This is a genomic window from Herbivorax alkaliphila (assembly GCF_030848475.1).
Classification (GTDB): Bacteria; Bacillota; Clostridia; order Acetivibrionales; family Acetivibrionaceae; genus Herbivorax.
In genome coordinates this window covers 1-41,982 of record NZ_JAVDDS010000035.1, presented here as the reverse complement: position 1 = coordinate 41,982, position 41,982 = coordinate 1, and the positions used below count along the sequence as shown (strand labels likewise).

General features: G+C 32.7%; 29 protein-coding genes and 1 other RNA gene. 17 read left to right on the top strand and 13 right to left on the bottom strand.

Annotated features, from left to right (window positions below; all coding sequences use genetic code 11):
- From RBH29_RS12640 to RBH29_RS12620, 5 genes are all read left to right on the top strand, one after another.
- On the top strand, positions 1-3,865 hold a 3,865-nt coding region (locus RBH29_RS12640; RefSeq protein ID WP_306697261.1), incomplete at its 5' end, for an endo-1,4-beta-xylanase.
- Positions 3,866-4,273: 408 nt separating this feature from the next.
- Positions 4,274-5,374: a tRNA 2-selenouridine(34) synthase MnmH gene (gene mnmH / locus RBH29_RS12635; RefSeq protein ID WP_306697259.1), complete on the top strand. Its 1,101-nt coding sequence runs from the start codon at positions 4,274-4,276 to the stop codon at positions 5,372-5,374.
- 349 nt (positions 5,375-5,723) lie between these two features.
- Complete coding sequence (locus tag RBH29_RS12630) at positions 5,724-7,538, top strand: MutS family DNA mismatch repair protein (protein ID WP_306697258.1); 1,815 nt, start codon at positions 5,724-5,726, stop codon at positions 7,536-7,538.
- A 303-nt stretch (positions 7,539-7,841) separates the two neighbouring features.
- Complete coding sequence (locus RBH29_RS12625; RefSeq protein ID WP_306697256.1) at positions 7,842-10,388, top strand: carbohydrate-binding domain-containing protein; 2,547 nt, start codon at positions 7,842-7,844, stop codon at positions 10,386-10,388.
- Between the two features lie 595 nt (positions 10,389-10,983).
- On the top strand, positions 10,984-13,497 hold the full coding sequence (locus RBH29_RS12620) for a carbohydrate-binding domain-containing protein (protein ID WP_306697254.1): 2,514 nt from the start codon (positions 10,984-10,986) through the stop codon (positions 13,495-13,497).
- Between the two features lie 176 nt (positions 13,498-13,673).
- Here RBH29_RS12620 and RBH29_RS12615 read toward each other — a convergent pair whose 3' ends face one another.
- The 9 genes from RBH29_RS12615 to RBH29_RS12575 are packed head-to-tail and all read right to left on the bottom strand — an operon-like array spanning position 13,674 to position 22,220.
- Complete coding sequence (locus RBH29_RS12615; protein WP_306697252.1) at positions 13,674-14,294, bottom strand: V-type ATP synthase subunit D; 621 nt, start codon at positions 14,292-14,294, stop codon at positions 13,674-13,676.
- On the bottom strand, positions 14,295-15,701 hold the full coding sequence (locus RBH29_RS12610) for a V-type ATP synthase subunit B (protein ID WP_306697251.1): 1,407 nt from the start codon (positions 15,699-15,701) through the stop codon (positions 14,295-14,297). It abuts the gene before it with no gap.
- A gap of 53 nt (positions 15,702-15,754) precedes the next feature.
- A complete protein-coding gene (locus RBH29_RS12605) occupies positions 15,755-17,539 on the bottom strand; it encodes a V-type ATP synthase subunit A (RefSeq protein WP_306697250.1) in 1,785 nt (594 codons plus the stop codon).
- A gap of 20 nt (positions 17,540-17,559) precedes the next feature.
- Positions 17,560-18,156, bottom strand: coding sequence for a V-type ATP synthase subunit E (locus RBH29_RS12600; protein WP_306697249.1), 597 nt, complete (start codon positions 18,154-18,156; stop codon positions 17,560-17,562).
- A gap of 10 nt (positions 18,157-18,166) precedes the next feature.
- Positions 18,167-18,475 carry a V-type ATP synthase subunit F gene (locus RBH29_RS12595; RefSeq protein WP_306697248.1) on the bottom strand — a complete coding sequence of 103 codons (309 nt, stop codon included), beginning with the start codon at positions 18,473-18,475 and terminating at the stop codon, positions 18,167-18,169.
- 4 nt (positions 18,476-18,479) lie between these two features.
- Positions 18,480-18,911 carry an ATP synthase subunit C gene (locus tag RBH29_RS12590; protein ID WP_306697247.1) on the bottom strand — a complete coding sequence of 144 codons (432 nt, stop codon included), beginning with the start codon at positions 18,909-18,911 and terminating at the stop codon, positions 18,480-18,482.
- A gap of 20 nt (positions 18,912-18,931) precedes the next feature.
- On the bottom strand, positions 18,932-20,839 hold the full coding sequence (locus RBH29_RS12585; RefSeq protein WP_306697246.1) for a V-type ATP synthase subunit I: 1,908 nt from the start codon (positions 20,837-20,839) through the stop codon (positions 18,932-18,934).
- Between the two features lie 4 nt (positions 20,840-20,843).
- Positions 20,844-21,899, bottom strand: a complete 1,056-nt coding sequence (locus tag RBH29_RS12580; protein ID WP_306697244.1) for a V-type ATPase subunit — start codon at positions 21,897-21,899, stop codon at positions 20,844-20,846.
- A gap of 6 nt (positions 21,900-21,905) precedes the next feature.
- On the bottom strand, positions 21,906-22,220 hold the full coding sequence (locus RBH29_RS12575; RefSeq protein ID WP_306697242.1) for a hypothetical protein: 315 nt from the start codon (positions 22,218-22,220) through the stop codon (positions 21,906-21,908).
- Between the two features lie 362 nt (positions 22,221-22,582).
- Here RBH29_RS12575 and smpB point away from each other — a divergent pair, with 362 nt between their 5' ends.
- From smpB to RBH29_RS12530, 9 genes are all read left to right on the top strand, one after another.
- Complete coding sequence (gene smpB / locus RBH29_RS12570) at positions 22,583-23,053, top strand: SsrA-binding protein SmpB (RefSeq protein ID WP_459076782.1); 471 nt, start codon at positions 22,583-22,585, stop codon at positions 23,051-23,053.
- 26 nt (positions 23,054-23,079) lie between these two features.
- Positions 23,080-23,467, top strand: a transfer-messenger RNA (tmRNA) gene (ssrA, locus tag RBH29_RS12565).
- A 501-nt stretch (positions 23,468-23,968) separates the two neighbouring features.
- On the top strand, positions 23,969-24,304 hold the full coding sequence (locus tag RBH29_RS12560; protein ID WP_306697239.1) for a type II toxin-antitoxin system RelE/ParE family toxin: 336 nt from the start codon (positions 23,969-23,971) through the stop codon (positions 24,302-24,304).
- A gap of 4 nt (positions 24,305-24,308) precedes the next feature.
- On the top strand, positions 24,309-24,626 hold the full coding sequence (locus tag RBH29_RS12555; protein ID WP_306697238.1) for a helix-turn-helix domain-containing protein: 318 nt from the start codon (positions 24,309-24,311) through the stop codon (positions 24,624-24,626).
- Positions 24,627-25,281: 655 nt separating this feature from the next.
- Positions 25,282-26,481 (top strand): ATP-binding protein, encoded by a 1,200-nt coding sequence (locus RBH29_RS12550; protein WP_306697237.1) that lies wholly within the window; start codon positions 25,282-25,284, stop codon positions 26,479-26,481.
- A gap of 198 nt (positions 26,482-26,679) precedes the next feature.
- Positions 26,680-29,598: a PAS domain S-box protein gene (locus tag RBH29_RS12545; protein WP_306697236.1), complete on the top strand. Its 2,919-nt coding sequence runs from the start codon at positions 26,680-26,682 to the stop codon at positions 29,596-29,598.
- 277 nt (positions 29,599-29,875) lie between these two features.
- The gene (locus tag RBH29_RS12540; RefSeq protein ID WP_306697235.1) at positions 29,876-30,964 is read left to right on the top strand and encodes an NAD(P)H-dependent flavin oxidoreductase; all 1,089 of its coding nucleotides are present in this window, start codon (positions 29,876-29,878) and stop codon (positions 30,962-30,964) included.
- Positions 30,965-31,127: 163 nt separating this feature from the next.
- A complete protein-coding gene (locus RBH29_RS12535; protein WP_306697234.1) occupies positions 31,128-32,030 on the top strand; it encodes an acyl-CoA dehydratase activase-related protein in 903 nt (300 codons plus the stop codon).
- Between the two features lie 7 nt (positions 32,031-32,037).
- Complete coding sequence (locus RBH29_RS12530) at positions 32,038-33,144, top strand: hypothetical protein (protein WP_306697233.1); 1,107 nt, start codon at positions 32,038-32,040, stop codon at positions 33,142-33,144.
- Positions 33,145-33,277: 133 nt separating this feature from the next.
- Here RBH29_RS12530 and selD read toward each other — a convergent pair whose 3' ends face one another.
- The 4 genes from selD to yedE form a co-directional block, all read right to left on the bottom strand.
- Positions 33,278-34,312: a selenide, water dikinase SelD gene (selD, locus tag RBH29_RS12525; protein ID WP_306697231.1), complete on the bottom strand. Its 1,035-nt coding sequence runs from the start codon at positions 34,310-34,312 to the stop codon at positions 33,278-33,280.
- A 145-nt stretch (positions 34,313-34,457) separates the two neighbouring features.
- The gene (locus RBH29_RS12520) at positions 34,458-34,703 is read right to left on the bottom strand and encodes a DUF3343 domain-containing protein (protein WP_306697230.1); all 246 of its coding nucleotides are present in this window, start codon (positions 34,701-34,703) and stop codon (positions 34,458-34,460) included.
- Complete coding sequence (locus tag RBH29_RS12515; protein ID WP_306697228.1) at positions 34,700-34,906, bottom strand: sulfurtransferase TusA family protein; 207 nt, start codon at positions 34,904-34,906, stop codon at positions 34,700-34,702. Before RBH29_RS12515 ends, RBH29_RS12520 begins: the two co-directional genes overlap by 4 nt.
- A gap of 14 nt (positions 34,907-34,920) precedes the next feature.
- Positions 34,921-35,985 carry a YedE family putative selenium transporter gene (gene yedE, locus RBH29_RS12510; protein WP_306697227.1) on the bottom strand — a complete coding sequence of 355 codons (1,065 nt, stop codon included), beginning with the start codon at positions 35,983-35,985 and terminating at the stop codon, positions 34,921-34,923.
- Positions 35,986-36,285: 300 nt separating this feature from the next.
- On the opposite strand from yedE, the gene RBH29_RS12505 reads away from it, so the two are divergent.
- The 3 genes from RBH29_RS12505 to RBH29_RS12495 all read left to right on the top strand — a co-directional run.
- Positions 36,286-37,431 carry an aminotransferase class V-fold PLP-dependent enzyme gene (locus tag RBH29_RS12505; protein WP_306697226.1) on the top strand — a complete coding sequence of 382 codons (1,146 nt, stop codon included), beginning with the start codon at positions 36,286-36,288 and terminating at the stop codon, positions 37,429-37,431.
- Between the two features lie 10 nt (positions 37,432-37,441).
- On the top strand, positions 37,442-38,347 hold the full coding sequence (locus RBH29_RS12500; RefSeq protein WP_306697225.1) for a selenium metabolism-associated LysR family transcriptional regulator: 906 nt from the start codon (positions 37,442-37,444) through the stop codon (positions 38,345-38,347).
- 310 nt (positions 38,348-38,657) lie between these two features.
- On the top strand, positions 38,658-41,982 hold a 3,325-nt coding region (locus tag RBH29_RS12495), incomplete at its 3' end, for an amino acid adenylation domain-containing protein (RefSeq protein WP_306697224.1).

Sequence of the window (41,982 nt, the reverse complement as noted above, 5' to 3'; positions counted from 1 at the left end):
TAAGATTTCTACAGAATCAGAGGAAGAGGATCAAGATTTATTTTATGATTTTGAAGATGGAACAACTCAAGGATGGAGTCCGAGAGGCGATGTAACTGTAGAAGCAGTTGATGAAGAGGCATATGCTGGGAATTACAGTTTAAAAACAACAGGAAGGGCTGATAATTGGCAAGGTCCAAGTCTTAACTTAATTAATTTACTAGAAAAAGATACTGAACATCATGTTTGTGCCTATTTAAAGGTTGTAGAAATGCCTGAAGGGTTAGAGGATCCATTAACTTTTACTGTATCTGTAGAAGAATTGCCTACAGATTCAGAAAATGGCGATAAAAGTTGGGAAGAAGTAGCTAGTGTTGAAATAGCTGATACTGAATGGGTTCAAATAAGTGGTGTATATACATTTGAAGAAGACATGGATGAACAAACATTATATGTTGAATCAAATCATGAAGAGGTAGGTTTTTATATCGATAATGTAAGTATAGGTAAAGATCAAACTGGTATTATAGCTGATTTTGAAGATAGTATTGGTGATTGGGACATTAGAGACAGCGACGGTGGCAGCATAGAATTAACAGAAGATGATAACCATACAACAGGTGGATCTCAAAGCTTGAGTGCAACTGTATCCACCCAGTATAATGGTCCAATTTTGGATGTTATGGGCAAAATGCACAGAGGTCATAGGTATCAATTATCTGCATGGGTGAAAATGGCTCCAGAACAAACGCCAACTTCACTGCGTATTAGTGTGCAAAGTGGAAGTGCTACATTCACTAACGTATCTGAAGATGTAACTGCAACGGATGAAGAGTGGGTAAAGTTGTCAGGTGAATTTACACTAGGGGTTACTCCAAGTGTATTGAATGCTTATGTAGAAACGCCAGAAGTACCTGATGACGATGTAACATTTTACATGGATGATTTTGTAATTTCCTATATTGGTCCTGTAGGTGCTAGTAAACCAATTCAAACTGATTTGACACCGATTAAAGATATTTATCAAGATTATTTCTTGATTGGTAACATAGTATCATCGGTAGACTTACAAGGTAATAGACTTGAACTTCTTAAGCACCATAACGATATTGTTACAGCAGAAAATGCAATGAAGCCGGATTACGTTTATGATACTAATCGAGAATTTGACTTTGATGCACAAAATGAACTTGTAGCAGGAGTGGAAGAAGCAGGTCTAGACTTGTTTGGTCACGCGTTGGTATGGCACCAGCAAATGCCTATATGGTTGAGTACCGATGAAGAGGGTGAACCATTAGAACGTGAGGAAGCTCTTGAAAGTCTGAGAACTCATATCACAACAGTTGTGGAGAATTTTGAAGACAAAGTGATTGGATGGGATGTAGTCAACGAAGCTATTAGAGATGGCTTGTCTGATACAGCAACTCCTGACAATTGGGAATGGGCACTGCGTGAATCTCCTTGGTATAATGCAATTGGACCTGATTATGTAGAACAGTCATTTAGGATTGCAAAAGAAGTGCTTGAAGAAAATGGATGGTCAGATGTTAAGCTTTATTATAATGATTACAATGAAGATAATCAACAGAAAGCAGCGGCAATGTATAGCATGGTTAAGGACATTAATGATCGATATGCAGCAGAAAATGATGGCGAGTTGCTAATTGATGGTATAGGAATGCAGTCTCACTACAATATTAATACAAATGTAGAAAATGTTCGTTTATCTTTAGAAAGGTTTATAGAATTAGGTGTTGAAGTAAGTATCACAGAGCTTGATGTTGTTGCTGGATCCGATTCTGTACTTTCAGAAGATGAAGCAATTGCTCAAGGCTACTTATATGCAGAATTATTTAACCTCTATAAAGAACATGCTGAACACATTGAACGAGTGACTGTTTGGGGATTAGACGATGGTGCAAGCTGGAGAAGTGATAGAAATCCAGTGTTGTTTGATGCAGACTTGCAAGCTAAGCCAGCTTATTATGCAGTCATAGATCCAGATGCATTTATAGAAGAGAATCCACTTCAGATAATAGAATCTAAAAAAGAGAAAGCAGTTTATGGAACACCTACTATTGATGGTAATGTAGATGACATATGGAGCGAAGCACCTGAAATAAATGTTAATCAGTATCAAACAGCGTGGGAAGGTGCTACTGGAGTTGCTAGAGCACTTTGGGATGAAGATAATTTATATGTACTGGTTCAAGTTAATGCTAATGTGCTTGACAACAGTAGCGAAAACCCATGGGAGCAGGATTCCGTTGAGATTTTCATTGACCAAAATAATTACAAAAGTACATTTTATCAAGAAGATAACCATGGACAGTATAGAGTGAGCTTTGAAAATGAAGCTTCTTTCAATCCTGCAAGTATAGCTGAAGGATTTGAATCAGCAACAAGTATTTCAGGAACAAACTATACGGTTGAAGTTAAAATTCCGTTAACTGCAATAAGTCCAGCTAAAGATATGGATATTGGTTTTGACGTTCAGATTAATGATGCAGAAAATGGTTCTCGTGTGAGTGCTGCTGCATGGAATGATTTAACAGGTACAGGTTATATGGATCCGTCAGTTTTCGGTGTGCTTACTCTTGTTGATGAGATTGGATCAACTGGAGGAGGAACTAAAGCTCCAAGTAGACCTGACAGTACAGGAGATACCGACGATACTGATGATGAAGATGATGAAGACAAAGATGATGATGCAGATTCAGTGGACGATACAGATGAGTTAGAGGAAACTGCTGTTGTCGTTGAATCAACTGTTGATGATGAAGGTAAAGCTATAGCTAATGTAAGTGAAGAAGCATTTGAAGAGGCATTAAGTAATGCTAAAGATGGAAAATTGAAAGTTAAAGTTAAGGGTGCAGAAGATAAAAATGATGTATCAGTTAAACTTATTGCTGAGCAGGTGAGAGACTCATCAGAAACAGGGGTTAAGGAAATTGAAATTAATACAGGTATTGCTAGCGTTGAATTGCCAACATCCTTGTTTAGTGAGTCAAAAGATGATGAAGAGATAGAACTGAATGTAAGTAGGGCAGATACAGCTAGTTTATCTGAAGAAGTTAACAGAAGAGTAGGTTCAAATAATGTATATAGATTTGGTTTGTCGGTAGGAGAGCAAAAAATAAGCCAATTCGGTGAAAATCAAAGAGTAAGAGTATCCTTTGATTACACACTGGAAGCAGGCTTAAATCCAGGACAGGTTGTAGTGTATTATATTACTGAAGATGAAGAATTTGAAGTTGTAAAAAATGGACATTACAAAAATGGTAAGGCTCAGTTTAAGGCAAAGCACTTTAGTCAATATACAGCTATTCCAGTTGAAGTAACCTTGGCAGATTTAGATGATACTTCATGGGCTAAAAACGGTATCATAGCTCTTGCCGCTCGTGATATAGTAAAAGGTGTATCTGAAGACTCATTTGAACCTTTGAAAAACGTGACCAGAGCAGAATTTATACAAATGCTTGTTAATACATTTGGCTTAGAATCTGAGGGACAGTCAGGTAATCCATTTAGCGATGTTGAAGCAGGTGCATGGTATGAAGAAGCTGTAATAACCGCTTACGAATTAGGTGTTGTAAAAGGCAGAACAGATGGATCATTCGGTGTGAATGACGAAATAAGCCGACAGGATATGGCAGTAATGACTTATAACACTTTAAAATCAGTGGGAATTACTTTAAATCTTACTGAAGAAACGGTGAAATTTAAAGATGCTTCAGCGATTTCTGAATATGCAAAAGAATCTGTAGAAGCAATGCAACAAGCAGGAGTTATAAGTGGTATGGCAACTGGTGAGTTTGCTCCAGTGGCAAACGCAAACAGGGCACAAGCAGCAGTGATTTTATACCAACTTATTGATGAACTATAATATATAACTTAATAACAAAAACTCCGCTGTTTTAAAAAAACAGCGGAGTTTTTGTTTGAAGTTTATATCTTATTCTAAGACTCCACATTCTATAAGGTGGAGTTGAGTATCCACCTGAAGCCTCGATGTTTAGCTTTAGCTAAACGAGTTCACAGCTTTCTTTCCTATTGTAATTTAAAGTTTTTTGTAATAAACTATTCATTGTAAAGTTATTTAATCATAGGGGTTCATAAAAACTCTAGTTTTTATAAATTTCTACGTTGGGAATTAACAAGGAAAATTCTCTTAACTAGTTTAAAGAAAGTGTTTAAGCTGACTGTATTTGCCTATGCAACGGATAGTGAGGAGCCGTCGAAGTAAACCATGGGGTTCCTTGGCAAATTTTTTTGATTTTAAAGGATGGTATAAATGAAGTTGTTGACATTTAGTGATTATGAAAAAATTGTTATTGATGATATATCCTTAATAGATGTGCGTGCTCCTGTTGAATTTGAAAAGGGAGCGTTTAAAAATGCAGTTAATTTGCCTATTATGAATGATGAGGAAAGGCGTTTAGTTGGTATTTGTTATAAAGAAAATGGTAATGAAGAAGCTGTTAAATTAGGGCATGAGCTGGTATCTGGAAAAGTTAGAGAAGAGCGGATAAGTGCTTGGATAAAGCAATTAGAGAAATACCCTAATTGCATTATATATTGTTTTAGAGGAGGACTTCGTTCTCAAATTGCTCAACAGTGGATTAATAAGGCTATAAAAGGTGAAATACCAAGGCTCCAAGGTGGATATAAAGCATTTCGCAATTACTTAATTGATAAGCTTGAACCATCACAGCAAAAAAGTAAGCCTGTTTTAGTAGGTGGATGTACAGGAGCAGGCAAAACTATTATACTTAAAAAACTTGAAAACTCTATAGACCTTGAAGGAATAGCAAACCATAGAGGGTCATCTTTTGGTAAAAAAGTTACCCCTCAGCCTACTCAAATAAATTTTGAAAATAATCTTGCATATAAACTTATAAAGCACGAACATGAAGGTTATAGATATATGATACTTGAGGCAGAAGGAAGAAATGTAGGAAAGTGTTTTCTACCAAAGTCTTTAGCACAATTTTATAAAAGTGGTGATTTGGTTATTGTTAATGCTTCTTTAGAACAACGTATTCAAAACACTATGAATGAATATGTGTATGAATCTCAAAAAACTTATATGAAGGTATATGAGGATGAAGGACTTTTAAAGTGGTCTATATACATAAAAGATAGTATAGGCAGGTTGAAAAAAAGATTAGGAGAAAAAGGTTATAGAGAATTAATTTATTTATTTGAACAGGCTTTTTCACAGCAGATGAATACGGGAAGTTATGAAGGTCACAAAAAATGGATAGAAATTCTTTTAACAGATTATTATGACCCTATGTATAAATATCAAATGAAAAGAGACAAAGAAAATATTGTGTTTGAAGGGACTCCAGAGGAAGTTTTAGATTATTTAAAAAGCAATTATTCTAAGTGAACCCGTTTAGATATAGAGTAAGTTTATGTTTTCTATAAGAACTTTTCTTAGATATTTAGGACGTGATACCACATGGTATCTATAGGAATAAAATATTAATTAGATTTATTTAGTATAAAAGTAAATACTTATTATTGATGGAGTAAAATTTAAAAAGAGCGGTTACACTTGTTTATATATAGGTGTAGCTGCTTTTTTATAGTTTGTTTAATTATTAGTTTTATAAATCGGTATGGCACTAAAGAGAAAATATTCCAGAGAAGTTATCTAGGAAAATTAAAAACCATAGCGTATCTTGTCGTTGCTATGATATACTTGTATTAAATTATTTTAGAGGGAGTGAATGCTTTTGAATAAACACAATGTAAAAAAAGAATATACTATGCGTAAAAACAAGTATTTCAGTCAGTTTAAAGAAGAAAAAAAGAAATATGATAAACTAAGTAATTTAAGACTGATGGTATTTGGTGGGATAATACTTGGTGGAGTATTTATATATTATAATTATTCCATATTAGGTGCTGGAATTATACTATGCTCTATAATTTCCTTTATTTATTTAGTTTTGCAACATGAAGAAGTAAAAAAGAAAAAGGAAATGTCATATGCATTAATGAATGTTAACCAAAAATCTCTTGATAGAATCAATGGAAAGTGGAAAAAATCTACTAATAAAGGCGAGTTGTATGTTGATGTAAATCATCAATATAGCTATGATTTAGATGTTTTTGGACATGCATCCTTGTATCAATGGATTAGTGAAGCTTTTACATACACAGGAAAACATTTTTTAAAAAATGTATTAATTAATCCAGTAAAAAAGATTGAGGAAATAAGGAAAAGGCAAAGTTCAATACTCGAACTAGCAGATAATCTTGATTGGAGGCAAAATTTCCTTGCTTCAGGAAGTTTTATAAAGAATGAAAATAAAAGTCCGGAATCATTAATAAAATGGGCAGAAAAAATCACTAGACTATTTGAAAAAACATGGGTTCGTGTTGGAATAAAGATGATGTCAACTGTAACGGTTCTTTCGATTCTATTTACGTTTTTAATTCATGTGTATTTTATATACCTTGCATTCGGAATGTTATTTATCAATGCAATTTTATTTCTCCTTGAATTAAAATATTATTCTAATGTTTTTGAAGTTGCCATCAAGAATAAAAATACAATTTCTGTGTATAAAGATTTATTAAATAAAATTGAAAATGAAAGCTTTAAATCAGAATATATAAATGAAATTAAATCAAATTTATTAGATTCTAAGAAAAATTCCACTTCAAAACAAATAAAGAAATTGTCAATTATAGTGGAAATGATGAGTTTAAAATACAGCAATGTTTTTTACTTGATTATAAATTTGTTTTTTTTATGGGATTATCATTGTATTGTGGCTTTGGAAAAATGGAAAAGGAAATCTGGGAAAAATATAAGAAAATGGGTTGAAGGTATTGGAAAATTTGAAGAGCTTTTGAGTTTTTCAAACATACCATATGAGAATAGTAAGTGGGCTATCCCTAAATTTGTTGAAAAAAAACATACTTTTTTGGCTAAAGAAATGGGGCATCCTCTATTGCATCCTGAAGAACGAATATGTAATAATCTTTCTATTAATGGCTTTGGTAATATTTTGCTAATTACAGGTTCGAACATGTCAGGAAAAAGTACATTGCTACGAACAGTTGGAATTAATTTGGTGTTGGCATATTCAGGTGCACCAGTCTGTGCAAAAGACTTTACCTGTTCTGTAATGGATGTTTATACATCAATGAGGGTAAATGATAACTTAGAAAAAAAGATTTCATCATTTTATGCAGAGCTATTAAAGATTAAGACTATAGTGGAAGCAGCAAATAAAGATAATTCCATACTTTTTTTACTGGATGAAATTTTCAGAGGAACAAATACAAAAGATCGTCATTTAGGGGCAAAAGCAGTATTAAAAAAGCTTGGACAAATTGGTGCAATAGGACTTGTTTCGACACATGATTTAGAATTGGGAGAATTAGAAGAAGATAAAGAGATTAATGTTAAAAATTATCATTTTACAGAAAAGTATATAAATGAAAAAATCATATTTGATTACAAACTATATCCAGGGATATCAAAGACTACAAATGCGATTTACTTAATGAAAATGGTTGGCATAAGTGATTTTTAAAGCGAAATCATTTAGCTAAAGCTAAACATCGAGGCTTTAGGTGGAGACTCAACTCCACCTGAAGATTTATTCTAAGACGCCACCTTATATAAGGTGGCGTCTTAGAATAAAAAAATAAAAAAATAAAATTAATACACTTAAAATAGATACACTTATAGAATACTTAAACATAGAGGGAAATTTTTGTAGGGTGGTGATTTGGGGTATAGCATTCTAAAAGCAATCAAAAGAAAAATAAGAGAAAAAGGTCGAATAAGATAATGATAAATAAAAAAAAAAGAAAGATTCTTAGGAGGGGGATATATGTTGAAAAAATATTCTATATTGGTTTTATTTTTGGTATTGATTTTGGGCATGTTTAATATAGGTTATGCAAATACACCTTTGTATGGTGACTTAAATGGAGATGGTGTAATTGATTCTTCTGACATCACGTTAATGAACCGACATATTATGGAATTAGCAATTCTTAATGATATTACTACAGCGGATTTGAATGGAGATGGTGTAGTAGATTCAACAGACTATACATTGTTGAAAAGGTATCTTTTAGAAGTTATAGATAGATTTCCTGTTGAAGACGCTGTTACACCTGTGACGCCACCACCTGCATTAGGAGATGGTGAAATAAATTTAAGTTCTAATATAACTTATTCAGGATCAGGTATATCAGTAGATGGCTCTACTGTTACAATTTCATCAGGTGGTGAATATACAGTAGATGGAACTTTAACAGATGGAATGGTACATGTAGATACTTCACAGGAAGTTACACTCAGCTTAAGTGGTGCAAATATAACTAATTCAAATGGTCCGGCAATTTACATTGAGAATGCAGAAAAGGCAAATATTGTATTAGTGGATGGTACAACAAATAGCTTAAGTGATGGAAATAGTAGTATTTATGATACTGACAATGCAGATGTTGAAGGAACTATATCTAGTAATGCTGCATTAGAGATTAATGGTGATGGAACTTTAAATGTAAGAGGTAATTACGACCATGGTATTATAAGCTATTCTGATCTTTACATTAAAAGTGGAAATATTAATGTGCAAGCTGCTGTAACAGATGGTATACATGCGAAAGATTATATAGAAATTACTGGAGGTACTGTATCTATTGATGCTGATTCTGACGGCATAGACAGTAAAGGAAGTGTCTATATAGACGGTGGTATTTTTGAAATAGCAGCTGGAAAGCATGGTATAACAGTAAATGAAGATATAAGAATAGATAGCGGAGATTTTACTATTGACGCTGTAAGAGATGGTATTAATGCTGATGGTAACATGAGAATAGATGGAGGAGACATAAATATCGAATCAAATGAAGAAGGATTTGATGTAAGTGGAAATCTAATAATAAATGATGGTGTAATAAATATAGTATGTCCTGAGGATGGTATGGACATTTCAGGTGATATAGAAATTAACAGGGGAACAATTAATGTAAGGTCAATTGAAGAAGATGCAATAGATTCTAATGCGTCAATAGTAATCAATGGTGGAAGATTTACATTAATTGCAGGAAAACACGGAATAACAGCGGATGAAGATATAACAGTAACTGATGGGGATATTACCATTACTTCACAAAGAGATGGATTTAATACTGACAGAAATATGCGAATAGATGGTGGAGTAATAAATATTGAAGCAGGTGAAGAGGGTATTGATACCAGTGGTGATTTAAGGATAGACAATGGTGAGATAACTATAGAGTGTCCTGAAGATGGTTTTGATATTTCAGGTGATATAGTAATAAATGGAGGTACATTTAACATACGTTCAACTGAAGAAGATCCTATAGATTCAAACGGGTCAATAACTATTACAGGTGGAACTTTTATACTTTATGCTGGAAAAGATGGTATAAAAGCAGATTATGATATAACAGTAGAGGATGGAGATTTTACTATAGTTGCAGACTCAGATGGATTTGATGCAGACAGAAATATTTATATAAAAAATGGTACTTTTAATATAACAGCAGAAAAAGATGGTATAACAGCAGATGATGATATTATAATAGAAGATGGAATATTCAACATAACAGCCGAGTCTGATGGTCTTGAAGCCGATGGATATTTAGAAATTTATGATGGAGATTTTTATATATCTGCCTATGATGAAGCAATACGTGCTATTATGGATATAGTAATTCACGATGGTACTTATGATATTCCTAGATCTTTTGAAGGTATTGAAAGTGATGAAGGAACAGTTACAATTCATGATGGAGATTTTACAATAGTAGCTAGGGATGATGGAATCAATGGCCAAATAGACGTTACCATAAATGGTGGAAACTTTCACATAACTGCAGATGGTGATGGTATTGATTCAAATGGAACATTTCATATTACAGGTGGATATGTATATATTGATGGTGGGGCTTTCCCTGAAGGAAGCATAGACTGTGATTCAAATACATTTTCTGTTACAGGTGGAACTATTATAGGAATGGCTGCAAATACAAGCCCGATTACAGAAGAAGCTACTACACAGCCGGTATTGGTGCTTGGAGGAGCTTCAGCAGGTTCAACTGTTAGCATTATAAGTAATGATGGTGCAGAATTGCTAGATATCACAATGCCAAGAAATCACGATACATTATTATATACATCTCCAGAACTTAGGTTGAATACTACATATACAATGTATGTCAATGGAAATCCAGAAAGGACATTTACAACAGATTCAATAGTTACAGTCGATGGAGGAACAATATTTGATCCATTCGGCGGCGGAGGTTTCGGCGGCGGTTGGGACTTCGGCGGAGGCGACGGAGATTTCGGCGGCGGTGACTGGGACTTCGGCGGCGATGACCAGTGGCAAGGATGGTAACACCATTCTAACAAAGGCATTTTTTTTCTCCTTGAATTAATAAATAAAAAAACAGTCTCTTATATAAGAGGCTGTTTTTGATTGAAGTCTTGGAACAAAGTGAAAGAATTAATATGAAAGGGGCTTGATGTCCCGAGATTTTTTATCGACTTATATTAGAAAAAAATTTATTTTGTCTGAAAATTATGTAGATTGCTAATAATAAAGACTTGAGGCTAAAAAGTAGAAAAATTAATAAATAAAAAATAAAATAACTACACTTAAAAGTTATTATGTTATAGAATACTAAGTATAGGGGTGTTTATTTTTAAAAAGGTGGTGTTTTGTATAGGGTACTTTTTAAAGGCATAGGATTTTATAATAACTCTGATTTTTGTAAAGTCCTATGATGGGGATCGGTAAGGGAAATTCCCTTAATCTCTTATTTCTTGCATCTTTATGGCACTATTCAAAGCAAATGACACATTCTAGTGCATTCCTTCGTAAGAACGTGTACGTATATTTAAGTATGGATATGAAGGGATGCGGCAAGCATTTTAAATGCGAGTCATTCTTGCATTATGGTAGTAAAAAATTAAAACTAGGAGGGGAATGTATGTGTAAGAAATTATTTTTAATGGTACTAATGGTGGTTTTTATTCTTAGTACTTCCTATGTTGCTTTTGGGAACGATATTACATATGGTGACTTAAATGGAGATGGTGTTGTAGATTCATCTGACTTGGTATTAATGAATCGTCATGTTTTAGAAATAGCTCTTCTTGACGATATTACTGTAGCAGATTTAAATGGTGATGGTGTGGTAGACTCAACTGATTATACGCTTTTGAGCAGATATGTGCTTGAATACATAGATGAATTTCCAGTTGAGGAAGAAACTACTGTTCCAAGTGATGGTGAGATAAATCTAGGATCTACTATAACATATTCAGGAGATGGAATAAATGTAGATGGTTCAACTGTTACCATTTCTTCAGGTGGTGAATATACAGTAGATGGAACTTTATCAGATGGAATGATATGGGTAGATACTACAGAAGAAGTAGGTTTACGTTTAAATAATGTTGATATAACCAATTCAAATGGGCCAGCAATTTACTTTGAAAATGCAAGTAATGCAGAAATTATATTAGAGACAGGAACAACAAATAGTTTAACTGATGGAAACAGCAATGTTTATGATACTGACGATGTAGATGTTGAAGGAGCTTTGGCAAGCAATGCTGATTTGGAAATAAAAGGCAACGGAACTTTGAACGTAACTGGTAATTATGACCATGGCATTATAAGTTATACTGATTTAATTATCGAAAGCGGCAATATTATTGTTTCTTCAGCTGTTACAGATGGGATACATGCTAAAGATTATATTGAAATTGCTGGAGGTAATGTAGAGATTGATGCTGACTCAGATGGAATTGACAGTAAAGGTGATGTTAGTGTTGAAGCAGGTGCTGTTTTAGATATAACAGCTGGAAAACATGGAATTACAGCAAATGGAGATATGTCGATAGCTGGTGGAGAATTCACTATCAATGCTGATAGCAATGGTACTACTTCAGATGGGGATACAACAATAATTAATGGGGACTTTAATATAAATTCTGAAAGCGATGGTATAGACGCAGATGGAAATATTTCAATTCAAGGAGGAGACTTCTTAATAGTAACAGGAAATGATGGTGTAGATTCAAGTTCCTCAATAGAAATAAGTGGAGGTAATTTCGACATAGATGTAGAAAAACATGGAATTACAGCAGATGAAGATATAGAAATAGTTAATGGTGATATTAAAATAGTTGCTGAGCGTGACGGTTTTAATGCAGATGGAAGTGTAATAATAGAAGATGGTGTAATAGATATTGAATCTGGTGAAGAAGCATTTGACGTAGATGGAGATTTTACCGTATATGATGGTGAAATAAATGCTATAGCACCAGAGGATACCATAGACATTTCTGGTGACATAATGATTTTTAGTGGCATATTTGATATAACGTCAACTGAGAGTGATGCTATTGACTCAAGTAGCTCAATAACTATAAGTGGAGGAACATTTTACCTAGATGCAGGAAAACATGGTATAACAGCAGATGAAGATGTAAGAGTAGTTGATGGAGATTTTAGCATAGTTTCTGTAGGTGATGGATTCAACACCGACTTAGACATAGTAATAGAAGGTGGAGTTATTAATATTGAAGCTGGTGATGAAGGTTTTGATACAGATGTTGGAGACTTGACAGTAGAAGACGGAGAAATAAATATTGTATCCTATGAAGAAGGGCTAGATATTACTGGCGATATAATAATCAATGGAGGTACTTTTGATATAAAATCCACATCTGATAGCGATGATGCAATTGATTCTAATTCGTCAATAACAATTAATGGAGGAACCTTTGTACTAGAAGCTGGGAAACATGGTATAACAGCAGATGAAAATATAACAATAGTTGATGGTGACTTTACAATTAATGTGGGCAGAGATGGAATTGATGCAGGCGATGATGTTTTAATTAAAGGTGGAACTTTTGAAATAACAAATGGAAATGATGGAATAGAAGCTGACAATATAGTTATAGAAGGTGGAGATATAAATATCACATCATACGAAAATTCATTAGATCCAAGTGAAAATTTAACTATAAGTGGCGGTAATTTATATTTGATTTCTGAAAATGAAAGTGCTATAGAAGTAAATGATAATATGAATGTAACTATTAGTGGTGGCTACACAGTTGCAGCTGGTTCAAATGGTCTTAATGGAGGAATACAGTGTGATTTAAATGATTTTGGAATTACAGGAGGAACGCTTATTGCAGTTGGTGGAGTGAATACAGTTCCGACTCCTGATTTATCAACACAGTGTACAGTAATGTTAGGGGAAGCTTCTGCTAATTCAACTATTTCCATTACATCAAATTCAGGAGAAATTTTAAGCTTCACAGCACCTAAAGATTTTGAAAATATGTTGTTTACATCTCCTGATTTACTTTCAAATAGAAGCTATGATGTATACGTTGATGGAAATCATAGTGTTTCCTTTACAACTGATTCATTAGTAACTAATGCTGGTGGAACAGGATTTTTCCCACCATGGTTAGAATAAAATAAATATTTCTTTTCTTCCTTTAGAATAAAAAGCGAGGGGGCTTAAGTGCCCTCTCACTTTTTGTCTTATTTTAAGATACTACCTTTTAAAATTTTAGGTAGAACAGAATTTCTACTTAAAATCTAATTTTTAGCTAAAAATAAACAAGCGTACTATTTAATTTTCTACAGCTTTTATGTAGTATTTAAATTCTTTTTTATAGAGTGTAATCTTGAAAAATCTTCTCTTTCTTTTTCTTCTAGATACTTTTCCATAAAGTTTACCAGATTTTCATATCGAGGAATCAGTATTGTTTTAAGAGCATTTGCACGTTTTTGAGTTTTTTTAATGTGATCTGCAAGCCTATAAATTGAGTTTTCAACTTCAGCAAGTTCAACACATAGTTTTTTAGTGTTGTTAAATTTTTTGTAAGTAAAATCAAGAGAGTAGTTGGTTCTAAAAAAACTGTAATTTGCTTCAAGTCCAGAATGTAAATCTTTTACAACAGGGATTTCAACACCCATAATGCTTTTATACTTTACATTTATGCTATTTTCTTCTGATATCGCATATCCTACCTGTTCAACCGTACTTATTCCAGAAGCTATATTTGTTGTTTGAAGTGATTTATAGGCCTCACTAAAAACTTTATTTATTTCTTTTCTGATTTTTTTAGCACGTTTCACCAAGGAAGACATTTCTGACAGCAAGATATTCCTTTTTTTATCTAAAAGCTCATATCCATTTTTAGAAAGCTTTAAGCTAGAACGTGCATTTATAAGGTTTCCCTTTGAGGGAAAAGTTGAAACATCCATTTAAAAACTCTCCTTTTTTTGCACTTTATGCTGTCGTGGTTTATGGTATTTATCAAGAATCTTAGAATCAACTCTGTCAAGTTCTTTTTTAGGGAGAATGCCCAATACTTTCCACCCAATATTTAGTGTCTGCTCCATGGTTCTGTCTTTATCAATGTTTTGGCATACAAAGTCTTTTTCAAATGCTCTTCCAAACTCCATATAAAGTTTATCTACTTGGCTTAATTCATCTTCTCCAATAACAGAGGCTAAAGAGCGTACCTCTTGAACTTTTGAGTAAGAAGCAAATAGTTGCCTTGCACAAAAACCATGGTCTTCACGAGTTATTCCCTTTCCAGTTCCGTCTTTTATCAGTCTTGAAAGAGAAGGAAGAATGTTAATAGGTGGATAGATACCTTTGTGATAAAGGTTTCTATCAAGGACAATTTGTCCTTCTGTAATGTATCCTGTAAGGTCTGGAATAGGATGTGTTATATCATCGCTTGGCATTGTAAGTATAGGGATTTGTGTAATAGATCCGTTTTTTTCCTTTACCATTCCAGCTCTCTCGTAAATTGAAGTTAAGTCACTATACATATATCCAGGAAACCCCTTTCGGCTTGGAATTTCTCCTCTTGAAGCCGACAGCTCCCTTAAAGCTTCACAATATGCACTCATGTCTGTAAGTACCACAAGAACATGCATTTCAAGTTCATATGCCATGTACTCAGCAGCTGTTAGAGCACATCGGGGAGTAATAATCCTTTCGGTAACAGGATCGTTAGAAAGGTTTAAAAACATGGCAACTTTTTGAATTACACCACTTTCCTCAAAACTTTTTCTAAAAGTTTCAGCCACATCATGATGTACCCCAATGGCAGCAAAAACAATGGCAAAGTTTGATTCACCTTCAGAGGAAAGCTTTGCCTGACGTACCAACTGCTCAGTAAGTTGGTCATGGGGAAGTCCATTAGCAGAAAAAATAGGGAGTTTTTGTCCTCTTATAAGGGTTGTAAGTCCATCTATTGTTGAAATTCCCGTATTAATATAATTTCTAGGATATTTTCTAGATACAGGGTTAACAGGTTTACCATTAATGTCCCATCTAACATGTGGATATACAGCACCAAGATTATCTTTAGGGCGTCCCAGTCCATCAAAAACTCTTCCTAAAATTTCTTTTGACAGTGGTAGCTGGAAAGGATGACCTAAAAAACGTGTGGTTGTATTGTTTAAAGAAAGATCTTGAGTTCCTTCAAATACTTGGACTATAGTAGATTCTTCTGATATTTCCACTACTTTTCCAAGGCGCATTCCGCCTCCTTCAACTTTAATTTCTACTAATTCATCATAAGAAACTCCACTAATTCCATCAAGGATAATAAGTGGTCCGCTAATTCCCTTAACTCCAATATATTCTAACTGCATAAATATTACTCCTTTTTAAACCTGTTATTTTACTAAGGAACATACTACTAGGTTTATTCCTTGGTATAATCTATTAAAAGACGGTCTAATTCTCTTTCTATTTTTTTCTTTAAAACAACAAACTTATCAAGCTCATCATTTGAAATGGTATACTTGATTTTAACTACTTCTTCAAAAAGCCCTGTCTCTTTTATAAGGGAGATAGGGAGTTGATTGTTTAAAAGCTCAAGGCATTTATTATACAAAAAGAGCATTATATCCATCATAAAATACTGTTTTTTTAATGGCACAAAAGTATCAACAGAATGAAAAGTATCCTGTTGAAGGAAACTTAAGCGTATGACTCTTCCTATTTCAAGAATAAGTTTTTGATTATCAGGAAGTATGTCGCCTCCAACAAGCTTTACAATTTCTTTAAAACCACTTTCTTCCTGAAGTATTTTTAAAAGCTCATTTCGACATTTAACAAAAGAAGTACTTACATTTTCCTCATACCAAGAAGCTAAAGAATTAATGTACTCACTATAGCTAGAAAGCCAATCTATAGCAGGATAATGCCTAGAATATGCAAGGCTTCTGTCAAGTCCCCAAAAACACCTTATATAGCGTTTGGTATTCTGTGTTACAGGTTCGGAAAAATCTCCACTTTGAGGAGATACTGCACCTATTATTGAAATTGAACCAGTTGTATTGTTTAAATTAATGTTTATTCCTGCACGTCCATAAAACTCTGAGAGTCTTGAAGACAGATATGCTGGAAATCCTTCTTCGGCAGGCATCTCCTCAAGTCGTCCAGAAATTTCTCTCAATGCTTCTGCCCACCTTGAAGTTGAATCAACCATTATTGCAACATCATAACCCATATCCCTGTAATATTCAGCCATTGTAACTCCTGTGTATATTGAAGCTTCCCTGGCAGCAACAGGCATATCAGAAGTATTTGCGATAAGTACAGTTCTTTCCATTAAGGACTTACCACTTCGAGGATCAATAAGCTTGGGAAACTCCTCTAAAACTTCAGTCATTTCATTTCCACGTTCACCACAACCTATATAAAAAATAATATCTGCATCACACCATTTTGCAATTTGATGTTGTGTCATGGTTTTTCCAGTTCCAAAGCTTCCGGGAATTGCAGCAGTTCCTCCTTTAGCCATAGGAAAGAAGGAATCTATAACCCTTTGCCCTGTAACAAGAGGTCTACCAACAAGAAGTCTTTTATTATAAGGCCTTGTATCTCTTACAGACCATTCTTGAACCATTGGAAGTTGATGAGTTTTTTTGTTCTTTGAAATTACATTTATTAATGTATCATTTATTGTGTAGTATCCGTCAGCAACCACCTCAGATACTTTTCCCTCTATATGGCAGGGAATCATAACTTTGTGCATAATAAGAGAGGTTTCCTGTACTTCTGCAAAAACCATTCCAGGCGTCACAGTATCACCAGGTTTTACTGTAATATGAACTGGCCATCTGAAATTATCGTTAAGTGCAGAAAGATTTATTCCTCTTTCGATAAATAAGCCAAATTTTTCAGAAGCTGTTTTTAGAGGTCTTTGAATTCCATCAAAAACATTTCCGATTATTCCAGGAGCAAGCTTTAGCGAAAGAGGCTTTCCTGTGGGCACAACAGGTTCTCCAGGAGTAAGACCTGTTGTAGTTTCATGTACCTGAATGATTGTCAGGTTATTTTTAAGCTCAATAACTTCACCTATTAATTTTTCATTACCTACAAGAACAACTTCACGCATTTTAAATAAAACATTGCCCTTTGCCTTTATTACAGGACCATCAATGCTGTAAATATATCCTTGCTTTTGATTATCTGATTCCATCAAATCTAAGTCACCTACTTTTAGTCTATTTTAAGACAACTTGTCTCAAAGAAACTGTCTTTTGCTTCTTCTAGTTTTTTAGATATTGTGCTGTCAATAAAGGTGTTCATAGTTTTATTAAATATCTTGCAACCACCTATGATTTCATCTTCTGCTTCTTCAAAGGAAGCTTTTGATGAAAGATTTCTTTCTTTTTTTAAAATTAAGTCAATATCTTTTTTTCTTAATAAAACTACTAATTCTCCTTTACCTGCTAAATTACACGAGTTATTTATTAAGTTTAAAAGGTATTTTTCATAGTCCGTACTATTTATAAATTCATTTATTTTTTCATTAATTTCATTAAAGACTTCCTTTTTTATTCGTTCTCTTGTTTCAGACAAGAGTTCCCTAGCCTGTGAAAAAGATTTTGAAATAATGTCATTTTTCTCTTTTTCTAAAAATTGAAGCTCTTTTTTTAAAAATTCCTGTGCCTGTAATTGGAATTCTTCCTTTTTTTGATGCATTAAAGCATCTTTTTCTTTTTTCATTTGTTGAAGTATTTCATCTCTTTTTTTTGTAGCTTCTTCTAAAGCTATTTTACTAAACTTATCCAATTTTTCATTTATGGTAGCCAATAATATCACCTCAAGACTTAAGCCCCATGGAATCTTCTATAAATTTCAATATTGAATCAGGTGGTTTTTTTGATCCGTGCCTGTCAGGTATTTCTACAATAAGTGGATATTTTCTGTTTAATCTTATGTCTAAAATATAATCTGGAACAATATCAACTAATTTTTCAGTGATAAGCACTATTTGTATTTCCTCATCTTTAAACACATCTTCAAAGGCTTTAAGAATTTCTTTTTTCTCGTGAACTACAACTCCTTTTATGCCTGCTAAACGCATTCCTGTAAGAGAATCTACATTATCACTTATTAAAAACATTTTCATATCTTTACAGCCTTCCTAAAATTAATATGGAAACTATCAAGCCATAAATTGCAATACCTTCTGAAAGCCCAACAAATATAAGGGTTTTTCCAAGAAGGCTTGAATTCTCACTTATTGCCCCTAATGCAGCAGAGCTTGATATAGCAACAGCAATTCCAGCACCGATTGCTGCAAGACCTGTTGAAAGGGCAGCCGCTATAAGTCCAAGACCATTTACTTCCTGTGCACCTACTGTTTCAGATCCCTGAGCAAAAACAGGCATGTAACCTGAGTATATTAATGTTGTGGTAAATAGCAACAGACCAAATACTGCCACAATATTAATTCCAAGTATTTTTTTTGCGTTTTTACCAGAAAGACCTTTTTTAATCTGATATACACCTAAAGCTACTGTTAGTAAAATCATAAAAATTGTAAAACCTAAAATAAACTCCACTATAAACCCTCCTCTATTATTTATAATATATTTTCATTTTTTAACGGATGATAGACTTTGCCTCCACCTGTAAAAAATCTTCCAAATAATTCATAGTACTCAAGACGCAGTGCCTGAATACCAACAATCAGTCCTTCTAAAGCTATAATAAGTAGATTTCCTAAAATAATTTCTATGACACTGCCAACTCCCTCTATCATATTTGCCAGCATTAATACTGCCATGAAAAGTCCAGCATGGTTTAAGGCAAATGCACTAAGTCTTATAAATGATAATGTGTTACTTGCAAAGGACAAGACAGTTTCAAACAGTTCAAAAAATGTTTCAACAAAAAAACCAAACTTTTTTTCAGGGAAAACTCTTTTTTTGTGAATGTAATTGTCTATAGGATCTTTGAAAAATATAGCCGTTATTGGCAAAAGCAAACAAAGAGCAATAAAGCCAATTGATACAAAGACCCTTCCAGTATTAAAAAAGTAAAGCACAAACAAAATAGCAAGCCAATAAAAAGTGAAACCTGCAAGTCCATTTTTATCAAATAAAACTCTCACAATGTTTTTTGATTTTATACCGTTTATAATGTTTAAAATCATTGAGGATGAAATCAGTATCAATCCAACAACAACACCAAAAATAAGAAATTCATTTATATTGGCCATAGGTTCCATCCAAAGGTGAGGAATCCAGTCCTCAAAACCAAAAACACTTCCGTACAAAAATCCAAAAAGAATGGATGAAATACTAGCACCAGTTATTACTCCACCTAGCTTAATTTTCTTTTTCATAAGGATAAATCCAAATAAAAACAGAACTAATCCTTGCCCTACGTCTCCAAACATTATTCCAAACATTAAAAAATAAGTTATGGCAACAAAAGTAGTTGGGTCAATTTCATTGTATGAAGGAAGTCCGTACATTTTAACTAAAGTTTCGAATGGGCGAAAGATACTGTTGTTTTTAAGTTCTGTTGGTGGTCTTGTATGTTTAACCATATCAGGTTCTTCAACAATAAAGCTTATATCTTTATATTTTTCAAACACAGGTATAAGTTTATCTAATTCCTTTTTAGGTATCCAGCCTAGGATATAAAAAGAGTCTTTAGTTTGAGCAACGTATTTTTTTATCTCGCAGATACGATTTAAGTTCTGGAATGAATTATAAACCTCAATAGCTGTATCTCTGTTTTCAGCAATGAATTCATCAATACGTTTTTCAGTATCTTTTAAATCTTCTTTCAAAGAAGATATTTTTTCTTCTAATAAGGCTAAGGCTTCGGAAGGAGTACCTTTTAAATCACCTGAAATTCTGGTACGTTCAAAGTATAGAGAAGATAAAATACCATCAACTTTCTCCCAGTATATATCAGGTGTAAAGTATATTATCCAAACCCATTCTTTATCGCTTGAAACAGGAATTAAAATACATTCAAGTTCATCTAAATACAATTGTAATTGATTAAAGCTCTTTTTTGGCATTTTACCAAAGCGAAACTTAATAAACTCAAAATTAAAAAAGCGATTTAAATCTACATCAATATTTGACAACATTTCAAGCTGTTTTTCCACATGAAAGCTTTCTTCGAGCTGGTGTTTAATGTCAGATTTTTTTGATGTTAATCTTTCAAATTCATTTTCAAGCCAGTCCAATTTATTAAAAATATCATCAGAAGGCATAATGTTTTCAGTTTTATGTATGTCAACAAGAGAATTTTCACTAATTCCCATAGACTCTAAAAGAGAAGAACACCTTTTAACCAGTACACAGTGTGAATTATCATCACTATAAGGCGAAAGTCCTTTAATTCCTTCTAAGATTCCAAGGGCATACTCAAGTTGAATGCCACTGTTTGCTATATGGTTTGATACAAAATCATCAAATTGATCTTTTGGTCCTACAATATTTATAAATTTCATTTTTAATATAGACACAGTATTACACCTCACTCCAATGAACTACAACGAATTTTTTTACTTCTTCTTTTGGCAAGCTATATCTTATTCCTTCAATAATTGTAATGATATTTTTTATATCCATTTCTTTAAGACGAAGATATGCCATAACTGTACCAAAATTGTTGTCTCCGTTGTAAAGTTGTTTTTTGTATAACTTATACAAAAAGAACATATAATTCTTTTCCCACATCGGTTCTTCTTCTGATTTTAAAATTTTTCTATACTTTGTATTTGATATAATCCCCTTAAATTCTTCCATATTTTTACAAGACGAAAGATCAATTAGCTGTCTTCTGTTTAAATTATGCCAATGAGGTATTACGTGATTTAAAATAACCTCTTTGGGCATGTCAAAAAATTTTATACATCTGTATATCCAGAATATATTTAATATATCTATTTCAATACCATATATATCATTTACAATTTTCCTGTCACTTCCTGACAAAAGCCTATCTTTAGCATCTAACACCATTTTAAAAAAGTGAATGTCTAAAGCCATTTCTATATCAAATAGTTTCTGACGTTCTTTTATTGTGGCAAAGGGTGCTAAAACATTATAATATTCCGTACCCTTAAGGTTTTCTATAAATTCGGTTACACTTTCAGAGAGTACAAGTTTGTCTCTATCGAGCTCGCTGTACCTAGTCAAAAAAACCAAGGATTCAAATTCCAGTTCATTTGGTTGATCTGTAGATAAAATTCTCAAAATAATTTTTAAGTCTTCGATTTCATATCGAAGAAATATAGTTTCAAGGAATTTTTTTGCCTTACCTCTTAAAAATTTTAAAAGCTTTGCATAATCATTTTGCACAGAAGTTTTTAAAATTTTTTCAAGCTCTCCCCTGTGAACTATATTTTCATTTACGTCCACCAAAATATTGCCATAGTATGTATTGTTTTTCAAATACGCGGCAACATCATGAACATCTTTCTTCTCTATTATTTCATTATAATCATCTTTTGAAAGAAGTTTTCCATAAAGGGATCTTGTCTTTGTAATAGTTGAAGCATATTTAAGATAAGAGCTAACCATTATTGCTCACTCCCCTAAAATATTGCCTAAAAGACATTTTACCCACTTGTCCTTGTTAGAGGCCATCATTCTATTTAAGTTTGAAGCTTTAGATTCTGCATCATGGGTAATTTTTTTTGCCTGCACATTTGCATAATTTAATTTATGATCTCTTTCTTTTTCAATTTTTTGAATAACAGAAGAGAAAATACGATCCCTTTCTTTTTGTATTTCTTCTTTTATTTGAGCATCTGAATGATATTCACAATTGTGAAGTACTTCGTTTACAATGCTCTGAGCTTTATATTCAATTTCAACAATTTTTTCAACTACTCTATCCATGTTTTAAACTCTCCAACAATTATAATTAACTAAAGTAATGCCTTAGAAATAATTTGGTATTCTCAAGGACAAAATCCCAATGAATTAAAGGGTTTTGGTCGACGAGAATCGGATATTATTACTTAGCCATTACTAAAAGGCATGAATTCAATATATCACAGTCAAATGATGAAATCAATAGCTTGTAAATTTCTGGCTAAAAGATTTTAAAGTCTTGACATAGAAGCTTAAAGTGTTATAATTAATAAATGTAAGCAGATAAATTACCCTTTCAAGCAGGAAGGGTTATTTTTATCTATATGGAATGTAATAAGCATTTTGAATTCAATTAAATAATAACTTTAGTTTAACAGGCGGTTGGTATAATGTCAAAAGAAGCAAAAAAGGTTATTGCACAAAATAAAAAAGCCAGAAAAGAATATTTTATAGAGGACACTTTAGAAGCAGGCATTGCTTTAGTTGGTACTGAAGTAAAGTCTATAAGAGCTGGGAAAGTTAACCTTAAGGACAGTTATGCCATTATAAAAGATGGTGAAGCGTTTATAGAGGGTATGCATATTAGCCCTTATGAGCAGGGAAATATTTTTAATAAAGATCCTCTAAGAAGAAGAAAGCTTCTTTTGCACAAATATGAAATAAACAAGCTTGTAGGCTATATTCAGCAAAAGGGAATGACATTAGTTCCAACTGAGGTTTATTTTAAGAGAGGTAAAGTGAAAGTTGGTTTGGGTGTTGGAAAAGGTAAAAAGATTTATGACAAGAGACAGGATATTGCAAAGAAGGATGCCGAAAGACAGATTGAAAAAAGGTTAAAGGATAATTTAAGGTATTAAATTTTGACAAGTTAATATTTATATATGGGGGCGTAATGGTTTCGACGGGGTTGTTGAAACTGGAGTAGCGGGTAGAGGATTCTCGTTGGCCTCTTTAAAAAACGAGAGTTTAAATTAAATGCTAATAACGATAATAACGTTTTAGCTGCTGCCTAAATACAGGCAGCCCGTCAGTCTAGGGTTCCTGCACCTTGGGTAGCTGGCGTCATTAAGTCAGGCCTTTTGCATGGGAAGGTTAAATGCTAAAACTACCGTAGATGTATCCTTGGTCTGCGGCGGATTTAAAAGGATACCAAGCTGTATAGCCGGCTCTTAGGCGATGCAGTAAGGGAATGTTTAAAGTAAGAGCTGCACCCGGAGAAGCTCTTGTGGAAACAGTTTCGGACAGGGGTTCGATTCCCCTCGCCTCCACCATATTAAAACTCAAATTTTGATACAATGTAAAGTCACTGATTTCAGTGGCTTTCGTTGTTTTTAGGGGGGACAAGTTGATTCAATATGTACTACGTGTGAGGCGTCGTCTAAAAATTAATTTCCATTTTTCTTCAATAGCATCGGAAAGATACATTCAAGAAGCGTATAAGTCAATACCGGGATCACTAAAGCTATTAAAAAGATGGATACAAGCATACAAACAACACGCAAATATTTAAAACTACTGCAGGAAGCTAATATTAATCCTATTCCGTTAGACAATAGTATTAATTTTTTGCCGAGTTTATTTTTAGATGAGTCATTCAGATAAAAAGTACTATTAGAATTCCTGCAAAGCATTTTGATGATTGGATGAACAACTTGAATAAATCAGCATAAGTGAATTGACATGAATTGTGGAGAAGGTGAAAAGTCCTTCTTTTTTTTATTTGATTTTATCCTATCTGATAGGGTATAATATAAATAGGTGGTGAAAAAAAATTGGAGAGAGAATTTGTTTTTACCAATGAATTTTTGAAGCGATGGCAAGCAATTGGACTTTCAGAAGAAGACTTGAGAGAGCTTGAAATATTTCTTTGTAGCAATCCAATGTCTGGGGATGTTATTGTTGGCACAGGTGGAGTTAGGAAGCTAAGATGGCAAATAAAAGGGCAAGGAAAAAGTAGTGGATCAAGAGTTCTTTACATAGATTTCACATCATTTGAAAGAATATATATGTTGACTGCATATACTAAGAATGAAAAGTCGGATTTAACAATGGAACAGAGAAAGATACTTTATTCTTTGGTAAAAAAGCTTGAAGTAGGAAAGGAGTAGTTATATGAGTAATTTTAATTTGTTTGAAAGTATAAAAAACGGATTGGAAGAGGCTTTAGACTATGAAAAGGGTAAGTCAACGAATATAAGAGTAAGAAGGGTTAAAGTTGAACCTATACATCAATATACATCACAAGAGATTAAAGATATAAGATTAAAAGCAAATCTTTCACAATCTGCTTTTGCATGTTTTATGGGAGTATCAAAAAAGACAGTTGAAGCATGGGAGGCTGGAATAAATATTCCACAAGGTTCTTCTCAAAGACTTCTGGAGATTATAAGCCGAGATTTAACAATACTGCATCAGTATATTGAGCAGTAACAATAAAAGACAGTTTAAGAAGGTTTATTTAAGGGGTGCTTTGAAATTTTTGCATATGAAAAAGAAAATGAATGAAATCCTTTTTATAAAAATTTATAAAAAAGAAAATCGCAAAAATCCTTTTTATAAATTCGATTATTTAATTTATTAGAGATGAACAATTTAAGGCAGTCAAATTGAAAAAGCAAACAGAAGTAATATTATAAAAGGTGAAGATGGTAGCCAAAGAAAGAATAGTAAAGACAGCTATAAGAAAGTGAATAAGTGATGTAGAATTTGTAAATAAATATTTAGAGACATTTAAATAATTCTGGTAAGGTCACAGCAGAAATTGCAAAAGCCTTTGCAGAAAGCTTGAAAAGGATAGGATTGTTCAGGAGAGGCTTTTAAGAGAATCGGAGGAAAGTGATGAATTTTAATAACTTTGAAAGATTAGTTTGAGTGATTAGACAAATTAAAAAGGATTGCAATTGTATTGCAGTCCTTTTATAATGCCATAAATCTATTGTAGAAATCCTTCTTAGTAATGTCTCAGAATAGTGAGATTTTTCACAAAGGATTTCGATATAACAAAAAATAATTTATAATTAATCTTGAGATTTCGGTATAAATATGATATTTTGATAATATACTATTAATGAAAGGATGTGATGAAATGATAAAACGAGAATTATATATGACAAAAATCCGTCCATTTATGAATCAGAATATTGTTAAGGTACTGACAGGAATAAGACGTTCTGGAAAATCAGTAATGCTTGAATTAATACGGGAAGAATTAAGTTTGCAAGGAGTATCTGATAGGAATTTTTTATCTGTTAATTTAGAAAGTAAAAATAACGAATTTATATCTTCTGTTGATGGGGTTTATGCATATGTTCGCAATTTTGCTTTTTCAGTTACTGGTAAAGTATACTTGTTTTTCGATGAAATACAAGAGCTTGATGGTTGGGAAACTATGATTAATTCTTGTATGATAGATTTTGATGCTGATATCTATATTACAGGTTCAAATGCAAAGTTATTATCAGGAGAGCTTGCAACCTATCTTGCAGGGCGATATGTTGAGTTTAAAATTTTTCCATTTTCCTACAAAGAAATATTAGATATTAGTCCTGATAAAAATAAAAGAGATGCATTTCAAATATATCTTACAAGAGGGGGAATGCCTTTTTTGTATCAGTTTCCAATTGATACAAAAAGTGCTATGCAGTATCTGAGTGATATTTATGATTCCATAATTTTGAAAGATATAGCAACAAGAAATAAAATACGTGATATAGAACTGCTTAAGAGACTTATCCAATTCTTTGTGGCTAATATTGGGAATGCATTTTCTGCAACTAATATTTCAAAATATTTAAAAAGTGAGATGAGGGGTGTTTCTACTGAAACAATCTACAACTATATTGATTATTGTAAAACAGCTTGCTTTCTTCATTTAGTTCAACGTGAGGACGTAATTGGAAAAAAACTTTTACAATTTCAGGAGAAAATATATATTGCAGACCACGGAATCCGTGAAGCTATTTACGGGAATAACATGCGTGATATAAATCAGACACTTGAAAATATTGTCTACATGGAATTACTTCGTCGTGGATATGATGTTAGAGTTGGAAAGAATAATAAGAATGAAATTGACTTTGTATCAGTACTTGGAAATGAAAAAATATATGTTCAGGTGACATATATTCTTGCTTCAGAAGAAACTGTTGAAAGAGAATTCACGGTTCTAGAATCTATTCCTGATAATTATCCAAAATATGTTGTTTCCATGGATGAAATCGATAGAGGAAGAAACGGTATAAAAAATGTTAATATTCGAGATTTTTTGTTAATGGACAAATACTAATACCGCTTGGGAATTTTAAAAAAAGGTTCAGTTTTCGAAAAGGTATATTAACTTGTCCAACCAAGGGGACTGTTCCCCTGGGCCCCTTGGTTCCCCTGGTTTCCCCTGGTTTCTTCAATTACTTACTAAGTACTTGAAATTTGTCACTTTTTGAGATATATTAAAAGGGCAAGTACCTTTTGTAAGGAGGTAGAAGTAATGGCAAACAAGTCTTTAGAAAAGCCCCAAAATAGTAATTTGGATGATAAAAGTAAATTACTAGATAAATTATCTCATCAAGTGCCAGGCGTCATATATCAATATTTAATGCGTCCTGATGGGTCATCTTGCTTTCCTTTTGCAAGTGAGGGCATCTGGGATATATACGAGGTAACTCCTGATGAAGTAAAGAAAGATGCTACCAAGGTATATTCAAGAATTCATCCAGATGACTATGATAAAGTTGTAGAATCAATTATGAAATCATTTAAAACCATGGAAATTTGGAAAGATGAATACCGAGTTATTTTGCCCCAAAAAGGATTAAGTTGGGTTAGAGGATTGGCAAGACCAGAAAAACTTTCAGATGGAAGCGTACTTTGGCATGGCTACTTAAGAGAAATAAATGAACTTAAAGGAATAGAAGAGGAATTTGAAATTTTTTTTGAAATCAATTTTGATTTGCTTTGCTTTGCAGACTTAGATGGGAATTTTATTAAGGTTAATAAGGCTTGGGAAAAATTACTTGGATACTCGGTAGAATTCCTTGAATCCAAAGGATTTCTTGACTTTGTTCATCCTGATGATATTACTAGCACTTTAGATGCTATTAAGACACTTGCGAACCAAAAAGATGTTATTAGTTTTGTCAATAGATATAGGACTGTTAATGGTGATTATAAATACATAGAATGGTGCTGTCTTGCACAAGGAAGGATAATTTATGCAGCGGCAAGAGATATTACGGAAAAAACACTAGAAAAAGAAAAGCATGAGAAAAGAGAAGAATACTTAAACACAATTCTTGATACTACTCAGGATGGTTTTTGCTTATTAGGAGAAACAGGAGAAATAGTTGATGTAAATACAGCTTTTTGTAAAATGCTGGGGTATGCTAGAGACGAACTGCTTAAACTATCTATTAGAGATATTGAAGCTAAAGAGTCGGATGAAAAGATTAAAGAAAGGACTAGTAGAATAATAGATAATCACTCAGAAATATTTGAAACAAGATACAAAAGAAAAGACGGTTCAATATTTGATGTAGAAATCTCAGTAACCAGTACGAATAAAAATCCGAGGAGTTTAATATGCTTTTGCAGAGATATTACATCGAGGAAGAATTCTGAAGCAGAAGTATCTTATATGAATGATCTTATGCATTACATAATAGAGCATAATAGAAGTGCTGTGGCAGTGCATGATAAAGATTTAAACTATAAATATGTAAGTAAAAAATATATTGAAACATTTAGGATTAAGGAAAAAAACATCATAGGCAGGCACCATTACGATGTTTTGCCTGACTTGCCTCAAAAGTGGAGAGATGTACATAAAAAAGTATTAAAGGGTGAAGTTTCAAGTGCTGGAGAAGATCCATATTTTAGGGATGATGGAACGGTAGATTGGACACGCTGGGAGTGTCGTCCTTGGTATGAAAAGGATGGAACAGTAGGAGGATTAATAGTATATACAGAGGTTATAACCGAGCGAAAGCTCATGGAAGAACTGATATATAAAGAAAAGGAACAATTTAGAACTACTTTACTTTCTGTTGGTGACGCTGTTATTTCTACAGACACAGATTGTAGAGTTAAGGTAATGAATCCAGTTGCAGAAAAACTTACAGGGTGGACACAAAAAGAGGCTATAGGAAAACCTATAGATAGTATTTTTAAAATAATCAGTGAATACACAAGAAGAAAATGCATAAATCCAGCCAAAGAAGTGCTAAGAACAGGAAAAACAAATCAAATTGAAAACCGTATAGTATTGATATCAAAAGACGGCAAGGAAACACAGATTGAAGATACAGCGGCTCCTATCAAGGATAAAAAAGGACATATTACAGGGGTTGTAATAGTGTTTAGAGATTTCACAGAAAAAAGGGAAAAGGAAAAACAAATAGAGTATTTAAGTTTTAATGACTATTTGACAGGCTTATATAACAGGCGATACATGGAGGATTCAATTAAAAGACTTGATAGTAAAAGAAGTTTGCCATTTTCAATTATCACTGTTGATGTAAACGGACTCAAACTCACAAATGATGCTTTTGGACATGAAATGGGTGATAGGTTGCTTAAAGAGGTTGCAAATATAATCAGAAAATCATGCAGGTCAACGGATATAATATGTAGAACTGGTGGGGATGAGTTTGATGTGTTATTACCTAATACAAATTCAAGAGAAACTAAGGCAATTATTAAAAGGATTAGTGAGAAAGCCGCCAATACTAGGATTGAATCCATAATAGTATCACTTGCTATTGGATATGCAGTTAAAGAGAATGAAGAACAAGATATTTTTGAAATCCTAAAAGAAGCTGATAACAACATGTACAAAAACAAACTCAAATTTGGTAGGATTATGAGGAGCAAAACAATAGAAACAGTATTACTTAATATAAATAATAAGTATGATAAAGAGCAAATACATACTGAAATGGTATCTCAGTTTTGTGAGATTATTGCAAAAGGACTATGTCTAAATGAAAGAGAAATAGATGGAATTAAGGCGGCAGGCATTTTACATGATATAGGAAAGATTATGGTTCCACCCGAAATTCTCAATAAAAAGGAAAAACTAACAGATGAGGAATGGGAAATAATCAAAAGACATCCTGTAACGGGTTATCAAATACTTAGAGGGGTAGATGAATACGCGTGGTTAGCAGAATTTGTACTTTATCACCATGAAAGGTGGGATGGAAGGGGATATCCAGAAGGATTAAAAAAAGAGGAAATACCTTTGCAGGCAAGAATAATAACTGTGGCAGATGCATATGAGGCTATGACGGCACAAAGATCATATCAAATAACAAAGGTTAAAAATGAAGCCTTAACAGAGCTAAAAAGGTGTGCTGGCACACAGTTTGATCCTGAAATAGTTGAAGTTTTTATAAGGATGATGAACTAATTGGCCAGTAGCTAGACATGAAGAAATTACCTTTAAAATAATTTATAAAATAAATACATAGGCGTACTAATTAATGATATAATGATATGACAACAAAAAATAGTAAGTATAGTATTTGAATTTTGACTTATAAATTTGTGTATACTAAACCATAATCAGTGAATACTTAATGATAGTGAAGAGTGGATTGATTTGAAAATCTACTCTTTGGTTTTTGTAATAAGGTTTATAAATTAACTTAAATGTAAACAGTTTAATAAAAGTAAGGGGAAGATTTATGTTGAAATGGAGTGGAAAAAGCTTAAATATAAGCAATTTAACAGCAAAGCTGCCTATTGTTCAAGGGGGTATGGGTATAGGTGTTTCTTTAAGCGGACTTGCAGCAGCTGTAGCTAATGAAGGTGGAATAGGAGTTATTTCTACGGCTGCCATTGGAATGCTAGAGCCTGATTTTTCAAAAAATTATGTAAAGGCTAATATAAGAGCACTGAGAAAAGAGATAAGAAAGGCCCGTGAACTTACCAAAGGAATTCTTGGAGTAAATATTATGGTAGCATCATCAAACTTTTCAGATATGGTTAAGACATCAATAGAAGAAGGGATAGATATAATTTTCTCTGGGGCAGGGCTTCCGCTGAATCTTCCATCTTTTTTAGGAGAATCTAAGGATACAAAACTCGTTCCCATTGTATCTTCTGCAAGAGCTGCAGGTCTAATTGCTAAAAAATGGCTGGGGAAATATGAATATGCTCCTGACGCTATTGTGATTGAAGGGCCTAAGGCAGGTGGACACCTAGGATTTAAAAATGAGCAAATTGAAGATGAAAATTATGCATTGGAAAAGCTTGTTTCTGAAGTAATTATAGAATCTAAAAATATTGAAGATAAAGCGGGCAAACCTGTCCCGGTAATTGCAGCAGGAGGTATATATACTGGAGAGGACATATATAAATTCATTCAACTGGGAGCTTCTGGTGTTCAGATGGCGACTCGCTTTGTGACAACAGAGGAATGTGATGCTTCTTACGAATTTAAAAAAGCTTATATTGATTGCAAAAAAGAAGATATAGGAATTATAAAAAGTCCAGTTGGCATGCCTGGAAGAGCGATTATTAATGAGTTTATCAATGATGTAAATATAGGTACTAAAAAACCATATAAATGTCCGTATCACTGTATTGTAACTTGTAAATATAAATCCAGTCCTTATTGTATTGTACTTGCGTTAATAAATGCAAAAAATGGGGAAATGAAAGATGGGTTTGCTTTTGCCGGTGAAAATGCTTATAAAACTGAAAAAATTGTTTCAGTTAAGGAATTGGTGAATTCCTTAACTGAAGAGTATAATAACGCTGCTAGAGTATAAGTATTTATGGGCAGAATTTATAGTTGGAGATATATTTAAAGGCACAGCTTGAACAAAAAATATAAAAAAAGATAAAAATTTATGTGTATGGAGAATAATAGAATAATAAGGAGCCAATAATATCATTTGGAACAAATTCGAAATATTAAAAGGAGATAAACAAATGATAACTATTGGAATTCCTAGAGCATTATATTATTTCCAGCACAATGTGCTTTGGGAAGAGTTTTTTAAAAACTTAGGATGTAATGTTATAGTGTCTGATGAAACAAATAAACAAACACTTGATTTAGGAGTAAAAAGTTGCAGCAATGAGACATGTTTACCTGTCAAGGTTTTTCATGGACATGTTTTGCATTTAAAAGATAAAGTGGATTACATATTTATTCCTAGATATTCAAGCCTTGACGAAAATGAGTATGCCTGTCCAAAATTTTGCGGCCTTCCAGATATCGTTTCATTGAATTTAAAAGGCAAAATTAAAGTTTTAGATATTAGTGTTCATATGGACAGGCTTCCATATAAAACTTTTGAAAGTCTTAAAGTAGTAGCTAAAACCCTAAAACTTAGGTATTCTTATGTGGTAAATGCCCTTAAAAATGCATATGTAAAATTTAAAAAAAGTCAGCAATGTTTAAAAGATAAGGATATAAATAAAAATACTTCCATATCAATTTTAGGTCATCCCTATATGATTTATGACAGTTATTTGAGCATGAAACTTATTGACAAGCTTAAAAAGCACAATATAAATGTATATACTCCTGAAGACATTGATGATAGAACCAAACGTAAAAATGCATATCCATTTGAAGGCAAAGTATTCTGGGAAATAGGTTTTGAACTTTTAGGAAGTGCCTTTACTTTTGCAAAAGAACAAAAAGTTAAGGGCATAATATATATTACACCCTTTGCATGTGGAATTGATGCCTTTATAGTAGAGTTTATAGAGAGGTGCTTTAAATCAGATATCAGTGTGCCATTTTTAAAACTAACTGTTGATGAACATACAGGTGAAGCAGGTTTTAATACAAGGCTTGAAGCATTTTTGGATATGGTGGGGTGATATTTTTATGATAGTAACATTTCCTCATATGGGAAACATGTATATTCCTATAAAAGTACTACTTGACATATCAGATATTGATTATATAATGCCCCCTTATAGTAATAATAAATCTTTAGAAAAAGGAGTGAAACACTCTCCTGAATTTGCGTGCCTGCCTTTTAAAACAATTCTTGGAGATTTTATATATGGCTTGGAGAATGGGGCGGATTTTATACTGTTTGGTGGAGGTTGTGGACAGTGTAGATTAGGTTATTACGGAGATCTGCAGGCTGAAATATTGAAAACCCTTGATTATAAAGTGAATTTTGTATGTATGGATTTAAGTAACCTTTCCATAAAAGAAGTTTTTAATAGAATAAAACCTCTTACAGAGGGTAAGAAGAAATTGAAGATTGTAAGGGGAATAATATATGCAATAAAAACAGTTTATATGGTTGATAAATTAAGCAAAATTTCAAGGCATATAAGGTGCAGAGAAAAAAACAAAGGAGACACAGACAAAGTCCTTTCAGAATTTCATAGAGATGCTCAAGAGAAGAAAGGATATAAAAGCATTAAATGTTTGATACATTCAACCAAAGATAAACTAAAAAAAATACCAGTTTATAAAAACATTAAACCATTAAAAGTTTCAATTGTAGGTGAGATGTATGTAGTATTAAATCAGTATATGAATTTTGAAATTGAAAAAAAGTTGGGCAATATGGGAGTTGAAGTACATAATTGTCTTTCTGTCAGCGGTTGGATAACAGAATATTTTATAAAAAAAATGATTCCATTAAAGTTAAAAAATAAATCTGTTGAGGCAGGAAAGGAATATATAAAGACTGAAGATATTGGAGGGCACGGTATGCATACTATAGGATGGAGTATTTTAAGTGCAAAAAAGAAAATGGATGGAGTTATTCATATATATCCTTTTACATGCCTTCCAGAAATCATTGCACAATGTACATTTAGTGAAATACAAAAAAAATATAAAATTCCTGTAATGTCTCTTCTTGTCGATGAAATGACTGGTGAAGGTGGATATATGACAAGACTTGAAGCTTTTGTGGATATGATAGAACAGGCAAAAATCAAGGACAGTCATATTGTATCTTGGAATTAGACAAAAACTTAGACCTACTGCTTTTTTAACGGATATATAAAACAAGCTAAATAAAAATTAACTAATATGATATTTAAACAATTACAACCATGAAAAGAGCCAATGGCAACTTGTTCATGGTTGTAAAAATTTTCTATTCTACAACTACATATTTATCAGAAAAAGTTTCAACCTTTCCAATAAGTGCAAAAGAAACTGGTGATGAAGCTAAGTTTTCTAAAAGCTTTTTAGAATCTTCTTTTGCGACACTAATCAGTAATCCTCCTGAGGTCTGAGGATCAAAAAGTATATCTTGCATAAAAGCAGGAATTTGCTCATTTATGAAAATTTCCTTAGCAAAAAAATCTCTGTTCTTATATGCACCTCCAGGGATAAGTCCCATATTGGCATACTCTTTTGCTTCTTTTATAAATGGCACATCTTTGCTGTTAATGCTAAGAGTAACACCACTTCCCTTTGCCATTTCAACTGCATGACCTAATAATCCAAATCCAGTAATATCAGTGATGCTGTGTACCTGACTAATATTTTTAGTTGCTTTACTTCCAAAGCTGTTTAATGTAGTCATTGAAAGTATTGCTTCATTTATTGCCCTTTCACTTGCCATATCTGCTTTTATTGCAGTATTTATAATTCCGACTCCTAAAGGTTTTGTCAAAATCAATACATCTCCAGGTTTGGCATTGTCGTTAGACATGATTTTAGAAGGGTGTACCAGTCCTGAAACTGAAAGTCCATATTTAGGTTCATCATCTGATACACTGTGACCTCCAGCTAATACTGCACCGGCCTCTATAACTTTATCCTGTCCACCACGCAAAATTTCTGACAAAACGGAAGGATCTAAACAGTCTGGGAAACAGACAATATTTAATGCCAGTATAGGTTCTCCACCCATTGCGTAAACATCACTTAGGGCATTAGCCGCAGCAATTTGACCAAATATATAAGGGTCATCAACAACAGGAGTAAAAAAATCAAGTGTTTGAATCAAAGCAGTTTCATCATTGATTTTATAAACGGCTGCATCATCAGATGTATCAATGCCCACTAAAAGGTCTTTATGAGAAGGCTTTTGTAATTGACACAGAACCTGTGTCAAAATCTCTGGTGAGATTTTAGCTGCTCATCCAGCAGATTTTGTCATTTGAGTTAATTTATAATCCATAGTATTTAATGTCCTCCTCTCTTATAGTTCTAGTAAAAATTAGATTTAGCAGTAAATAGCATTACTAGAGCTACTTACATGCTGTAGCTAAAAAGAACTAATCTTTTATAAGTCACTTTAATTGTACATGGCTTATGTTTTTATATCAACTATCTGAACTAAATATAAGGGCGTAATCCCCATTGTTATTTTGAAAAATTTTCTCTACCTGATCGTTAACTAAATTGTTTGCCTGACCGTCATAATAAATACGAGCACTCACACCACAGTTTGAGCTCAATGCTCTTGGTACAGGCATTAACTCACATGATATATCTTCCTTTTTCATAATTCTTTTAAACTTTATTGCTCCAGTATGTGTAAAAAAAAGCACTTGGTATTCTTTGCTCATTTTCTTGCCTTTAGCACAAAGGTGCCATCCTTTTCTTCAATTTCTACCAAATACCCAGCATTTTCTATAAAGCGTTGAACATTTTCCTTTGCAGTATTGTTATCTACAATAACATCTACACCTTCTTTTTCCACATCTAGAGCTTTTTTTGTCATGAGCACCGGTTGAGGGCAACTCATACCACATGTATCAATTGTCTTCATATTTACCTCCTATTTTAAGATTCCTTATTTTTAAGTAAAAATTCTGAATTGACCCATGATATTATCAAAAGAGCCAAAATACAAATACCAACAGAAATTTTTCCATTTGCAGTAGCTCCACTTGGACTAGATGCCAATCCAAAGTTATGGCTAATGGCTGCTCCAACAAGCAAACCTATTACACTTATAGCTGAATCAGTATTACCTTCACCAGCCAAAATTAGTTGTCTCATAGGGCAACCACCAAGAAGAACAGAAGCCCATCCTGCTAATGCCATCCCCAGAAAATTCCATACTCCATCTGTATGAGCAATGGGTTGCTCTGCAAATCCAGGATTAAAGTAGCCAAACAGCAAATTTCCGATAAAGCTTACTATTATAATTCCCAATAAACCAAGTAAAAGCTGGGAGTCACGAAAAAGAATCATATCTCTAACACCACCCACGGTGCAAATTCTTGACTTTTGTGCAAGGGCACCAACAATTAAACCTGCTCCAAGAGCTATCCAGAGTGGTGCTGTAGATGCTCCAGGACCTGACGTACTGAAAAACAAAAAAGCAGGTGATGCAATAAGTAATATTAGCAATGCGATATTAATAGTTGGAAATATATACCCTTCCGATTTTGTGAGTTTATAACTTCTTTTGAGGTTAAATCCTTTATTTAGAAAGAAAATTCCAACATAAATACCAAAAACAAATCCAGCTAATCCTAGTATTGCATTAAAGTCGCCTCCTGCAATTCTAAGAACCATTCGTAGAGGGCAGCCTAAAAAGACAAGAGCCCCAATCATTACGATAATTGATAGGACAAATCTAGTAAAAGGTGACGAACCACCTTTAGATGAAAATTCTTTATTGTTAGAAGCTAAAATAAATGCACCTAAAACAAGACCTATTACTTCAGGACGTATATATTGCACAACTTCTGCACGGTGAAGACCAATTCCACCTGCTATATCCCGAAGAAAACATGCTATACAAAAGCCCATATTTGCTGGATTGCCAAAATAGACTAGAAGAACAGAAAATAAACCAACTATTCCCCCAGTAATAATAATTCCTAATTTCCCCTTCATACAATAATAACCCCTTTACAAAAATAAATGCTTTTATAATTTTAACAATGTTTATTTCAATAGTAAAATAACAAAAACAAATAACTAAGGTCTTTGATATTACGAAAATAAATAAAATTTGCCTTATAAATTGATTTTAAGGTATAATAGAGAGTGTTTTAAAACAATCAGAATTTATTTTTTTCATACAATATTTAGTAGTGTTGCTTTCTGAGTAGGACAACATATTGTGTGAAAGATTAGTATATAGTAGCTTTAAAAACACTGTAATATTAATCAAAATACTGATAGGGGTGTATTGTGAAGAGTATTTATATGGATAATGGAGCAACATCATTTCCAAAGGCTCCAGGAGTAGCCCAAAATGTGTACAAGTATTTAACTGATATAGGTGCAAGTGCCAATAGAGGTGCTTATTCCAATTCTTTTGAAGTAGAAGATGTGATTTTTGAAACAAGGGAGTTGCTTTGTTCACTTTTTGGTTTTGACAAGCCTGAAAATGTTGTTTTTACAAAAAATATTACTGAAAGTCTTAATATACTGATGAAGGGGATTTTTAAAAGTGGAGATCATGTAATAGTTTCTTCTATGGAACATAATGCTGTCATGAGACCTCTTAATGCACTTGAAGAAATAGGGGTTTCATTTTCTAGAGTATTATGCCAAAATGACGGTAGTCTTGACCCAAAAGATTTACTGCCGTTAATTGGTTCTAACACAAAGGGAGTGGTTATGACACATGCCTCTAATGTTTGTGGAACCATTTTAAATTTAGAGGAAGTTGGCAAAGTTTGTAAGGAAAAAGCCCTGTGGTTTATTATAGATGCTGCTCAAACAGCAGGAACTATAATAGTTGATTTTGATGATTTGTGCGCAGATGCCATTGCTTTTACTGGGCATAAGGGATTATTAGGTCCACAGGGAATAGGTGGATTTATGTTAAAAGAGGAACTCTCCAATAGGTTATCAACTTTTATTGAAGGAGGTACGGGAAGCTTGTCCGATGCAGAAGTACAACCTTCTTATATGCCTGATAAATTTGAAGCGGGAACTCCAAATGTGCCTGGAATTTATGGACTTAACGCATCACTGAAATATTTACAAAAAGAAGGAATTCAAAAGATTTATGAAAAAGAGATGCAACTTATGTCGGTATTTTTAGAAAGATTAATGAATATGGATCATGTTGATATAATAGGAAAGAAAGATATAAAGGGAAGGACAGGAGTAATTTCAGTTAACTTTAAAGATAGGGACAATGGAGAGATGGCACACCGCCTCTCATCAGAGTTTGGAATTATGACTCGAAGCGGAATGCACTGTGCACCTTCAGCACATAAGACACTGGGTACTTTTCCAGAAGGTACTGTGCGTTTTGGATTTAGTCACTTTCACAGGGAAGAAGATATTTTATATGCAGCAGATTGTTTATATAAATTAGGATGAAGGGGATAATATGGAGTTTAGTCGAGTCAAGATTTTTGTTGCAGTAGCTCAAAAAAAGAGCTTTTCAAAGGCTGCAGATATGTTATTTATCTCTCAGCCAACTGTCACTAGCAATGTACAAAAATTAGAGAGTGAACTTGGAATTAAATTGTTTAATAGAAAAAACAAAAACATCTCTTTAACAGAAGGTGGGATGCTTTTTTATCGTTATGCACTGGAACTGGTCAACATTTATTCAAAAGCTGAGCACGCTCTTAGCATATATAAAAAGGGTATTGAGGGAGTGATGGAAATATACGCTAGCACAATACCTGAACAGTACCTTTTACCTTATATTGTTAAGGGATTTAAAGAAAAATATCCTTTAGTGCATTTTTCCATTCGTCACAAAGATTCAAAAAAAGTTTTGGATAAAATTCTTTCTGGAACAATTAATTTTGGCTTTGTTGGGGCAAGACATCATTCGGATGCCCTTGAATATATTGATTTTTATGATGACAGACTGGTACTCATTACTTCTCCTAAAAAGAAATTTCCTCTAGATGCTGTTGGTATAGAAAGCCTTGAGGGGGAAGATATTTTGCTGAGGGAAGAAGGTTCGGGAACAAGAATTCTTTTTGAAAATGCTTTGAAAAAAAAGAAATTGGACATGAGTATATTTGGTTCACATACAATAAATGACAGCTTAGAAACCATAAAAAAAATGGTTGCATTAGATGTTGGTATTGGTTTAGTGTCTGAGATTTCTGTAAAACGTGAAGTTGCGTCAGGACAGTTAAAAAAATATGAAATTAAGGATTTAGAGCTTGAGAGAAAGTTTAGCTTGGTTTATTGTAAAAACAGGTGCCTTTCACCAATTGAAGAGAGGTTTAGGGATTTTGTTTTAAATTGGAGATGGAATGGTGTGGATGCTTAATTATATGTTCATTGCCATAAAAGTAGGGTTTTTAGTAGAAAAAGATAAAAAATAAGAGACATTTAATACAATTCTTCATAAAACATCATTAGATAACATAAAATATTAAAGTTATTTTTGTTAAAATGAAAAAATCGTATTTAAAAAAGTTCACATAGCAAAAAGCATATGGTATAATTATGTTGTCAAAAATAGAATTTATGTATATAATAATAACAAAATAGTGATAGAATGTTAGGGTTAATAAGAGAAAAGGTATTAATATTTTTATAAAATAATAATTAATTAATTTAAACAGGGGGAATAAAATATGAGTAATAAGAATGAGAAAAACAAATTAAACGTTTGTGATAATCTAATGCAAGATGAGGTTATGTTAATAAATTCTTTTAATGACACAGATATTTCCATTGAAAACAATAAGACATTGCATAAGCTGTTTGAAGAGCAAGTAGAAAAGACTCCTGAAAACATAGCAGTTATTTTTGAAAACGAAAAAATTACATACAGAGAATTAAATGAGAAGTCAAATCAAATATCTAATTTTTTACTAGAGCAAGGCATAAAAAGAGGAGATTTGATAGGTTTAATAGCAAAACGTAATATAAAAACTATTGTTAATATGTTGGGAATATTAAAAGCAGGTGGAATATATGTACCTATTGAACCAGAGTATCCAGAAGAGAGGAAAAAATACATATTAAACAATAGCAATTGTAAAATAGTTTTAGATGCAGATGAAATATTAGAGCAAAAGATTTTAAAATACTCAGTTCACGCTGTTAAAAGTGATGTATCAAGTAAAGATTTAGCATATGTTATATACACTTCTGGTAGTACAGGCAATCCTAAAGGAGTAATGATAACTCACCAAGCTGTTGTTAATACAATACTAGATATTAATCAAAAGTTTAATGTCAATTCTAATGATAGGATAATAGGTTTATCATCTATGTGTTTTGACCTATCTGTGTATGATATTTTTGGAGCATTAAGTACTGGTGCTGCTTTGGTTCAAATACAAGATCAAAGAGATATAGGAAACTTAATTAAAGTAATTAGTTCTAATGAAATAACTATTTGGAACTCAGTTCCTGCTATAATGGACATGTTGGTTGAAAGTTTGGAAGATTGTTTTATAAATACTAAGCTAAGATTAGTATTGTTAAGTGGAGATTGGATATCATTAAAGCTACCTGATAAAGTGAAAAAACATTTTGTAAGTGCTGAATTAGTAAGCCTTGGTGGTGCAACAGAAGCATCAATATGGTCTATCTATTACCCTATAAAAGAAATAAAGCCTGAATTTAACAGCATACCTTATGGAATGCCTTTAGCTAACCAAAAATTTTATGTACTTACTGAAGAGCTGAAATTATGTCCTGTGGGTGTAAAAGGTGAATTATATATCGGTGGCAAGGGAGTAGCAAAAGGATATATAAATAATTTAGAGACGACTAAAAAGGCATTTATAAAACACCCTTATTTTGGTGATATTTATAAAACAGGTGATTATGGAATACTGCATAAAGAAGGATATATAGAGTTTCTTGGAAGAAAGGATCAGCAGGTAAAAATACGAGGATATCGAATAGAATTAGCTGAAATTGAATCAAAATTAAACATTCATCCAAATATAAAAGAGAGTGTAGTCTTAGTACATGGAAAGAATTTAGAACAAAAACAGCTGTGTGCTTATTTTACTTCGGATGATGAGTTGTGTTCAACCAACATAACTCAATACCTCTCAAATTTGTTGCCAGAATATATGATTCCGGTACACTTTATACAACTAGATGAGTTTCCTCTAACTCCAAATGGAAAGTTTGATAGAAAAATATTAGAAAAGCTCATGGATAGAAGTTTAATAAATGAAGAAGTAGTTGAAGAAGAGTTAGTTGAAAATCCTACTCAAATCAAACTACAACATTTATTTAAAAACATTTTAGGTATTAAAAAGGTAAGTGTATATACCAGCTTTTTTAATATGGGGGGAGATTCCCTGAAGGCATCAATGTTGGTGTATAGGATTGAAAAAGAATTCAATATTCAAAGTACATTAAATAATATATTCACATTAAAAAATATCGTTGAGATTTCAAAGTACATAGAATCGTCAACTAAAAAAGATTATATAGAAATAGAGAGTGTAAATGAAAGTGAATACTATAAATTATCTTCACAACAAAAAAGGCAATACATATTACACCAACAAGAAGAAATCGGAACAACATATAATATTTGTGCTGCCTATGATCTAGAAGGAGATGTTGATGTAGAAAGGTTAGATATTGCAATAAAGAAACTTATAAACAGGCATGAAGCTTTAAGAACATCATTTGGAGAAGTTAATGGAGAACCAATACAAAGAGTAAATAAGGAAGTTGATTTTAAAATTGAGTATTCCCAAATAAAAGAAGAAGAAATAAGTAAAACTCTTTTTGAATTTATAAAACCTTTTGATTTGTCAAAGGCACCATTAATAAGGGTAGGACTATATAAAATACATGATAATAGAAATGTGATTATTCTTGATATGCACCATATTATATCTGACGGTGTTTCTTTAGGAGTAATATTTAGAGAAATTAGTGAACTTTATGAAGGGAAAGATTTGCCAAAGCCTAGGGTTCAATATAAAGACTATGCAAAATGGCATAATGAATTGCTAGATAGTCAAATATTAAAAATTCAAGAAAAATACTGGATAAATAAATTTTCAGGGGAATTACCTACATTAGATTTACAAACAGATTATAGTAAATATATAGAAAAAAGTTTTGAAGGAGATAAAATAAGTCTGATTTTAGAAAACAAACTTGTAACAAAACTTAAGAGCCTAGCAACACAAACGGAGACAACTTTATACATGCTATTGTTTTCTGCATACAATATATTACTATCAAAATATGCTGGACAAGAAGAAATAATTGTTGGAACATTTACTTCAGGTAGAACACGTGAAGAAGTAGAAAACTTAATCGGAATGTTTGTAAACACATTACCAATACGGAGTTTTCCTAACGAGTCTAAATCCTTTATAGAATTTTTAAAAGAGGTTAAAGAAAATGAACTAAAGGCTTATGAAAATCAAGAGTACCAATTTGAAAATCTTATAAGCAAATTGAATATAGAGACGGAAAAGAACAGAAATCCATTGTTTAATGTTGCATTTGTTTTTCAAAATGAGGATTTAGGAAATATTCTAATAAAAAATGTTAAAGCTACGCCAATAGAATTAAACAAGAAAACAACAACTTTTGATATTACTATGGAAGTTGTTGAAACAGATACATTAAGAGTAAACGTAGAATATTGTACAAAGCTATTTAAAAAAGAAACTGTAGAAAGGCTGGCAGAGCATTATATTAACATTTTAGATATAATATCAAAAAAACCTGATGAGAAGATAGCGGATATTCAAATATTATCAGACAATGAAAAAGACAGAATGCTAGATGAGTTTAATGATCCAAAAGCAGAGTATCCAAAAGCAGAGTATCCAAAAGATAAGACGATACAAGAACTATTTGAAGATCAGGTAGAAAAGAATCCTGATAACATAGCAGTGGTATATGAAGAGCAGAAAGTTACATATAGAGAATTAAATATAAGGTCAAACCAGCTTGCAAGAG

What these genes read in the sequence shown, in the direction of transcription:
- RBH29_RS12520 (WP_306697230.1), bottom strand. Translation starts at nt 34,703, where the DNA reads ATGAGCAAAGAATACCAAGTGCTTTTTTTTACACATACTGGAGCAATA.
- RBH29_RS12620 (WP_306697254.1), top strand. Translation starts at nt 10,984, where the DNA reads ATGTGTAAGAAATTATTTTTAATGGTACTAATGGTGGTTTTTATTCTT.
- RBH29_RS12575 (WP_306697242.1), bottom strand. Translation starts at nt 22,220, where the DNA reads ATGGATAGAGTAGTTGAAAAAATTGTTGAAATTGAATATAAAGCTCAG.
- RBH29_RS12615 (WP_306697252.1), bottom strand. Translation starts at nt 14,294, where the DNA reads ATGGATGTTTCAACTTTTCCCTCAAAGGGAAACCTTATAAATGCACGT.
- RBH29_RS12535 (WP_306697234.1), top strand. Translation starts at nt 31,128, where the DNA reads ATGATAACTATTGGAATTCCTAGAGCATTATATTATTTCCAGCACAAT.
- RBH29_RS12580 (WP_306697244.1), bottom strand. Translation starts at nt 21,899, where the DNA reads ATGGTTAGCTCTTATCTTAAATATGCTTCAACTATTACAAAGACAAGA.
- RBH29_RS12625 (WP_306697256.1), top strand. Translation starts at nt 7,842, where the DNA reads ATGTTGAAAAAATATTCTATATTGGTTTTATTTTTGGTATTGATTTTG.
- RBH29_RS12555 (WP_306697238.1), top strand. Translation starts at nt 24,309, where the DNA reads ATGAGTAATTTTAATTTGTTTGAAAGTATAAAAAACGGATTGGAAGAG.
- yedE (WP_306697227.1), bottom strand. Translation starts at nt 35,985, where the DNA reads ATGAAGGGGAAATTAGGAATTATTATTACTGGGGGAATAGTTGGTTTA.
- RBH29_RS12605 (WP_306697250.1), bottom strand. Translation starts at nt 17,539, where the DNA reads ATGGAATCAGATAATCAAAAGCAAGGATATATTTACAGCATTGATGGT.
- RBH29_RS12500 (WP_306697225.1), top strand. Translation starts at nt 37,442, where the DNA reads ATGGAGTTTAGTCGAGTCAAGATTTTTGTTGCAGTAGCTCAAAAAAAG.
- RBH29_RS12610 (WP_306697251.1), bottom strand. Translation starts at nt 15,701, where the DNA reads ATGCAGTTAGAATATATTGGAGTTAAGGGAATTAGCGGACCACTTATT.
- RBH29_RS12540 (WP_306697235.1), top strand. Translation starts at nt 29,876, where the DNA reads ATGTTGAAATGGAGTGGAAAAAGCTTAAATATAAGCAATTTAACAGCA.
- mnmH (WP_306697259.1), top strand. Translation starts at nt 4,274, where the DNA reads ATGAAGTTGTTGACATTTAGTGATTATGAAAAAATTGTTATTGATGAT.
- RBH29_RS12530 (WP_306697233.1), top strand. Translation starts at nt 32,038, where the DNA reads ATGATAGTAACATTTCCTCATATGGGAAACATGTATATTCCTATAAAA.
- RBH29_RS12545 (WP_306697236.1), top strand. Translation starts at nt 26,680, where the DNA reads ATGGCAAACAAGTCTTTAGAAAAGCCCCAAAATAGTAATTTGGATGAT.
- RBH29_RS12550 (WP_306697237.1), top strand. Translation starts at nt 25,282, where the DNA reads ATGATAAAACGAGAATTATATATGACAAAAATCCGTCCATTTATGAAT.
- RBH29_RS12595 (WP_306697248.1), bottom strand. Translation starts at nt 18,475, where the DNA reads ATGAAAATGTTTTTAATAAGTGATAATGTAGATTCTCTTACAGGAATG.
- RBH29_RS12515 (WP_306697228.1), bottom strand. Translation starts at nt 34,906, where the DNA reads ATGAAGACAATTGATACATGTGGTATGAGTTGCCCTCAACCGGTGCTC.